We start from the raw sequence: 57671 nt of genomic DNA, 5'->3' as shown, positions 1-57671 counted from the left end.
TCTGGTAAAAATTTCAAAGTGATAGGTATTGCCAATTAAAACATTGGTTATATCAGCACCACTTCCTATGCTATTAAAAATCACAAATTCATCAGCGGTGATTTCTGTGCCATTTCCAAATACCGAATCAGCAATGTATATACTGCCATCTCCTGTGGGTGTTGCTGTTACAGCACTACCTTCTTTGGCAACTACTAAAATATCATCGTAACAAGTGCTTAATGCCCAATTAAGATTTATGGCATTTCCGTCATAGTTTGCTGAGACATTAGTAACATCTTCAGGGATTGAGCATGGTGGGATCTCAATAACGGACACATCATCTAAAAACCAATTGTCGCCATCGTTTTGTTCCATTACAAATGCAATGTAAACGATACCACTATAGGCTGAAAGGTCAACGGTTTTTTCATTGAAAGTATTGCCTAATTCGGGTTCGGTATAGGTTTGAACTGTTGTAAAACTTGAAATATCTGTTGCAGAAGTTTGCGAAACCCTGATTGAGTATTCTGTATTCCAATCTATGGTAAATTGTTCTCTGGCAAAGAAACGCAGTTGCGCTTGCGCCGTTCCTAAGTCAATAGCTGGTGTTACTAGCCAGTCTTGGGCGTTTTCACCAGAAACCACTTCAAATTCTACAAATGCAGATGTATTTCCAGAATTAGCAACAAGTGTGGAGGTTGTCCAATCATTGTTAGTTCCCAAATTATTAGTTCCTCTATAGGTTTCCCAACAATCTGGTGGAAAAGTGCTGCCTTCAAACCCTTCATTAAAAGGTAAAGAGAAAGCAGTATTACAATCAGCTACTCCTGTAACTTCTATATTGTCTATGCGCTGGCGCTCACCTCCACCATCATTGGTCATGGTAACTCGTAGTTCTAAGGTAGAGCCTAATAGGCCGGTTTCGCCACTAACGGTAAGATTGTAATCATTTGTGATGGTTCCATTTATTGAGGCCACATTCCAAGCACCAGAATCGATGCGGTATTCTATGACTACAGTATCTGTTGGTTCTAGGTTGTTACCGCCAGTACCGTTAGACTCCGTAACATCTATAGTAAAGCCTACATTAGTATAATCGGAAATATCAATTATGGGTGAAAACCATGTAGCGTTGGTGTCTAGGTCACGACCTTCCAATAATTCGTTTCCGCTCACGGTTAGCACATTAAAATAATCGGTAGTCGCCGTAAGATTTACATTACTGATATCGATTGTCCAATCGACATCTGTTAAGTTTACAGTTGGGCTACTACCGCCTGGGCCAACTGTGCCTTTACCAGCCTGGCCTTCAAAATCTTCGAGGTAAATTGTTGTTTGGCTAAATCCTGTAAAGCTTAGTAGAAATAATCCAAGTGTTAATAAAATCGTTTTCATTGCTATTATTCGAATTTTAATAATTGAGCAGGATTAACAGAATAGTTTGAAGGTTACTCTTTTTACGGTCAGATATGACCACACAAAGAACTTCCGCTAGAATTTGTTAATTCTGCAGATGCAACACTGAAAATGGATTTTTATGGGGTTTTAACGTGCAGTTAAGTCAGGGAGCACATAAAATTTAGGGATCTCCAATGTTATTATTTAAGGGTTAACTGTTGTATAAGACACATACATTAAGAAATAGTCACAAGAATTAATGAATGTCTAGTCATGTAATTGTTCTAAGTTTCTGGTTTCATGAGGGATTTTTAATTGTTTTGTTAATATATAGCAAGATTCCTTACATCCCTGATTTTTGATAACTAGGATATAAGGTGTGTAAAAATCTGAAAATAAGGGGGTGAAAGGGGTGGCAATAGATTTTAAGCTATTGCTGAAGTTTATAGTGTGATTTATAGACTTTCGTCTGTTTTTCATAATCGGTAACTACAAAAACTTAAATGAGCGAATTTGATTATTAAAAGATTGATTTCTACAAATATAACAAAAATAGTAGTTGATTTCCTACTCTTTTTTTTATGTTGAAAAATAGCATACAATAAAAATGATTTAATCCTTTCAGATTGCCTAATTATTTTAGATTTGCATAGTCTAATATTAAAGTACTTTTAGGTCTAAAATTTTATGTTGGATCATTAGTATTTAAATCAATAACTATAAAGTTGAAAATTATTGTTTATGCTTAAATTTCCTTATGGCGTACAAAGTGTTTCTAAATATTATACTCTTTTAAAGTTTTTAATATAGCAGTCCTACTTACCGTGTTTTACAGATAATTGATAACGAATTTTGAGTTTCTTTTTTGAATAATTATAAAATGAAATTAAAATATATTCAGTCCTAGCGAAAAATATTAAAATATGAAGAATTTTGCCTTAATTGGTGCTTCTGGTTATATAGCCCCAAGACACATGAAAGCGATCAGAGATACGGGCAACCGTCTAATAGCCGCCTTAGACCCATATGACGGTATAGGTATTATGGATAGCCATTTTCCTGAAGCCAGTTTTTTTACTGAATTCGAAAGATTTGATCGTTTTGTAGATAAATGGCATCGCGATAGTGGTAATAAAATAGAGTACGTATCTATATGTTCACCAAATTATTTACATGACTCACATATTCGATTTGCATTAAAAAATGGTGCTGATGCTATCTGCGAAAAGCCATTAGTGCTTAACCCATGGAATATTGACCAGTTAAAACTAATTGAGCAAGAAACGGGTCAAAAGATAAATAATATTCTTCAACTACGCTTGCATACTTCTATCATCGATTTAAAAAGGAGGATATCTAAAGAGCTTAAAGAAAATCCCGATAAGGTTTATGATATCGATTTAACTTATTTAACCTCTAGAGGGAAGTGGTATTTTGTGTCTTGGAAAGGCAATGAATCCAAATCTGGAGGTATAGCCTCCAATATTGGGGTTCATTTTTTTGATATGTTGTGTTGGATTTTTGGTGATGTAGAAGAAAATAAAGTCCACCTTAAGACTGCAGACGCCAACGCAGGTTACTTAAAATTAAAAAATGCAAATGTTAGATGGTTTTTATCAGTAAGTTATGACTATATACCAGAAGATGTTAAGAATAGAGGGCTCACAACTTTTAGATCAATTACTGTAGACGGTGAGGCCATTGAATTTAGCGGTGGGTTTACCGAGTTACATACGCGTAGCTATGAACAAATTTTAGCCGGTAATGGGTTTGGTATTGATGATGCTTATAACTCCATTGACATAGTCTCAAAAATTAGAAATTTACAGCCCGTAGGCTTAGTTGGTGAGTATCATCCATTTTGTAAAAAAATTAAACAATGAGCGATTTTTTTGTACACAAATCAAGTTATGTAGATGACAATGTTAGTATTGGGAATGGTACCAAAATATGGCATTTTTCACATATTATGAAAGAAACCATCATTGGTGAAAACTGTTCTTTCGGTCAAAACTGTGTAGTCGGTCCTTCAGTGACTATCGGCAATGGTGTTAAAGTTCAAAATAATATATCTATTTACAAAGGGGTAACAATTGAAGATGATGTTTTTTTGGGCCCATCAATGGTCTTTACCAATGTTATAAATCCTAGAAGTTTTATCGTGAGACGGGATGAGTTTAAGGATACGCTTTTAAAAAAAGGTTGCTCAATTGGCGCTAATGCAACTATCGTGTGTGGAAATACCATTGGCCAATATGCTTTTATAGGAGCAGGGGCTGTTGTTATCAAAGATATTCCGGATTTTGCACTAGTGGTAGGTAATCCATCGAGACAGATAGGTTGGGTAAGTATTAGCGGGCATAAGCTAAATTTTAAAGATGGTATCGCTTACTGTCCAGAAACTAATGAAAAATATACTTTATTAAAAGGTACTGTAGTAAAAGAATAGTATGAAAAAAATTATTACGGTCGTAGGTGCGAGACCTCAATTTGTAAAAGCAGCAGTTCTAAGTAGATTGATTCGCTCAGATAAATGGAATGACAAATTTTCTGAAGTTCTTGTTCATACAGGTCAACATTATGATTATGGTATGTCTGATGTCTTTTTTGAAGAGATGGAGATTCCCAAACCAGACTATAATTTAAATATAGGGTCTGGGACTCATGGAAAAATGACTGGTGAAATGCTAATAAAAATAGAGGAGGTTTTAATTAACGAAAAACCGGATTTTGTTTTAATATATGGCGATACCAACTCTACCTTGGCTGCGGCATTGGCAGCGAGTAAGCTCCATATTAAATTGATTCATGTTGAGGCTGGGTTGCGTAGTTTTTGGAAAGCAATGCCCGAAGAACAAAATCGAATATGTTCAGACCATCTAAGTGATTTTTTATTTTGTCCTACTGATACGGCTGTTAGGAATTTGCTTAAGGAAGGTCTCACCAACGGCGTTCATAATGTTGGTGATATTATGTTTGATGCTTTTGTTTATTACAATAAAAAAATAGAATCAAACTATATAGAGCTTTTTGAGAAATTGTTGTCAGAAAACAACATAAAAACAGTTAATACAAATGAAAAGTTCTTTCTGCTCACAATTCATAGAGCAGAAAATACCGATAGCAAAGAACGGCTAACACAAATACTTGATGCCCTGAACGCATTGGATTGTAAGGCCATCTATCCGGCGCATCCTAGAACAATCAAACAAATGAATAAATTTGGTTTGCAGTTCTCCGAGAATATAAACGTAATAAAACCAGTTGGGTATTTTGATATGCTGGTTTTAATGAAAATGTGTGATTTTATAGTAACGGACTCTGGTGGACTACAAAAGGAAGCTTATTTTGCAAAAAGAAAATGTATTACATTAAGAGATCAAACGGAGTGGGTAGAAACAGTTAATAGCGGTTGTAATTTTTTAGTTGGTAGCGATAAGGATTTATTAGATGCTGCCGTTAAAGCTTCAACCAAATTATCTTTTGAAAACAAGCATTTTGGCAATGGCGACAGTGCCAGCTTAATGCTCGAACTTATGCTTAATGGATAAAAGCTTCTTTAAGAATGTTGGAATAATAGGGAGTTCAACGGTTTTAGTACAGTTAATTTCAATTATTACTGTACCCATTTTAACCCGTATCTACTCACCGGCCGATTTAGGGTTTTACACAACGGCTATTTCAATATCTTATATTTTTATTGGTGTTGCTTCTTTAAGGTATGAGCAAGCCATTATGCTACCAGAAAAATTCGAAGACTCCATAAATTTAGCAAAGATTTCCTTGTTTTTTGCGTTAGTGCTCTCAGCTCTGATTTTTTTTATTTCTTATTTTATAACCGACTCAACATTTGTTTACAAGATTTTTGAAGATAGAACTTATTTATTATTTGCTATACCAGTTTTAATAATTGTAATTAAGAGCAATGAAGTATTTCACTTGTTATTAAACAAGCTCGCTAAGTTTAAGTCAAATTCTGTAATTAATATAGGAGGATCTATATTTAATAGAGTAAATTCGATATTGTTTGGCTACATTGGTTATAATAATCCTTTTACTCTCATTGTAGTTCACTTATTGGGTGAGTTCTTAATGGCAGTCACTAAAATGACCAGAGTTAAGTTGATAAAGGAGTTTTTCAAGATCAACTTGCTTGAAATAAAAAGGTTATTGCTAGAAAACAAAAAGTTTCCACTTTATGATGTTTGGTCTACCTTTTTCAATACGCTTTCAACGCAATTAATACCAGTAATTTTAGCATTTTTTACTACAGCTTCAGTGGTTGGTTATTATTCTCAAGGGCTTAAGTTAATACAGTTGCCCTTAATTTTTATAGGAGGAGCCGTTTCGCAAGTATTTTACCAAAAGGCAGTAGAGTATTTTAATCAAGAAAAAGATCTCAATACGTTGTTTAGGCAAACGTTTTTAGTTCTTTTTGTCGCTGGCTTGTTTCCTGCTTTATTGGTATTAATTGCTGGAGATATATTAATGCCTATAGTGCTAGGGTCAGAGTGGCTTGAAGCTGGCGTAATCGCTCAAATTTTAATGCCATGGGTTTTTGTTAGGTTTTTGGGATCTACCTTAAGTACCTTGTTTCTTGTACATGGTAAGCAAAAATTACTACTTAGGTTTAGCACCATAGCAATGCTTTCTAGGTTATCGCTATTATATGTTATGTTTCAAACATTTCAATTAAACTATAGGATTGTATTACTGTCATTTTCCATATTAGGCTTGCTTCTTTATGTTTATATGATATTCTTACTTTTTAAGATATCCAACGAAAAATTCTATGCAGTATTTAAAGATTTGAAGCGTCAATTCCTATATGCACTTTTATTTATTGGTCCGATAATACTTCTTAGGGTTCTTATTGAAAAGGAAATCATTTTATTCATCTTTATAATTATAGCGTCGTTAGGCTATTATTTCTACCTAATAAGGTTTAATGATGTGGGCAAGAAACTAATAAAAATCATAAAATAGAATGAAGATTTTATATGTAACTGAACTGTGGAGTGGTTTTGAGGATTTTATCGTAAATGGAAAAACCGAGATTACTGGTATGCCATCGTTTATGAAGCCATTAAAGTATTTTTTAGAAAGTGAGGAACTTGACATAGATTTTGTAGTAATTGGTAAAGACAAAAGGGATTTGAATATTAACGTAGATTGGTTAAAACGATCAAATTTCTTTTGGGTAAATAATAAGTCTTTTCTTAAGATATTTGCATTACGCAAGATCATAACATCTGGCAAATATGATTTTGTGTATGGACAGGGAGAAGCCGGTGGATGGGGTAACATAGCTTGTATACTGACTAAAACACCTTTTGGAATACGCTATTATGGTACGTTCTTGGCGAGACATTTAAATGATAGTTATTTGCGTTTTGCAATGAGGAATTTGCTGGCTACTGTTACCTATAACATTCCAAAAAAGTTTATGCTAATTACTAACGATGGGACGAAAGGGGATTTGGTATACCAAAAATTATGTGTTTTAAAGAAGTTGTATACATTCAACTTTTGGTTAAATGGTGTTGAGAAAAACGAGAAAATTGAAGCTAATACTAATTATAGCGAACTATTAAAATCTTATGGAATAAAGGAATCGGACACAATTTTTTTATATCCTGCGAGATATGACCCTTGGAAACGTCAAGATTTAGCAATAGATATTTTAAATGAAATAAATAAAAAATATGCTAAAGCGATAAAGTTGGTTTTCTGCGGACATCAATACAATAAAGAATATTTAAATACCTTAGAACAAAAGTCCAAACAATACAATCTTACAGATAACATAATTTTTATGGATGCAGTAGATGCGAAAAGCTTAAGAAGCTTAACGCAAAACGCATCTATTGTTTTTTCTTTGTACGATTTATCTAATCTCGGCAACGTTTTAATAGAAGCTTCGTTAAGGGGCGCTCTTATATTTACCCTTGACGACGGCACTACAAGTTTTCTGGTTGAAGACGGTGTGACCGGAATTTCTATAAAGAAAGATAAAAATTTCGTCAGTAATGCAGCAAGTAGAATCATTGAAGTTTTACAGGATGAACAAAAGAGTGGCGATATGAAATCGAAAATAAGACTTAGGGCGCAATCAACATTTTTAACTTGGCAAGAAAGAGCTCAAAAAGAAAAAGAATTAATTCTAGCATCAATAAAACAATGAATACTAAAATTAAAGTGTCTGTTGTTACACCAGTTTATAACGCAGAGAAGCTACTCAAAAGGTGCTTAGATTCTATATTTAGCCAAGATTTTGATGGTGAAATAGAAGTCTTAGCTATTGATGATGGTTCAACAGACAGTTCACTTAAAATTTTAAGGGAATACCCAAAAAATATAAAAATATATGAACAAGCTAATAAAGGGCCAGCAGCAGCGCGAAACATAGGAATTAAGAATGCAACAGGTAAGTTTTTGGCTTTTTTGGATGCCGATGATTATTGGTTGCCAGAATTTTTGAGTACAACCATTTCTTATTTAGAACTTAAGACATCAATTATTGCAGTTAATGTTGGTCAGATACATAAAATTCCAGGGAAGAAGGATGTAGTATTACCTAACTACTTATCCCAAGCCAATCATGATACTTCACCTTTTGTGTTAGAGAATTTTTTTGGGTTTTGGTATGTTCATAAACACATCTGTACTGGGAGTGTGGTTTTTAAAACCGAAGTTGTAAAAAATGCAGGTGGACAGTTGACAAGTTTTAGGGTAAGTCAAGATCTTGAATATTGGTCTTATCTGGGAACCTTAGGAAAATGGGGATTTATACCTAAGATTTTATTTGTCAGTGATGGTGGCCAAGTTACAAAAGATAGGGGTTGGCTGTCCAAAAACTTAATCCGTTGGAATAACACACCAGGGATTGAAGAATTCGAAAAAAGGTCGCTAGCCAATTTAAATGATGCTGAGAAGCTTGATTTTAATAAGGTTGTTGGCTGGGTGTCTTACAATTTTACATATAACCATATTATGGCAGGTAATTACAAAAAGGCAAGACATTTAATCTTAAATAAAATAGATAATTTCCCTAAAAGCAAATTGAGTTCAATTTATGGAGCTTTTGCGAGATTAGGTATAGTGCCATTCACTATTTTTGCGGCTTTATTAAGATATTTTCAGATTTCTAGACAACAAATACTAAACTTAAAATAAAAAAATGAGAATTGTTTGGAGTACCCTTTGGTTTTCGGATTATAGAATACCTGTTTTTGAAGCTTTAAGTAAAATTGAAGGGGTGGACTTTTATTTGGTTTACAGTGCCGACGCAAATTCAGAAAAGATTAATGAAAAAGTAAAAAATGCTTTAGGCGATAGGGTAATTCCAATGACTGGCGAGAAGTATTTTGGTAAATCCGAGTTTGATGGTTTTGCAAACAAAGGCTTTAGAATTCCGTATCAGCCAGGATTAATCAAGACGGTAAAAAGTTTAAAGCCAGATGTATTGGTGAGTGATGGTTTTTTTCAATGGTCTTATTCTACACTTTTTTTAAGGGCAACAAAAGGAATACCTCATGTAATGTGCTACGAAAGAACTATGCATACGGAGCGAAATGCTCAGAAGATAAGAACATTGTATCGTAAGTTGGCTCTAAGATGGATTGATGTTGTCTGTTGTTCAGGGTCTTTATGTCAAGAATATGTCCGTTATCTAGGTTTTGATGGTCCTTTAACAGAAGGTTTTATGGTAGCTGACGTAAAAGCATTTAACAAAAATCTTTTGGCCGAAGGGTATAAAGAAAATGAAAATGAAGAGGTTGATGAATTGGAAGTTATTGATTATCTTTTTGTTGGCAGATTGATAGAGCTAAAAGGAATAGTTCAACTCATAGACGCATGGAAGAAGTTTGTTCAAGATTCTAATGTAAATGCGAGATTAACTATAATAGGTGGCGGTGAATTAGAGGATTATGTTAAAAAGGAAACATTGAATGAAAATAGTATTTTGTTTAAAGGTGAAGTTAAATATGATGAGGTTCCAAAATATTATCTTAAAGCAGACATATTTATATTACCGACCTTAGAAGACAATTGGTCTTTGGTTGTTTCTGAAGCTATGGCTAGTTCTTTACCGATTATTACATCTATATACAATGGGTGTTATCCAGAGTTAGTTACCAAAGAAAATGGCTGGGTTATGGATCCGTTAAATGCTAAGGATTTTCTCGATACGTTACAACAAAGTTATAACGCGAGACATAGTTTTGCTAATATGGGAAAAAAATCCCTTCAGTTATTAGATGGATATACTCCAGAATCTGCTGCTTTGAGTGTTTATAAATCTTGTGAATTAGCATTAAACCGAAATTGAATAATGTGCGGAATAACTGGATTTTGTAGTTTTAATAATAGTATATTGGATCCTCAGAAAACCCTTAAGGATATGACCGACGTGATTTCCCATAGAGGTCCAGATGATGAAGGTTATATGATTGCAAATACTGATAATGCAGTTGTAGGTTTAGGGCATAGAAGATTATCCATAATAGATTTATCTTCATCTGGGCATCAACCCATGACTGATGAATCTAAAGATCTGAACATTGTTTTTAATGGGGAAATATATAATTATAAAGAAGTAAGGCAAGAACTACTCAATTTAGGTTATACATTTAAATCGTCTTCAGATACAGAGGTCATATTAAATGCATTTAGGCATTGGGGAGAATCATGCGCAGAACATTTCATTGGGATGTTCGCTTTTGCAATTTTTGATAAAACAAAAAACAAACTTTTTTTGTGCAGGGATCGCTTAGGGGTTAAGCCACTTTATTATTACGAAAATGATAATATTTTAATGTTTGCTTCAGAACTTAAAAGTTTCCATAAAAATGCTCAATTTCATAAAGAGATCAACCAAGAATCCTTATCCAATTACTTGCAGACGGGTTACGTTACTCCTCATAAAAGTATATACAAGAATGTTAAGAAGTTAAAACCTGGTCATTGGCTTATTTATGATGTATCAAGCAAGACTAATAGTCTACGACCATTTTGGCAATTAAAGGATGTTAGGGCACTGTCATCATTCAATTCCATAGGAGAGATTATTGAAACGCTAGAACCAATAATGAAATCTGCGTTTAACTATAGAATGGTCTCTGATGTACCCGTTGGTGTATTCTTAAGTGGAGGTGTAGATAGCTCTTTACTAACAGCTATACTGTCACAAAATAAGGATAGAGAACTAACCACTTTTACTATAGGGTTTAATGAAAAAAAGTATGATGAAGCTAAATATGCAAGGGAAGTGTCGCAGTATTTTAATACCAATCACATAGAAGAGTATTGTTCAGTTAAGGATGCCTATAATGTTTTTCCTGATTTGGTATATATTTATGATGAGCCTTTTGGTGATAATTCAGCGTTACCAATGATTATGCTTAGTCGCATTGCCTCAAATCATTTAAAAGTAGTTTTGTCAGCTGATGGAGGCGATGAGTTATTTGCTGGTTACCCTTCCTATAAACTAGTTAATTCGTATTTAAAGCATGCCTTTAAAGTGCCTGGTAGACTAAGGCCTACAGTAGCAAAATACTTTAGGCGTCTAATTAGTGGATATAGAAATAACAAAACCGCATCAATGCTCATTGTGGTTTTAAATATCTTAGAGTCTAAGCAATATCTAAAAATGAGCGATGCAATTAATGGTCCATTTTCTAGTATGGAAATCAATCCTCTTTTAAAGATTAATTGGACTAAAGAAGATACATCTAAGTTTATTAACTATACCGACGATTTTGTAAGAGAACTGCAGCTAATAGACATAGAGAATTATTTGTTGGAAGACATTTTGGTAAAAGTAGATAGGGCTACTATGAGTACTTCCATAGAAAGCAGAGAGCCTTTTTTAGATCATAGATTAGTTGAAATTGCTCAGCAAATACCATCTAAACTTAATATCTACCGGAAAAATCAAAAGTGGATTTTAAAAGAAATATTGAGAAAATATATGCCGCAATACCAGTTCAATAGACCTAAGAGAGGCTTTGATGTGCCTATAGGGCAATGGATGCGTAAGGAGTTAAAAGAATATTATGATTATTACCTAAGCGAGGATAAAATAAAAACATCTTCCGTCTTTAACTTTGATGAAATAAAGGTTTATAAAGATTTACTCGAAAATAACAAGAATATAAGAGGATTACACAGGAAATTATGGTTTATACTCGTTTATCAGGCTTGGCAAGAGAAATGGGAGATTAATTAATTTGTTAATGAGATACTTACGCTTATTAAATAAACTGTTTTGGGGTGCTGGGATGCCTGGTGTGTTATTACTATTATATCCAATCCTGCTATTGATAATTACAAGAAAAAGATCAATGTCCCAAGCAGCAGAAGTTGATGTATCTGCTAGCATACAGATTATCTATGTTTTATTATGCCTTTTTTTTGGTTTTATATTTTTTGTTAATAAAGGCAAAAGGGCATTTAAAGCATTTATTTTAAAGGGGCCATCATTATTCTTATTCCTTTTTATTATTCTAGGATTTATCAGCGCTTTATGGAGTTCTAACCCATCGCTGTCAGTGTTTAGAGCGATTGAGAATTTATCATTTTTAGTTATCATACATGCTATAGTTTTTATATTAATTTCGAAATATGGACCAGAAGACATATTAAGATGGGCAATATTCTATGCGGTGTGGAATTTAGTGGTTGATATATTATTCAATGTTAAAATGGTCGGTTTGGACTTTTTAGCACTACCTTTCACCGCTAGTAGATTATTTTTTCCATTATTCTTTTTTCTGTTTCTTTTTTTAACAAAGAACAAGATTCTGAAAATTTTAATGTTGTCATTTGCAATTTTAGGGGTATCCAATAAAATTTATTTTGGTATTTCTGCTGGGTTGATTGCTTTACTTTTTAGTGATTTTAAATACAAATTTTATTTTGGTTTTATTGCATTTATTGTTTTGTTGTCATACATGTATCTGGGCTTAGAAGACTTATTGTTAAATACGGTTTATTATGGCAGGGATTCTATTGGTTTGGAAGATTCTTCGGGGCGAAACCAAATATGGTCCTACTTATATAAAGAAGGTTTAAAAAAGCCTTTTTTAGGCCATGGGTTTGTTGCTGGAGAAGTTGATTTATTGGCAAGCTCTGCTTGGGAAGGAGCTATTAATTCTCATAATAGTTTTATGTCGGCTTTTGTAAATAACGGGATACTTGGTTTTATGTTAATTTTGATATATTTTTTATATACTATTAAAAACTCCTTTAGTAAAGTCTTTCCAAGAAAAAAATGGTTGCCCGCTATTATGAGCACAACCATTATGGTATTTGTCATTAATATGGCAGCACCTGGAATTGGAAGTAGGGTTTATGGAGCTTGGATACCAAGTGTGTTTTTATTAACCTTAATTCTTGGTTTGAGATATAAATTCATTAATTTAAAAATAACCTCAAAAAAAGTAAGTTGAAAATCTTATTTGTACACAACAATTACGCAAGCAATAATAGTGGCGAAGAGCATGCGTCTCAAGGGCTGGCAGATTTATTAGCAAAAAACGGTCACGTTGTGGAATGGTACAGAAAAAGTTCTGATATCATAAATAACTCTTTTAAAATGAAAATAGCCGCATTTCTTTTGGGGGTATATAATCCAACAGCGGTAAAACAATTAAAAAAGAAAATATTAGATTTTCAGCCCGATATTATTCAAATTCAAAATGTATATCCATTTATTTCTCCTGCTGTCATTAGATTAGGAAAAAAGCTAAAAATTCCTATTGTAATGAGATGTCCAAATTACAGGCTTTTTTGCCCAACCGGGTTACACTTGGACGGTAAAGGAAATATTTGTGAGCAATGTCTGTCTGGTGTAAGAGAGCTAAACTGTGTAATTAAGAATTGTGAAAATAATAGGTTTAAAAGCCTAGGTTATGCCTTAAGAAATTTTATAGCAAGAAAGTATTGGGGAATCACCAAAATTGTTGATGCCTATATCGTTCAATCAGAGTTTCAAAAACAGAAATTTATTGAAAACGGTATACCATCCGAGAAATTAGTGATAGTTCCTGGCCTCACCCCAAAAATAATACAGAATTTTGAAAACGAGGGAGAGCCTATGGTTTCTTATGTAGGTAGAGTAAGCGAAGAGAAAGGTATACGAGAGTTCATTGAAGCGGCCAGGCAATTGCCTGATATTGGGTTTAAGGTGATTGGTAGTTACTCTAAAGACTATCAGCTACTTAAAGAATCGTCTTCTTCTAATGTAGAATGGATGGGATTTGTTTCGGGCAATAAGCTAGATCAATTATACAGTAATTCAAGAGTTATTGTTGTGCCAGGTAAATGGTATGAAGGTTTTCCAAATGTTATTACTAGAGCTATGAAGCACGGAAAACCTGTAATAACTAGTGATCTGGGAGCGATGGCATCAATAATTGACCATAAGGAAAATGGATTGCTAGTGCCCCCTGGTGATGCTGAAGCATTAGCACAGGCAATTAACCAACTATATTATGATAAATCGTTGTGTAAAAAGTATGGATTGGCTGGCTTAGAAAAAGCCAATGCCTTGTATACTGAAAAAAGTGTATATAACAATTTGTTGAATGTTTATAAAAGCGTGATTTAATACATATGCTATTTAATTCATGGGAGTTTATCGGTTTATTTATTAGTACTTGCCTACTGTACTTTAATTTACCTTATAAATACAGGTCGTCATTATTACTTATTAGTTCTTATATATTTTATATTTCTTGGCGATGGGATTTCGCTTTCGTAATGCTGGGCGTCACTCTCGTTAACTATTATGGTGGTCTTAAGATTAATGAATCAAAAACAATAAAAAAGAAACGAAATTACCTTTGGCTGTCTATTGTTTTATCCCTAATTCCTTTATTGTATTTAAAATATGCAAATTTCTTCATAGGCAATATTAATAATGTCTCGGAAATTTTTGACTCACAATCCAGGTTGACCTTGCTCGAGGTTATCTTACCAGTAGGTATATCCTTTTTTACTTTTCAAGCTTTAAGCTACTCGTTAGATGTATATTTTGGCAAGACAAAAGTCGAACACAATGTGGTTAATTTTGCAGTCTTTGTCGCTTTTTTTCCTCAACTTGTTGCAGGTCCGATAGAGCGTTCGTCAAATTTATTGGGACAATTTAGAGAGAAGCATAACTTTAACAGGCATGATTTTATTGAGGGCTCAAAGCTGTTTATTTGGGGTCTGTTTAAAAAAGTAGTTATAGCAGATAGGTTGGCTATTTATGTAGATAGAATATATGAGAATCCCGATGTATATAATGGGCCTACACTTGCGGTAGCAACGCTATTTTTTGCAATTCAAATTTACTGTGATTTTAGTGGATATTCGGATATGGCCATAGGGACCGCCAAAATATTGGGATTTAATCTTATGCAAAATTTTAATCTCCCTTATCTCTCAAGATCTATAGCCGAGTTTTGGAGAAGATGGCATATTTCTTTGTCTACTTGGTTTTCAGATTATTTATATAAACCACTCGGTGGAAATAGGGTCGTATATTCAAGATGGTTATTAAATATTTTTATTGTGTTCTTGGTAAGTGGATTTTGGCATGGAGCAAATTGGACCTTTATCATTTGGGGTTTCTTGCATGCCTTATATTATGTTATTGAAAGCTGGGGTGATAAAGTACTTAATTGGGCTAAACAAACTCGGATAAAACAATTTAACGGGTACAGAATCTCTAAGATGATTGTTGTATTTATATTAGTTTGCTATGCCTGGATATTTTTTAGAGCCTCCAGTATTTCAGATGCCTACATTATAAGTAATAAACTTATTTTCGATTGGAGCGGAAATTTATACTTAGGAGCATCTACCGTATCTTTTGTGCTTTGCATACTTTTAATTATAGTTCTCGTTTTTGTGCAGATTCTACAATATAATAAAGTGGTTTCATTGTATTTTTCTAAGTCCAAAATACACTCTATAGGTCAATTGCTATGGTATGTTTTTCTCTTACTATCTGTCTCTATGCTAGGTGTAAGTTCTAATGCTTTTATCTATTTTCAATTTTAATCGATATGTCTAAAAAATCCTTTGCGCTTTATATTGTTTTGTTTTTAGGCTTGTTTATTACTGGTGACCAAGTATTACACAAGGTTTTAATCAAAGGGTTAAATCAATATTATGGAATTGATGAGCCTAATGAAATTGCCCTAGTCGGGCATTCTCATTTGATGCTTGGATTAGATAAGGTCCGTTTAGAGAAAGCACTGGATAAAGGAATTTCTAAATATACGAGAGAAGGTGTAAATGTTAATGATAGGTTAGTTATGGTGAGACAATTAATAGATGAAAACCCTAACTTAAAAACCGTTATTTATGGAGTAGATGCATGGACCTTTACAGGAGAGGGCTTAAGTGATAATTCATACAAATTATTTTATCCTTTTTTAGATAGTCCTAATATTGATGAATATGTCTACAATAATTCCGAGAAGTTAGAGTATCTAACCAAGAAGCACATTAAGTCTAGTCGTTATAACGAACTTCTTTTGGCAGGTGCGGTGCGTGGCTATTTTAATAAATGGGACAACCTTAAATTTGGTGAATTGGATACTTTAAAATTAAAGATGGAAATTGACAAGGGGAACTATAGAAAAATCGCAAACAATGAAGCCAATATTACGGTCTTTAAGGAAACTATGGCGCTATTAATGGCTAATGATATTAAGGTAGTATTGCTTTATGTCCCTACAATAGACATGTTAGAAACCATTCAAAAAGAGGAATTTGATGAAACCATTCAAATATTTAAAAGTCAAACAAACGGCGATATTACTTTTCTAAATTTTCAAGAACCATGGTCTCATAGATACGAATTATTTTTCGATCCGATTCATTTAAATCCACAAGGACAAAAGAAAATTACAGACCAACTTATTTCATTTTTAAAAACCAGGTAATTAAATGGCACTATTAGGATATGATATATACAGCGATTCGTTAGACGTTTTGGATTTAAAGAGCACAAAAACAATTAATACCATCAACCCACATAGCTATTGTACCGCTAAGAAAGATGATGAATTTATGAAAGCACTTAAGGAATCCGATGTGCTTTTACCCGATGGTATTGGGATTGTATGGGCAGAACGTGTTTTAAATGGAAGAAAGATCAATAGAATAGCGGGTTACGATTTATTTATATTTCTTATGAACCATTTGAATGAAACATCAGGCAGTTGTTTCTTCTTAGGCGCATCTGAAGAAACACTGTCAAAAATTGAAAATAAGCTTTCTGTTGATTACCCCAATGTTAAAGTAAAGAGTTACTCACCACCCTATAGGCCAAGTTTTACCGAAGAAGAATCAATGCAAATGTGTGATGAAGTCAATAAATTAAGGCCAGATGTCCTTTTTGTGGGCATGACAGCTCCTAAACAAGAAAAATGGGTGCATAATAATAAAAACAGACTTGAAGCAACAACAATTTGTTCTATAGGGGCGGTATTCGATTTTTATGCAGGAAACATAAAACGCAGTAGTCAATTTTGGATTTCGTTAGGTTTGGAGTGGCTACCTCGTTTTTTAAAGGAACCAAGACGTTTGGCCAAGCGAAACCTAGTTTCTACACCAAGTTTTATTTTTGAAGTACTTAAAACCAAAGTTTTAGGATGAATAAGGAGACATAAATGTCGGAAATAAACTTGTATTTTAACGATTTTAGTTTCTAATATGGCTGTTTTTAGAACCAAATATCTATTTTTATCGGCTAAAAAGGCTAGGAGTTTTGAGTAATAATTTTTGTGGTATAAAGATTAAATTTCCTAAAAATAGTTTATCCATATTTAGCTAAAAATTAGAATAAACTGTTGCATATCGTTTGTAAAAAACAAAACAATATTATGAGGAAAATATATCGCATAGCTTTTTTGAACAATTTAAAATTCCCTAGAATAATCAAAAGATAAAACCTTAAGAAGAAGAATGATATCCCATATTTAAGACTTAACACTAACATAACATCAAAGTAGTTACTTTGCAAAACACTCTTAGACTTCGTTTATATTTTTTGTATATTAATCATTTCACTAAGATGTTTTAAAATCAAATTATATGATTAAAACATTACTTGATAATTTTTCTCCTAAAGATCACTTAGAATTTTGGCTAATAGGCGCATTTTTATTGTCATTTTACATCGCCTATAGAACATTCCCGACGATTCTTTTCATTTCACATACAAAGCATTTAATGGACGAGCCAGATGTAAGAAGTGTTCATAGTAAAAGAACACCTACTTTCGGTGGTGTAGGCATATTTATTAGTCTAGTTGTAGTTATTACATTAGTTGGAGCGTATTTAAATACTAAGATTTTGCTTTTATCCATGGGTGGGTTAACCATACTTTTTTTTCTGGGACTTAAGGACGATTTAACTGTTTTGGCACCAGGAAGAAAATTTTCCGGACAATTAATTACAGCATTATTATTAATATTCTTTACTGATACCCGAATTATAAGTTTTTCTGATATTTTAGACATTAATGAATTGCCATATTGGTTTTCAATCGTGTTTACGCTTTTTGTTTATGTGTTAATTATCAATGCTTATAACCTTATTGATGGTGTAGATGGATTGGCAGGTACTATAGCTCTATCTGCCTGTATCGTATTCGCTATTTTATTTGTAAGGAATGATTCTATAAGTCTGGCAACTATTTCTGTAGCACTTGCTGGCGCTCTATTAGCTTTTTTAAGATGGAATTTTTCAGAAACCAAGAAAATATTTATGGGCGATACTGGCTCTATGATCGTAGGATTTTTATTGGCTTTTTTTACAATTAGTTTTATAAATATGGCGCAAATTGATGAGTCGTCAAGTTACTATAGAGCTTCTCCTGCATTGGCATTTGCATTGTTATTCTACCCTTTAATAGATACCCTTAGGATCTTTTTTATTAGAATCGTAATCCACAAGACAAGTCCATTTAAAGCAGATAAAAATCATATTCACCATAAGTTTATTAGAATAGGTTATAGTCATTTAATGACTACCATTTTAATTTCTGGTATCAACGTTATTATTATTTGTATTGCATTTAATCTTTTACACCTTAATTTAAATACCCAAATTATTTGCTTATTGCTTTATGGCTCGGGTCTTTACATGATACCCTTTTTAATTAAAAAAATATTGCCAGGTTGAAATTTAAATCTATTTGTGGTTTAAATCACGTGAATGCTTTTGCAAGTCTTTTAAATGCCGTTATATTTGCTTTACTTATAATTAATCTTAATGAATCCTAAATTTATTATTTTTCTTGTATTTGTGTTAGCAGTATCGTGCGCAACCAAGAAAGAAGTGCTCTACATGCAAGATGCAATGACAAATGGCTCAGGGGCAGTGAACTATGAAAGCTCTGCTATACAACCTAACGATATCCTTAAAATAACTGTTGAAAGCATGGCACCAGAAGCCGCTTTACCTTATAATAAGAATAGTACTCAAGGTGTGCTGCCACAAAATATCCAAATTTTACAATTAGATGGTTATTTGGTATCTCTAGAAAATACTATAGAATTTCCTGTTTTAGGTGAAATATCTACTTCTGGTCTCACTACCGATCAACTAAGAGAAGTTATCAAAAACAAGTTAATTTCAGAGGGCCATTTGGTCAATCCTACAGTAAATGTAAGACTTATCAATGCTAAAGTAACTGTATTGGGAGAGGTTAATCAACCGGGAACCTATACCTTTACTGAACAAAATATTACTATACTTCAGGCCTTAGGTTATGCGGGGGATTTGACCATAAATGGAAAGCGTGATGATATCCTTATCACAAGAGAAGTAGACGGCATAAGAAAAATTACCCATATTGACTTAACATCTACTTCCTTTATGGATGGAGAATTTTATTTTATTAAGCCAAACGATGTAATCGTGGTAAATCCTAACGATCCTAGAGTTAAAAATGCTGGCTTCATTGGTAATATTGGAACAGTATTAACTATAGCATCGTTAGCTTTGAGTGTAACTATTTTATTGACAAGATAACCTAATGGAGAATCAGTTTCAGAATAATTTTGTCCTAAACGATGAGGACAGTTTAGATCTTAAACAAGAGTTTAGACGTTATTTGCGTTACTGGCCTTGGTTTATTCTAATGTTAGTAGTAGCACTTTTTAGTGCATATGTGTATTTAAGGTTCTCACCACGCATTTATGAAACCTATGCTAAAATTAAAATTTTAGACGAATCGGAAGGGCTCGAATTGCCCACTTCAGCATTTATATTTAAGCGTACTAATATAAACCTGGAAAATGAGATAGAAATTTTGACTTCCTATCTCATTATGAATCGTGTAGTCAGAGAGTTAAATTTAAATACTAGCTTTTATGAAGAGGGAACTATTCAAACCTCACAAATAGATATGCTTCCTTTTGATTTTGAACAGATTATAGTACCGGACAGTATTGTTCGAAATTTATCTTACAAAATCAGAATTTCAGATAAAGATCTCGAGATTACTAATTTATTAACTGAAAAAGTATTCTCGTTTGCAAGTTTTTCAACGAAAGACAAAGCTCATCGTTTACCTTTTGATGTTATGATTAGCGACATAGCAAGAAAAGAACTTATCAATACAACATATATTATATCTTTTAGGCCCATTAAAAATGAAGCTTTGGCACTAAAGAGTAAGATAAAGGTAGAAGCTATCGGTGAACAAAGTGATTTACTTAAGATTAGTATAAAAGGTGAAAGTGCCAAGCTATCAGAAAGCATATTGAACACCTTAATGGATGTTTTTAATGACGATGGTATTAATGATAGGCAATTAGTTTCTAAACGCACACTAGACTTTATTGATGAGCGGTTTGTTTTTTTGGCAGAGGAGTTAGACTCGATCGAGATTGATCAAGAGGTCTTCAAGGAAAAAAACAACATTGTTGATATAGCAACTGATGCTGAATTAGGTCTCGAACAACGTGCGCAATCAGAAGAAGCTCTTTTTAAATTAAAAAACCAACTTACGATTTCTAAATTATTGGAAAACGCATTGAATACAAATTCGGAATCCGATTTGCTCCCAGCTAATATTGGTATAGATAACAATGGTATTAATGCACTTATAAGTGAATATAATTTAGCTGTAATCAATAGGGACAGACTCAGTGCAAGTGGAGGTTCTAATAACCCAAGTGTAAGGTTGGTAAAACAACAAGTAGAAGGTTTAAAGACTAACATAAATAGGTCATTAAGAAATTATACCGATCAATTGGAGTCTTCTTTAGACCAATTGGAGAACAGAAACCAAAAATTTGCGGGGCGAGTTTCCCAGATACCAGAGCAAGAACGATTGTTCAAAGCTATCCAGAGACAACAGAAAATAAAAGAGAGCCTATACTTGTTATTACTTCAAAAACGAGAAGAAGCTGCTATAAATCTAGCTATCACAGAGCCTTCTATAAAAGTTGTCGAGAATGCTTTATCAGGGTCTAAACCTATTTCACCAAAATCCAATATTGTTTATGCAGGTGCTTTACTAGGAGGATTGTTGATTCCCTTTGGTATTTTGTACTTCATGTTTATGTTAGACACTAAACTTCATAGCAAAGAAGATATTATTAAAGTATCTTCTCAAGTTCCAGTAATAGGTGAGATCCCTAATCTAAAAAAGACTAAGAATATCATTTTTAAGGATCCAAATGACCGCTCACCATTAGCTGAGTCGTTTAGGATTTTGAGTTCTAATGTAGATTATATATTGCCTATTGGGAATGAAAACAAAGTGGGAAAGGTAGTTTATTGTACATCCACTATTAAAGGTGAAGGGAAAACCTATGTAAGCCTTAATCTGTCTCTAGCACTTTCAAGTATAAACAAAAGTGTATTGCTTATAGGAGCAGATTTAAGAAACCCGCAAATTCATACACATATAAGTGAAGACAAACAAAAACCAGGCCTTTCTAACTATCTCCACGATATTGATTTCGATTGGAAGGATGCATTGATTAGTGGTTTTGATAAGCATCCTAACCATCATATCATTTTATCTGGAAGTATTCCGCCTAATCCTGCACATTTATTGACTAACGGACGTTTTAAAAAACTTATTGAAGAGGCCAGAAAAGTCTATGATTATGTCGTTGTCGATACTGCACCTACGATTTTGGTTACGGATACAATGTTGATTTCTCAATTGGCAGATGCTACAATTTATCTAGTAAGGGCAAATTATACAGAAAAAAATCTATTAAAATATTCTAAAGAACTCCACGAAACTGGAAAACTTAAAAATATGGCCTATGTAATCAATAGTGTTGGTGCTAGTAAATCTTATGGTTATAGCTATAATTATGGTTATAATTATGGTTATGGGAGCAAAAAAGACTAATAACGATTAAGTACCCTAGTACCATAAGCCAGTTTTACATTTAGACACATGATATTTATCATAATTTCTATCGGTATTATACACTACTTTTAATAGTGAATTATAAAACGGATAGTCATGAGATATGTTCCACCAATTTCAGAAATAATGACCAGAAATATCATCGCTCTTAATAGAGATGATGATTTAGAAACAGCAGAGTTACTTTTTAAGCGTAATAAAATAAGACATATACCAGTAGTAGCGGGAGAAGTAATTCTTGGAATGCTCAGTTACTCAGATTTGTTACGAATTAGTTTTGCTGATGCAGTTTACGACACAGACGAAGATGTTGATACGTTAGTATACAATATGTTTACAATTGACCAAGTGATGGTTAAAAATGTAGTCACAGTCCCTTCTACGGCAACAATAAAAGAGGTAGCCAAGATATTATCAGAGAATGAGTTTCATGCGCTGCCAGTTGTAGACAATGGGCGACTTGTAGGTATAGTCACTACAACAGATTTAATAAATTATCTCTTGAAACAATTATAAAAAAAGCGCCCTTTTGGCGCTTTTTATAATGAATTAGCCAAAGCTTTTAAGTTTTCTATGGTAAGGGCTGGGTTGTCACTTTTAAACACATGGCTACCAGCCACAAAAGTATCAGCACCAGCTTCGGCAAGTTGCTTAATATTCTTATCGGTAACACCACCATCAACTTCTATTCTCGTCGTAAGATTTTGGTCATTTGCCATTTGGCGTAGTTTTTTTATACGCTGGTAAGTCACATCTTCAAATTTTTGACCTCCAAAACCTGGGTTGATTGACATTAACAAAACCATGTAGCACTCCGGAAGTATATCCTCTAAGACATTTATTGGTGTGGTTATATTTAAAACAATACCTGCCTTGCACCCTACGTCCTTTATCTGTCTTAAGGTTCTGTGTAAATGAACTGTTGATTCGTAGTGAACCGTAATAATATCGGCACCAACTTTTGCAAATTCTTCAATATATCGCTCTGGCTTTTCTATCATTAAGTGAACATCTAAAGGTTTGGTAGCATGTTTTTTAATAGCAGCAATTACAGGCATGCCATATGAGATGTTTGGTACAAAATGACCATCCATAACATCAATATGAAACCAGTCTGCTTCACTAAGATTTACCATTTCTGTGTCGCGTTGAAGATTGCCAAAATCGGCAGCTAACATTGATGGTGCGATTAAGCATTTACTCATGTGTTGTGTTTTAAGAAATTTGTCGTTAAATGGATTAATTTTTCAGCAGGTAAATAGTTAGCATTTTTTATCCAATTAAAGTACAAATATAGCTTTTTCATATCGGCATATTTCTGAAAAATCTCGAATTTTCCGCCATTGTAGTCATTAAAGATTTTACCTTCAATATCTGTATCCAATAATTTGATGATACCCTTGTGCCTTTTGTCTTTTTTTATTTTTTGAAATAATGTATCAATTTTTTGGGATTCGCCTTCTATAATCTGAAAGAAATGTTTGTTTTTAAGAATTAACAAACCAGTAATATGTTCTTGAGTATTATTTGAATTAACATTTTCTATTAACTCGTTAATAGTTTTATGACTTAAACCTTTTGCAAAGTTACTTATATAACAAATTGCTTTCATTATAAAAGTCGTGTAGATACACTTCTAATATAGTATAAAAAAGTGAACCTCCGGTAATCAGCCGGAGGTTCTTTCATCAATCAAAAAACGAACAGTTATGTTTTGTAACTGTTGTTACCTTTATTAGGTTGGTCGTTAAATATACAAAAAACTAACCTTATCCTAAATAGGTCTTTAATATTTTACTGCGTGATGTATGTTTTAATCTACGAATTGCTTTTTCTTTAATCTGTCTTACACGTTCACGTGTTAAATCAAACGTTTCACCAATTTCTTCTAAAGTCATAGGATGTTGATTTCCCAATCCAAAATATAAACGAATCACATCAGCTTCACGAGGAGTTAGTGTCTCAAGGGCACGCTCAATCTCTGTACGTAAAGATTCATGTAATAAATCCTTATCGGGATTTGGAGATTCACCACTTCGTAATACATCATACAAGTTAGAATCCTCACCTTCAACTAAAGGAGCATCCATGGATACATGGCGTCCAGAATTTTTCATGGACTCTTTAACGTCGTTAATCGTCATATCCAACTCCTTTGCTATCTCCTCGGCAGAAGGTGGTCTCTCATGACTTTGCTCTAAAAATGCAAAGGTTTTGTTGATTTTATTTATAGAACCAATCTTGTTCAACGGTAAACGCACAATACGAGATTGTTCTGCCAGTGCTTGCAATATAGATTGGCGAATCCACCATACCGCATAAGAGATGAATTTAAAACCGCGGGTTTCATCAAAACGTTGTGCAGCTTTAATCAAACCAAGATTACCTTCGTTAATTAAATCTGGCAACGTTAACCCTTGATTTTGATATTGTTTGGCGACAGAAACTACAAAACGTAAATTGGCTTTAGTTAGCTTTTCTAAAGCAACTTGGTCACCAGCTTTGATACGCTGGGCTAACTCAACTTCCTCATCCGCTGTTATTAGATCTACTTTACCGATTTCTTGTAAATACTTGTCTAATGATGCGGTCTCGCGGTTGGTTACCTGCTTGGTAATTTTAAGTTGTCTCATGTAATTTTAAGATTTGTGCAATTTTTCGCAACAACAGGTTGCTCCTTATTATACGTTATATATAGATAAAATGTTACAGAATAATGTAAAAAAGTTTTAAAACTCGCTTAAGTCAATGAACCTTAATAGAATACGTTAATACAATAACTCTTATCTGCGTTAAATTTTATTCGATAAAACAACAAACCTCTTATCAATCATATTTGATAAGAGGTTTGTTTATCATAACCGATAATTGGTCAATGATAATAGTTTATAGACTAGTTCTCTTCAAATGACTGGTCATCACCAAAATGAGCGACTCTTGCATTAATGACAACAGGAGAATCCGTAAAATCATCATTAGAAATAAATGCCACAAAACTTACATTTGAGGCGTCAGCTACATTAGAAGGAAGATTAGCTGTAAATGTTCTGTTGTACATGCCGTTAGTAACCTCACTAGCCGATATAGCATCACCAGTAAAATCTGTTAAGCTTGCTCTTAGTACGTGATCATGCACAAAATCCGGAATAGGGTTTTGGCCTCCATAATAACTTTGATTGTTCTCTTGGTCTGCAATTAACCCATCTTCAACAACCATTAATACAAGTCTTGTATTGTTGAAGCTAAAGTCTTCACTAAATTTAGCTTCAACATCAATGGTCATGGTATTACCGTTAATGGTTGGTGCTAACGCCAATCCTAAAGGAGAATTATCACATAGTGTTTTGTCAACGACTTGGTCAACATTATTTGGTTCTGGGAATGCCCAGTCAGTGTTTCTATCGATTTTTACTGTTGGGAAACCTGAGATGTTAAAAGTTGATACCATACTATTCGATTCAGGAGCTGAAAATTCATCATCCCAGTGTATAGCAACTATTGCAAGTTGATCCGTTTGTTCCTTTGTTAACTCAATAGCGTAAGACACTCTTGGGCAAAAAGGACACCAAGTACCTGTATAGTCCTCTATTAACACATGCTTAGTAAATTTAGCATAATCTTCTGCTACATTTACATTTAGATTACCGCTTGTACTAATATCTTCATAAGTAGCTGTAACTTGCAATGATCCTGCTTCGGTTGTGGTATAAGTATTACCACTTATGGCAGTACCGTTAACAGAAATCGTAGCTGAATTGGTAACATCAGTATTATTGTTGCCTTTTACTGAAAAGCTGATAATATCACCTACATAGATGCCACATTCTACTGAGTTCGATATTTCAACGGAGATACTTGTAATGTCATTAGTTCCATTTCCGTTTCCATTACCATTTCCGTTTCCATCACCATCACTATCGCTGCTGCACGAACTAAAGCAAAAAGCTAGGCAAATAAAAAGAGAATGAATTAAGTTTTTTGTTTTCATAACATTGAAAGATTTAATTAAAGTTTAATAGTATTTTTCTGTAAAAAAATGCAAATTATACTATTTTTTTAAAAAACTGGTATTATTATTGCAAAATATTAAGAAAAATATAAAAACAACAACTTTATGAAAAACCTATTTATGACCGTTCTATTAATGGGCACCTATTTTGTTAGTGGACAAGATTTACCTGACGTATCACTTAACAATTTAGAGGGCGAAACCATTTCAATACAAGACCTAGCGAGTTCAGAAAACATCAAAATTTTTAGTTTTTGGGCAACATGGTGCGTGCCATGTATTAATGAATTGGATGCTATTGCGGATTTGTACGAAGAATGGCAAGATGAAACCAATGTTGAAGTTATTGCCGTATCCACGGATGATGCCAGAACAAAAAAGCGAGTCATTCCACTTGTGAATGGAAAAGATTGGGAATACCAAATTTTATTAGACGATAATCAAGATCTAAAAAGAGCTCTAAACATTAATGTGTTGCCCTATGTCATTGTTGTAAAAGATGGTGAAATTATTCATACCCGAACTGGCTACACCCCTGGTAGTGAAGAAGAACTCTATGAGGTGGTCAAGGCACATTATAAAAAGTAGCCTAAAAAATCTAAACATTCTAACTCATTCTAACTAAATTAATCACAACTTTTGATGAAAAAGCTAATACTACTATTAGTATTTTGTCTATCATTACATCAAGCCTCTAGTCAAATTTTAGATAACCTTAGGGTTGGCCTCGAATCTAATATGGCTTGGTATAATGATGACAAAAGAACAGGACCCTTCTTTGATGGCGATAATAATGATGGCGATGAACATGTAAGGGTAAACTCCTATTTAAAATTAGATTACGATTTTCTAAAGAACTTCACAGCGACGGTTCAAGTAGAATCTTACGAACCATTACCATTATTGAATTACTCGCCTAATTTTGATGGTACCGATTTAGGAATTTATTCGTTGAACTACAAAAATTCTAAACTAGAAGTTAATGCCGGTCATTATTATGAACAATTTGGAAGTGGCTTGGTACTGAGAAATTGGGAAGATCGGCAATTGGGACTAAATAACGCACTTTTAGGTGGACGCGCAATATACATGCCAACGGATTATTTGTCGCTTACTGGGCTTTACGGTAAGCAACGTGTTGGTTTTAAAACCTCAGAGGGTGATATTTATGGCTTTAATGCCGTAGTAGATATTTTTTCAATTTTTAATATTGAAGATTCGTCTCTAAGTCTAGGATTTAGCTACGTAGGACGTGAAGAAGAAACCGATATTGAAGAACCAAATTTTGATGATTTAACAAATGTTTTTTCGGGACGTGTTAATTTTTCCAAAAACAGCTTCTATGCCAGTGCAGAATATGTAGCAAAATCAGATGATGTTGTTGTGTTAGCAGGTCAATTGATTAATGATTTTGTAGAACCAGGTAGTGCTTTACTATTTAATACAGGTTTTTCTACAAAAGGATTTGGTGTAGATGCTACTTTTAGACGTTTAGAAAATATGGGCTTCTTCTCTGAGCGTGAAACGACAGGTAATGTTTTTCTGGAAAATAATATCAATTTCACTCCAGCCCTTACCAAGCAGCATGATTATCTGTTGACTAATATATTTGTTTATCAAGCACAATCGCAAGTAGTTTTTGTAGATCCACAGCTTATGGAGGCTGGTGAAATAGGCGGGCAAATCGATGTGTTTTATAACATTAAAAAGGGGACACCTTTAGGCGGTAAATATGGTACAAAACTGGCTTTTAATGCGTCTTATTGGGCAGGCTTAAAAGGAGACTATGATTTTGGTGAATTGTCTTATGATGTTGACTATTTTGGTTTTGGTGAAAAATATTTTTCAGATATAAGCTTAGAAATACGCAAAAAGTGGAATAAAAAATGGAACTCTATTTTTTATTATGTCAATCAATACTATAACCAAAGAATTATTGAAGATAATTTTTCTGGAGAGCAAATTCAAGCCAATATTGTTGTAGGCGAAACCTTTTATAAATTTGGAAGAATTGGTCAATCAGTTAGATTGGAGTTGCAAAGACTATGGTCTAATTCAGATAATCACAATTGGGTTGGAGGAACATTGGAGTATAACGTTAGTCCAAGGCTGTCATTTTACGTCAATGATATTTATAATAGTGGTGATGATAGTAGTACATCAGAAAATCATTATTATAATTTTGGAGGTAGCTTTAATAAAGGAACTACACGTGTATCCCTCAACTACGGTAGACAGAGAGCTGGTCTGGTCTGTGTTGGTGGTGTATGTCGATTTGTGCCAGAAGCGACAGGGCTATCGGCAAGCTTACTCATGAATTTTTAGCAGACAATTGCAAGAATAAAAATCTTGTTTTCTATTTGAATTCACGCTTTTAGCTTTTCTAGTCTGTAATTCGTTAAAAAAGACAAGGATTTTATCTCTTTTAAAGAATAGATTTATGATCAATTTTCGGCTCGTTTTGCTCATGCTAATTCAGAAGCTATATCTTCTGTAGTCTTTTTTCAATTTATTATTTGATTGGAGGTGCTTAGTAAACTAACATCTAGATTTTTTGAATATATATGAAAGCATTTGTCTATTTTTAGTGTATGAAATAACTTATTAAGTATGAGTCGAAACTATGTTCAAATTGTCAAAACTCGAATGCAATTCGTAAGTTTTTTGTTTGCCGTTCTAGTTATGTTTCAGAGTTGTCGCGTATACCATTATGATAGTGTTTCTCTTGATCGTGCGGTTGCAGCTAGAAAACGCGTTAAAATTAAAACTAAGAATGGCCAGACTTTTAAATACAAACAAATAATTAAGGACAGTAATCAATTTTATGGTTTAAAAGGTAAGACCAAAACCCTTCTTTTAGAAAGAAATATATATTCAATAAGGTTACATAATAAAGTGCTTTCTCCAATACTCACTGTTGTTGCGCTCTTGTGTACTGGAGGTATGATTGCTATTGTAATGATCTTTGTTGGTGTCGGTCGCACTGTAGCAGAGCTAACACCACCATAACTTATTAAATACAAAAGCCCAAATGAATATTCCATTTGGGCTTTCTAAATTATTTATATAGCAAACTGTTTATTCCTCTTTTCTATCTTCTCTAGGTTTTCTGTCGTTTCTTCGGTTATCCCTATTACGATTATCTCTACCTCTGTTATTGCCTCCGCGATTGTTATTATCGCGTTTTGGACGTGGTTGCCAACCTTCTGGCTTTGGTAAAATAGCTTTACGAGATACTTTTTCCTTGCGCGTTTTTGGATCAATACCAAAATATTTCACGTCAAACACATCTCCCATATTCACAACGTCAGTTACATTTTCGGTACGTTCCCATGCCAATTCACTAACGTGCAATAAGACTTCATTACCAGGTGCTTCAGTATACTCTACAACAGCTCCAAATTCTAATACTTTTATCACCTTTACCTCATAAATGCTACCAACTTCTGGTTTAAACATTACAGCTTCAATTGTAGCAATAACCTTATCGATACCGGCTTGATCTGTACCTAAAATCTCAACAATACCTTTTTCGGTTACAGGATCTTCATTAATAACAATAGTGGTGTTGGTTTCTTTTTGTAATTCTTGAATCACTTTACCACCAGAACCAATCACTGCTCCTATATACTCTCCAGGAATAATCTTGGTAATAATCTTAGGCGCGTGTGCTTTAACTTCTGCATTTGGCTCTTCAATAGTATCCGTTAACTTCTCTAGGATGTGTAAGCGACCTTCTTTAGCTTGCATCAAGGCCTTTACCAAAATTTCGTAAGACAACCCCTTGATCTTAATATCCATTTGGGTTGCCGTAATGCCTTCAGCAGTTCCGGTAACTTTAAAATCCATATCACCTAAGTGATCTTCGTCCCCTAAAATATCTGAAAGTACTGCGTATTTATCGCCATCAGAGATTAATCCCATAGCGATACCAGAAACTGGTTTTTTGAGTTGAACACCAGCATCCATTAAAGCCATTGTACCAGAACATACCGTAGCCATAGAAGAGGAGCCATTAGATTCTAATACTTCTGAAACCACTCTTACCGTGTAAGGACAATCGTCGGGAACCATACCTTTTAAGGCACGTTGCGCTAAATTACCATGACCAACTTCTCTACGAGATGTACCACGGATTGGGCGAGCTTCCCCTGTCGAAAATGGTGGAAAATTGTAATGTAGATAGAAACGTTCTTCACCTTCGTAAGATGGCATGTCTATAACATTTGCTTCTCTACTTGTACCTAAAGTTACTGTAGCTAAAGCTTGAGTTTCACCTCTGGTAAAAATAGCGGAACCATGAGTAGAAGGTAAATAATCCACCTCGCACCAAATAGGTCGTATTTCATCAGTTTTTCGGCCGTCTAAACGTAAACCTTCATCCAAGGTTAAGTTTCTAATGGCTTCTTTTTGGGATTTTGCTACGTATTTGTGAATCAGTTTTCCTAATTCATCCTGCTCTTCTTCCGTAAAAGATTCAAAAACACCTTCCTTAATTTCACTAAATGCAGCACCTCTTTCATGTTTTGAAGAACCAGCTTTAGCTATTTCATAGGTTTTGTCATAAACCATATCATGAATCTTTTTAGCCAAATCTTCGTCCTCAATTTCAGGGTCGTACTCTCGTGTTTCTTTTTTGCCGAAGGCTTCTGCTAGTTTTGATTGTGCATCGCATTGAATCTTAATGGCCTCATGCGCAAATTTGATAGCTTCTACCATTTCTTCTTCTGAAATCTCATTCATTTCACCTTCAACCATCATTACTGAATCTGCCGAAGCGCCAATCATCATATCGATATCAGATTCTTCTAATTGTGTCAGCGAAGGATTGATGATAAACTCACCATTTATACGGCCAACTCTTACTTCGGATATAGCTGTTTCAAAAGGAATGTCTGATAATTGTATCGCTGCTGATGCTGCTAAACCTGCCATAGCGTCTGGCATCACATCAGAATCGTGAGACATCAACTGAATCATAACCTGGGTTTCTGCATGATAATCCTTTGGGAACAATGGACGAAGACATCTATCAACCAATCGCATGGTTAATACTTCACCATCGCTTGGTCTTGCTTCTCTTTTAAAGAATCCACCAGGATAACGACCTGCTGCAGCAAACTTCTCTCTGTAATCTACAGTTAAAGGTAAAAAGTCTACATCTGCTGAATGATAATTAGAAACAACCGTACACAATAGCATACAGTTTCCTGATTGCACCACAACGCTACCATGCGCTTGTTTGGCTAATTTTCCGGTCTCGATAGATATTTCTCTACCATCACCAAGGTCAATGACCTCTTTGTAAGTTTTTGGAATCATAAATTTTTTTTCTCACTTTGATATAATCATAACAAAGTTGCGTTAAACAATGGTCGTTGTGTTGTTGTGTGTAGTTGTTATGACCAATGAAAAACCGTAGTCCCAAACGTCTTGGGATCTTATCTGCTATTTTCAATCCGAATTTTAGACGCTTTCGGTTGCGTTATATATAATGAAAAACCACGCTAAAAGCGTGGTTCTTTTTATTTTCTTAATCCTAGTTCTTTAACGATAGCACGATATCTTAAGATATCTTTCTTGGTTAAATAATCTAGCAACGCGCGACGTTTACCAACCAATTTTACTAACGAGCGTTCAGTATTATAATCTTTACGATTGTTCTTTAAGTGCTCAGTTAAATGGTTAATCCTTAGCGTGAATAACGCGATTTGTCCTTCTGCAGAACCGGTATCATTTTTTCCTTTACCGTATTTTGAGAAGATTTCTTCTTTCTTTTCTTTAGTTAAATACATTCTAATATTGTTGTAAATGATTGTTATGTACTTTGAAAGGCCTTCTTTCAAGCAGCAAATATAGGAAAATTTAAATATTAAGTACTAAGAATAATATGCTTTTATTTTTTAGATTCAAATTAAACCTTTCTTAATCGTCATGGTCTTAACACTGTATTAACAATAAAAAAGTAATCATGAAAAATTTAAATGTGTTTAAAAAAGGAATTTTTTGTCTCGTGGTTTTAGGTTTGGTCTTTACATCATGTAGTGATAATGATGAAACTTCTGGTACAGGAGATTTGGGACAGGATACGACTGAGGTTCAACGTTCAGCAGAGATTGATCAAGTCGATAACATTTTAGGGGATATGGTTGTCGATGCCTATGAGGGCCAAGAATTGAGTGAATCTGGTAAAGGTGTTTACACAAGTGGTATCCCAGAATGTGTTACCGTTACCTTAGTTGCTGAGCAAGGTTACAGAGAATTAACCTTGGATTTTGGCACAGAAGGTTGTATAGTCAATGGACATCTTATTCAAGGGCAAATTGTTATTGATTACACGAGAGATCCAGAAGCGCAGCAAATAGAGATTAATTATAATTTATTTGACTTTTATTTTGATGCAAAGCACGTCATTGCAAGTCGTTCTATTCTAAGAGAACTATCTAATGAAAATGGTAATCCACAATTTACGCACGATTTAACTATAACAGTTGTTTGGCCAAATGGTGTACAAGCGTCTAGAGAGGGTACTAGAATTAGAGAATGGGTGGAAGGTTTTGGTACTGGTGTATTTAGTGATAATGTTTTTGAAATTACCGGGGACTGGACGGCTACATTCGTTAATGGTAATACACATATTTATGAGGTCATTGAGCCTTTAAGAAGAGAAGTCATTTGTGCGTTTTTTGTAAGTGGTTCTTTTGATGTACAACGCACTAACTTTGGTGGTCTTTTTGATTATGGAGAAGGTAATTGTGATAACCAAGCTACCTTTACCTTTAACAATGGTACAGAAATTCCTATAACTTTAAACTAGGATTGTTATTTAGTTTTAGTTTGATTGAAGAAAAAATGCGAGCCTTTAGTGTAGTCAAATTAGGCTCGCTTTTTTATGCCCTTAAGGGTTGGTTTTTTATTAAATCTATATAGAGATTAATCTTTTTCTTTAAATCTTTTCTATGCGATATAAAATCCAAGAAACCATGTTCTAGTAAAAACTCTGAAGTTTGGAAGCCTTCAGGAAGTTCCTGACCAGTCGTATCTCTTACAACCCTTGGTCCTGCAAATCCAATTAAAGCACCTGGTTCTGCAATATTAATATCACCAAGCATGGCGAAAGAGGCTGTTGTTCCACCTGTTGTTGGATCAGTACATAACGAAATATATGGAATCTTAGCTTCGGCCAATTGAGCTAGTTTTGCTGAAGTTTTTGCCAATTGCATCAATGATAATGCAGCTTCCATCATACGTGCTCCACCAGATTTGCTAATAATCATAAAAGGCGTGTTATGCTTTAAAGCATAATCGGCAGCACGGGCTATTTTTTCACCAACAACGCTACCCATGGAGCCACCGATAAAGCTAAAATCCATGCATGCTATAACCAAATCTTGTCCGTATGATTTGCCTACAGCTGTGCGTACAGCGTCCTTAAGATTGGTTTTGGATTGCGCTGCTTTTAAACGATCAGGATATTTTTTAGTATCTACAAATTTTAATGGATCTTTAGATGTGAGATTAGTATCCAATTCTTTAAACTCATTATCGTCAAAAAGAATCTCAAAATATTCTTTGCTTCCAATTCTTACATGGTAACCATCTTCAGGGCTTACATAAAAATTTTGTTCAAGTTCTTTGGTGTCAATGATTTTTCCCGTAGGTGATTTATACCAAAGCCCTTTGGGCGTATCTTTTTTTTCTTCTGTGGACGTTTGAATTCCTTTGTCTTTTCTCTTAAACCAAGCCATATTAGTATACGATTTTGGATATATAATTACAGATGTATAATTATAATTGGTGTTTTAGTTAGTTAGAGCAAAATTACTACTTATTAATTAAACTCAAAAGTAGTAAGGATATGTAATTGTTAAAAGCACAAACCTATCGAAACTTAGTTTTTAGCTCCGATAGGTTTGTTATTAATAGGTTGTTATATATTATAATGTATTTACATTATTAAGATCTTCAAAAGCTTTTTTAAGTCTTTCTACAAAAGCTTGCTCTCCTTTTCTTAACCAAACCCTAGGGTCATAATACTTTTTATTTGGAGCGTCATCACCTTCTGGATTACCAATTTGAGTTTGAAGGTAGTCACTCTTATCCTGTACATAGTCTCTAACACCACTTAAAAATGCCCATTGCATGTCGGTATCAATGTTCATTTTTATCACACCATATCCAATCGCTTCCCTTATTTCCTCCACCGTAGAACCAGAGCCACCATGGAATACAAAATCAATATGGTTGTTGCCAACATTGTATTTTTCGGTGATGTATTCTTGAGAATTTTTTAAAATCTTTGGTGTTAATTTTACATTACCAGGTCTGTAAACACCATGAACATTACCAAAGGCCGCAGCAATAGTAAATTGATCACTCACTTTGCTTAATTCTTCATAGGCATAAGCCACTTCTTCTGGTTGAGTATATAATTTTGAGGCATCAACATCAGAATTATCTACACCGTCTTCCTCACCACCTGTAATACCCAGTTCTATCTCTAATGTCATTCCCATTTTACTCATTCGAGCTAAATAGTTTTTACAGATTTCAATATTTTCTTCTATTGGTTCCTCAGATAGATCAATCATATGGGAACTGTAGAGTGGCTTACCTGTTTCTTCAAAATGTTTTTCACTAGCCTCTAATAAACCATCTATCCAAGGCAATAATTTCTTTGCACAGTGATCTGTGTGCAAAATAACCGGAACACCATAAGCTTCAGCCATATCATGTACATGTTTTGCACCAGCTATAGCACCAGTAATAGCACCTTTTTGGTCTTCATTTCCTAATCCTTTACCAGCGTTAAATTGTGCGCCTCCATTAGAAAACTGAATGATTACAGGTGCGTTTAACGCCTTAGCGGTTTCTAAGACACCGTTAATAGAGTTTGAACCTATAACATTAACCGCTGGTAGGGCAAACCTTTTTTCTTTAGCTAATTTGAAAATTTCCTGAACTTCTCTACCTGTTGCAACGCCAGGTTTGATATTGTGACTCATAATTTTATGATTGAAAATTAGATTTCAAAAATACATAATTTTGAACATCTTTAGGGCAGTTTTTGTGGATTAATGGCACATAAAATATCGAAAACGATATCGCCTTTAAACCTATATCATTTTTAAAACGGATAGTTAATTCCTATGTTGTAAACCGCATTTCTGAAATTGTAATTTTTCAACCATCGGCTCCCTTCTGGTAGTGATGGTTCGTAGGTTTTAAAGCCAGTATCAAAACGTAGGACAAAAAAATCGAAGTCATATCGAAGCCCAAAACCTGATCCCACAGCAATATCCTCCAAAGAATCAAAACCCGTAAATGTTGCTCTGTCGTCCTCTACATTGTCTAGAACATTCCAGATATTGCCGACATCTACAAAAAGTGCTCCCCGTAAATTACCAAAAAGACCGAAGCGTTGTTCTGCACTTAAGTGAATTTTGAAGTTAGCTTCATTAAATTCGTTAGTAGTTGTAGAACTTCCAGGACCTAGGTTATATGCGGTCCAGGCTCTATTATCATTTGGTCCACCAGCAAAGAAACTCTCAGCAAAAGGAATACTGTTAGAATTGCCATAAGGAATGGCAATGCCAGCATAACTTCTAAAGGCTAAAACATTTTTGTTCCCTAAATCGAAATATTTTATATAATCAATTTCTGTTTTGAAGTATTGTGAAAAAACAACTCCAAAAACTTCGTAGTTACCATCCTCATTTTTTGGAGACCCTAATACTTCGGATAAGTTTGACAAAAGGTTTCCTGCAAGCTCAATACGCCACTTAAAAATCGAAAAACTATTATCAAAAATATTGGCACGCTTATCTTTTATATAGTCAAAACTAGATGAAAAGATGAGGTTGTTTTCTGTTAATCGTTCTTTACGTTCTTCAATATTATTTACGGCAATAAAATCATCATCACCAGGGCTTAAGCTGGTATTTCCGGTTAAAACATCATCAATAAACTCATCTGCCGGAGCGAATCTGTTGTTTAGTAGGGTGTCATCTCTAAGAGTTTCGTCTTCATCAATATAATCGATGCTTCTCGCAATATCATCTAAACGGTTAAATGAATTAGAATAGACTCCAAAATAGTTATTGGTGTTTAGATTTTTTACAAACTGTACATTAAATAGTTCTAGAATATTGGTCACGGTTCTAGATGGTGACCAATTATAACTCAAAAGTCCAGATAAGGTTTGTTTATCTAAACCAATATTTTGTTGGCCAGTTATTGAGAGGTTTATCGCTGTACTTGGCGACATATATTTTGGTATAATACTATCGGTATTAAAAGGCGTAAATAGACGTGGAATCGTTAACCTTAAGTTTCCACCAAACTCATTAATGTCAAAGAAGGTTTCGTCATTATCATTGCCATCCTCCGAAGCTCCAATGGCAGCGATACCACTTAGTTCTAGGGTTTCAGCACCTCTAAAAATATTTCTGATTTTTAAACCTGGTGTTACCGAAAATCCAATGGTTTGAATATTACTTTGTGACACATCCAGATCTAAACTCAGGGCATATTTCTTCTTAGGTTCTAAATAGATATTTGCTGTTAACGTTGTGTCATTACTATTTTCTAAATATTCAATTCTTGGATACCTAAACATTTGTAGATCATTTAGATAACGTGATGTTCTGCTGCGTGCTAAATCGCTGTAGATATCTCCTTTGTTAATAAATACTGCATCAGTTAAAGCTTTTGGTCTAAATCTTAGTTTATCCTTACTGTAAAGAGTATAGTCTTTGTAAATGGTAGTGTCTGAAATGGCTTTGAATTGATTCTCAAAATTATCGTCTGTAAAAATGTTAACCTCTTTAATTTTATAAGCTTTAAAGGGTTGTGCATAAGTAGAATCATCTGTTCTAATGACACGGTCAGCAATGATTAGCTCTGTATTTACATTATGATTTGTGCCAATGGTATCTGTAACAAATCTGATATAATCTTGTCCGAAATGATAGAATCCATTATTACGAAGGTAGGTGTTAATGCGTTCGCGTTCGTCCTCGAAATTTTTCTCGTCATATTGTTCTCCTTTCTTCAAAAGTGAGGCTCTACTAAACTTATAGTATAGGGAATCTATAGCAGGACTGCTTATTATCGGTTTTATAGAATCTAATATGTAAGGTGTATTCTTTGTTACTTTATACGTTACCTCAGCTCTTTTATTGGTGTCTTTTTGTATTTCATAGTCTACCGTGTTGTCAAACCAGCCTTTAGTATAGTAGTATTTTCTTAGTCTATTGGCAGTCTTTATGGTTTTGTCTTCATCTAGTAGGGTAGGTGCTTCTCCAGTACGTTTTAGCCAACTATTAAAATTGCGTTTGGATTGAATATACCGATCAAATTGCTTTTTGGAAAGCAATCTCTCTTTGCGCTTTACCTTAAGGCTATCACTTAAAATATTGGCATTTAGAATTGAGTCTATATTTGGTCTAGCTAAATTATATACATGAAGTCGAAGGGGAAATCCGAACAAGCCTTCCATACCTAGATTGGTTTTTTGAACAACCAAGTTATTTACGCGCTCTTCCTTGTTAACCTTGTCGTCAACTATTATGGTATTTTTAGTTATTAAATGTTCGTTGGCTTTAACTCTTTTTACCACATCACAGGAGCTTAAGATCACAACAAAAATCAATAAGCAAGTCTTGTATATGATCTTACGATTTTTAAATAGTATTGTGAAGTGAACTTTCAAACTTAAAAGATCTACGTTTTTTTTGATATGGATTGCTTAAAACAAAAATTAGTCCAAAAAGGTTTACTTTGTAATAACGCTAACAAAAGTAAAGACATTTTAATGTTATCAAAGAATCAAATAAAGTTAATTAAAAGTTTAGCCCAAAAAAAATACAGACAACAATTAGGCCTGTTCATTGTTGAAGGTGTAAAAGGGATTAACGAATTTCTAAATTCGGATGTTAGGCTTCATACATTATATACCACAAAATCTATTTTTAATATTGACAAAGACCTTGAGGTTGAAATTTCGGAAGTTGAGCTCAAAAAGATTTCAGCTTTTATGAATCCAAATACAGCTTTAGCAATTTTTTATATACCAAAGCCCAAGGACATAGACATCGATAGATTGATTGTGGCATTAGATGCGATTAGGGATCCGGGGAATTTAGGTACTATCATTAGGCTTTGCGATTGGTACGGTATTAAGGATTTGGTGTGTAGTAGTAATACAGTAGACTGTTTTAACCCTAAAGTTGTTCAGGCTACCATGGGTTCAATAACTCGGGTCAACGTAGTGTATTTAGACTTAGAACGTTTTGTTTTGGATTATAAAGGGCTTGTATTTGGAACCTATATGAATGGTGAAAACATCTATACGGCTCAACTACCAGATTCAGGTATGGTTATACTAGGAAATGAAGCGAATGGTATCTCAGAGTCTATCACCCAAAATGTTAATGAGCGATTAACTATTCCACAATTCGGAGCCCATAAAAAAACCGAAAGCCTCAATGTAGCAACTGCCACAGCGATTGTTCTAAGTGAGTTTAGTAGACGGTCTATTGAAACGTGAAGTTGATGAAGATGCCTCTGGTTTGCATACTTGCAACATTACCTGTCCATGGACTATTTGGGTCTTCGTCTAATACAATTTCATTATTCATGGAAAAAATAGCACGAATCGAAGGAGTAAACTTAAAATAGAGTAGATAAAGGTCTATACCGAAACCTATTTCGTAGAAATAGGTATTTCTTTTCATTCTAAACTCTCCTCCGCTATTATCATCTGGGTTGTCCTCATTACTCGATAGATTCAAAGCTGTAGAGAATCCACCAATAATAAATGGCTTAAAATTATTGATACGCTTGGTGGAAATCTTTAACAATAATGGAACATGAATGTATGTAGATCTTACTTCCCTCAATAAGTCAGAAGCACTAAAATCTTGACCCGCAAAATAACTTTCGTCGTACATCAAGTTTCTTGTGGTGAAAAAGACACCTGGCTCTAACCTTAGGTTCATGTAATTATTGATACGCATATCACCAATAAGGCCTAAATGAAAGCCAAAGGTTTTGTCTACTAATATGTCTTTTAAATCCTCGTTATAATTAAACTTGAAATCGTATTGATTGAAGCCTAGAAAATAGCCCCATGACAAAAACTTTTTGTCGAGATTATCAATATTATTGGCTACTTTTTCTTTGGTAAACAGTTGGGCTGATACACTTTGAAATACCAACGAAAATGCTATTAAAACTATGATTTTCTTCATAATTAAGCTTTAGATGCTGTATATATAGTAGCCACACCCATGGTTTGTGGCCTATCTTTGACTTTAATAAACCCAATTTTTCTCAAAATATTGTTTAGTGTCTCACCATAAGGAAATACTGAAGCTGATTCACTAAGATAACTATAAGCGATCTTATCTTTAGAAAATAGTTTTCCTATAGTTGGCAAAACAAATTTCGAATACAAATTATATCCGAACCTATAAATTGGATTTGTCGGTACAGAGGTTTCCAATATCACAAAAATACCGTCGGGTTTTAAAACCCTTAATATTTCAGTCAGACCTTTTTCTAAGTTTTCAAAGTTTCGTACTCCAAAAGCTACTGTAATAGCATCAAAGGTATTTTTTTCAAATGGTAAGTCTTCAGAATCACCGATAACCATTGAAATGGTGTTATCTAGTTTTTTTGAAGTCACTTTTTTTCTTCCAACCTCTAGCATACCATTACTAATATCCAAACCAATAATTTCCTTAGCATTGGTCGATGCAAGATTTATGGCCAAATCACCAGTCCCTGTAGCTATATCTAAAATATTTTCGGGCTTTTTTTCAGAAACTATTTTAACAACTTTTTGTCGCCATTTTACATCAATGCCTAAAGAAATAACACGGTTAAGGCCATCATATTCATTAGAAATGGTATCAAACATCTCCGTCACCTGATCTTTCTTGGACGCCTCACTATTCTTGTATGGTTTTACTTTTTCAGCCATTAAAAATTTTTGGCAAATATAAGGATAACATATAAGTACATGAAGCCACAGATGTTTAAAGTATATGAAAGTTTATCTTAAATACTTAGTAAAAATCCTAAACCTTTGGCATCTATTACTAACATTAAACACTCTGGTCGCTTCCCAACTAGGAACTTCTTACTATATTTGCATGTTTATTATGAACAACTCACGATGAAAATAATTATCGCAGGAGCAGGAGAGGTAGGGTTTCATTTAGCAAAACTGTTATCCTACGAGTCGCAAGAAATTACCCTAATAGATACAAAAAAAGATAGCCTTTCTTATGCGGGGGAGCACTTAGATATAAAGACCATAAAAGGTGATGCTACCTCAATTTCAATCCTTAGAGACGCCCGAATAGAATCTGCAGCACTCTTTATAGCGGTTACGTCATCCGAAACTACTAATATTACGGCCTGTGTACTTGCCAAGCAATTAGGTGCCCAACGTACTATTGCAAGAATTTCTAATACAGAATTTATTGACGAAAAGGAAACCATTGGATTTTCTCAATTTGGTATTGATGAACTTATATCGCCAGAGTCTTTAGCCGCTTCGGAAATAGAATTACTACTCAACCAATATGGATTTAACGACACCTATGAGTTTGAAGGTGGCGCCTTAACGATGTTGGGTTTGCGCTTGTCCCGAACGGCTACCTTTGTAGGTAAAACAGTAAGCGAAGCTGCCGAGATCTACTCAGAACTTCATTTTATCCCAATAGCTATTCAGCGCTATGCAACCCAATATACTATAATTCCAAGGGGAGATACACAGTTTAAGGAAGGCGATAAAGTGGTGTTTATGACCTCAAAGGGGGGTGATGCAGAATTGTTTGATTTATCTGGCAAAGTAAAAAGCCAGATAAAAAATGTAATGATTCTTGGTGGTAGTAAAATAGGATTTAAAACCGCTAGGGATTTGTGCAAAAGTAAATTTAACGTAAAGCTGGTCGAGAGTAGGCAGTCTATGGCCGAGGATCTTGCAGATAGATTACCAAATGCTTTAGTTATATGTGGTGATGGTAGAAATGTTGAGATTTTGGAGGAAGAAAATATTGCTGATATGGATGCCTTTATATCTGTTACTGGAAATTCTGAAACCAATATTATGTCGTGCTTATTGGCCAAATCTAAAGGCGTTAGAAAAACTATAGCTTTGGTTGAGAATATGGATTACTACCAGTTGTCGCAATCTATAGGCATAGACACTCTCATTAACAAGAAACTTTTGGCGGCGAATAACATATTTAGATACATTAGAAAAGGAGAAGTTGTAGCTATGACCAAGCTTACAAATATGAATGCCGAACTTTTAGAATTTGTTGTAAAACCCAATTCTAAAATTACAAACAAGACTATAAAGGATCTAGACTTTCCTAGGTCGGCAATTTTTGGTGGTGTTATAAGAAACGGAAAGGGTTTAATACCTTTAGGTAGTTTTAAGATAGAAGCTGGTGACCGCGTGGTGGTATGCTGTTTGCCACGTTCAATTTCTGAAGTAGAAGCCTTTTTCTCATAATTGCTATTATGTCCCGAATACATCTCAATTATAAGATCATTTTCCATTTTTTTGGATTACTGTTGCTATTCAACGGAGGCTTTATGCTACTTGCAACTTTAATTAGTTTGATCTATAAGGATGGAGTCACCTTTAATTTGTTTTTGGCAAGTATGGCAACATTGCTTATGGGAGCAGTGGCGATGTATGGCACTAAAAAGCATCGTAAGGAAATGAACAAGCGAGAAGGCTATATTGTTGTAGCTTTTGGCTGGATTGTTATGTCACTCACGGGAACCCTTCCATATTTAGCTACCGAAACGATACCATCGTTTACCGAGGCATTTTTTGAGACGATGTCTGGATATACTACTACAGGAGCTAGTATTCTTAATGATATAGAAATACTCCCAGAAGGCGTTTTGTTTTGGAGGAGTATGACACATTGGATTGGTGGAATGGGAATTATAGTCTTGGCCATAGCAATTCTTCCATTACTAGGAGTAGGTGGTATGCAGTTGTTTGCGGCAGAGGCTCCAGGTCCAGGAGGCGATAAATTACATCCAAGAATTACCGATACGGCAAAGCGTTTATGGCTTATTTATTTTGGTTATACTATAGCAGAGACCATTTTGCTACAAGTAGCAGGCATGTCTTTTTTTGATGCCATAAATCATGCTTTAAGCACTTTATCGACAGGGGGTTTTTCAACCAAGAATGCTAGCATCGCATATTGGAATGACAACCCGGCAGTTCAGTATATCATTATGTTCTTTATGTTTTTGGCAGGGACCAATTTTGTACTAAGTTATTATTTGTTTAAAGGTAATGTTACTAAGATTGTAAAGGATGATGAGTTTAAGCTTTATTTTAAGTTTATTACTGCATTTACTATTGTTGCCGCACTTTTAATATACTTTAGGGCAGATGTATCGCAATCTTCTGTGACTCACCCAATGGTTTTAGGCGAAGGGGAAAGTGCTGTTAGACATGGCTTGTTCCAAGTATTGGCTATAGTTACTACCACAGGTTTTGTTACGGCAGATTATACCATGTGGACACCATTTTTAACGGTTTTCTTTTTTGGGCTCATGTTCTTAGGTGGTTCTGCAGGGAGTACATCTGGTGGTGTAAAAGTGGTAAGGCATCTTATTCTCATCAAAAATGGTTTTCTAGAGTTTAAGAGATCCTTGCATCCCAATGCCATTTTACCCGTTAGATATAATACCAAATCGGTTTCTAAGGATATTGTGTTTAATGTCTTAGGCTTTTTTATACTCTATATGTTATCCTTTATTATAGGAGCACTAGTATTCTCTATGTTTCAGATCGATTTTACTTCCGCGATAGGTCTTTCGGCCTCAAGTTTAGGAAACGTTGGGCCAGCATTAGGAGATTTTGGGCCTGTAAATAACTATGCTGCACTACCAGCTTTAGGGAAATGGTGGGCATCATTTATGATGTTATTGGGTAGGCTTGAGCTTTTTACGGTTTTAATTTTGTTAACACCATTCTTCTGGAGAAATCGATAGTTTTGCAATATGTTCTTGGTTTAATACGTTATTTTAGCATGTAATAATACCCAAACGCATGTTGAAAAGTAAGTCAAAAAATAGACTCTGTTTTTTCATTTTTGTCTTAACCATTATGTCTTGTGTAGAAGATGTAGACTTTGACCAAGCCGAAGATCTAACGCTCACTCCCGTTGTTGCCTCAAGTGTGGTTTATACAGATGTCGAAGCCTCTCGCTTTTCCGAAAATGGAATAGAATTGGAACAGGTGAGTGACACTATTGCCAATATTGAGATATTTACCGAAGAATTTGTCATCGATAATTTAGTTCGAACAGAATTAATCTTTGAAGCTACAAACACCATTAATCGTACATTTGGCTTACAAGTTGATTTTTTAAGCAATTCTGACGAACTTCTTCATACATTATCTTTTGATGCCCAGCCTTCAAATGACGGTAGCGAGGTCGTTACCGAAAGCACTCATGTCTTTGAGGGTGACAGCCAAGAAGCCCTTAAATTGACTGTAAAGATGGTTATTACATTAAGACTCTATCCCAGTATGGATGGTTCGATCCTTGATGAAAACTCTACAGGGAACATAACCCTTAGGTCTAAAGGCTTCTTTTATCTCAATATACCAGTGTAATGTTTAGCAAAAGGTTAGTTATTGTAATCCTGATGCTAACAGTAAAGCACTTATTCTCTCAGAATAAACAGCTTCTATTTGGGTTTAATGATATTCCGCAATCGGTTTTGATTAATCCGAGCACGACTTTAGACAATGATTGGTTTGTCGGTGTTCCGTTACTCTCTCATTTTCATTTTAACTTTGGATCTTCAGGGATAAGTACTTTCGATCTTTTTGCAGATGACGGTAGAGATTTTAATGATAAGTTGCAAAGCGTTATATTTCAGTTGGACCGAAGCGATTTTTTCACGGCAACCCAACAACTCGATATCTTTAGTGGTGGGTTTGCATTTGGTAGAGGTATAGAAAAAGATAGGTATTTGTCCTTTGGGATGTATCTTGAAACGGATGTTATTGCTTATCATCCTAAGGATTATGCCATTTTAGCTTATGAAGGCAATGCCACTAACATTGGGCGTGTGTTCGATGTTAGCGACTTTAACTTAAGTGGAGAAATGGTTTCTGTATTCCATGTTGGTCTCACCAAAAAGGTTAACGACAAGTTTACGATAGGAGCAAGGGGTAAGATTTATTCTAGTGTTTTTAATATAAACTCTACCAATAATAGAGGTTCTTTTTTAACACAAGAAGGACAAAACAATTTATTGATTCATACATTTAATCTAGATTTTACGTACAATACATCTGGCATTAGAAGTCTTGCAGAAGATGATAATTCCGAGGTTTCAGATGATATAAGAACGCTTCGCAGACGCTTACTTTTTGGAGGTAATCTAGGTTTGGGCTTAGACTTTGGTTTTACGTACTTCCCCACAGATCAATGGACTATCGAAGCCAGTTTGTTGGATGTAGGTTTTATAAGACATTCCAAAGATTTAGATAACTATGCTGTTAACGGAAGCTATGTCTACGAGGGGATTAATCCGTTATTCCCTGAAGTACCAAATGGGCAAACTGCAGAAGATTACTGGAACGAGGTGGCCGATAATTTTGAAGAGTTGTTTGAAATAGATACCACAGCGACCAAATATACCACTTGGCGTCCCACCAAGTTTAATGCGGCCGTACGCTACAGCTTTGGTGAGCGAATTTCCAAAGACTGCAATTGTCTTGCTGAGGATAGTGGTTATTTAAATGCTGTTGGAGCACAATTATTTGCTGTACGCCGACCTAGGGCACCACAGTTGGCATTAACGGCATTTTATTACCGACGTCTTTTTGAGGGGTTGCAGTTTAAAGCCACCTATACGATAGATTCATTTTCATTTACTAATGTTGGGTTAGGTATTTCGGCAGATTTGGGACCCTTAAATCTATATGTCCTAGCCGATAATGTATTAGAGTATCAAAATTTGGCAAGATCACAAAGTAATTCGATACAATTTGGTCTTAATTTGGTGTTTGGAAGTGGTCAATGACCTCCTAGTTTAAATTTTTTTTGGATTTTTTAAAATTTAGCCAGCCTATATTTTTACTGGTGTTTTTTAAGGTTAATGTCTTCAATCGTACGCTATAGTTGTAACACAGCGTGTAACATTTTTTATTGTGCTGCGTCATATTAGCGTAACCAATTAAAAATTAACCATCATGGAATTAGTATTAAATCAAGAATTAGAAGCTTTACCAGAACCCGAGACGGTGTCTCATTATACCACCAATGGACTGTTGAATTCTAATTACAAATCAATTGTGAAACAAAATTTTAGTGCACCGAGACCAACCTCTGTATTTGGAATTAGACAACGTATTAAATCTTCACAATTCAATAGAATTAACCATACAGCTGCTATCCTAAAACTGTCTGTATTTGCCATAGCCTTAATTATCATATTCTAAAAGAGAAAGGCTAGATTTTCTGAACTTTTAACTGGTACTCTAAAAGTGTCTTTTATACAATTCGCAATGTAAATTTATGTTGCCTTGGATTTTATTTTCATTTTTCAATAAACACTTTAAAGTTATGAGCGCCAGTTCAATGATGACCAGTATTAGAAATAATTTGAATTTATTGTCTAATCGTAAGAAAGTAAAAGATAGACTTGGTCTAAGAAATAGGCTGGGTGGTTATGATTCTAATACAAAGACGGAATACAACCTGCCTAAAGCAACAACTAAGGAACTAAAAGCCTTAGCCAAGCGCTTAAAGGAAGAGCATAGGATAAGAATGACCAAAATAATAGTAGTTACAATTCTTCTGTTTTTAGGTTTGGTATACGCTTTTTTTTTACTCTAGCGATGGCATTATTGAGTTGTTGACCTATAGATAAGAACAAAACATTTGATTTGGATGCTTTTGGCATCGTCATAGAAAGGCTATAACATACCTATCTGGTGTTATGGCCTTTTATTTTTTAACGAAACTTCGAGCCTTTGCAAGAGTGGAACTTCTTATTTGGAAGTTTATGTACTCAGATGTGTGATGGTTTCCGTTTTAAAAAGTGCCAATTAAAAACACTATCTAATAGAACCTCTAAATTTGAGTTTCAACTATAATGGTACGCAACCTTTTTTTAAAAATGGCATCCTTTTATAAACGGACACACCAATCATTCAAACTATTAATACATGTTAAAACCCACGAATATCCTTATTGTTGAAAATGAACTTTTAATTATTGATATTCTAAAAAATGCGATTAGATCACTTTATCATGAGGGTTCATATCAGATAAAAACTTCGAGATCCGGTGACGAAACTTTAGAAATAATCAATAATAGTGTAGTTATGGAACTGGCATTAATTAACATTGGAATTCCATTGTATAGAAATAAGAAATTATTATACATAGAAGATATTATTTCAAAATTAAAAGTTCAATTTCCAGACGTGAAGCTTATTTTGTTTTCGTCAAGCACATGTAGCATTCAAATCCATACCCTTTTAAATACAATTAATCCAGAGAGTCTTATCATAAGAAGTGATGTCGATTATTCTGAATTGGTCAATGCTATAAAAACAGTACTTAATGCTTCACCATATTACAGTAAAACAGTATTACAATATTTAAGAAATAGTATTGCTAGCGGCATTCAAATTGATAAGGTAGATAAAGCAATCCTTCACTACCTTTCGTTGGGTAAAAAAACAACAGAATTACCCCATCTGGTTCATTTATCTAAAAGTGCTGTAGAAAACAGAAAACGCAAGTTGAAAGACGTATTTGGTATTTTTAAAGGAAATGACCAACAATTATTAGCTAGCGCTAGACAAAAAGGGTTTATCTAATGATGTAATATTAAAATGGATAAGATGATTCGTTTAAGGCCTAAAAGTTTACTATTATCTTATAGATTATTTTTTATATTTGGATAAAGTGCTTTACGAATTCAATCTATTACAGGTAACATAAACACCATATTGATAAATAAAAGAATTATCAACTTTGAACAGGGCAAATGAAAACGAAAAAAATAATTACACTTATTGTATTATTTGTAGCCATTAATTGTTTTTCTCAAGAAAAACAATACCCAGCCCCAGGGAAGCTTGTTGATATTGGAGGTTACAACATTCACTTAATTGTACAGGGAGAAGATACATCTGGTCCGACCGTTGTCTTCTTTCATGGTGCCGGAGATATCGCATTGATTTGGAATCTCGTATTACCTAAGGTAGGGAGTTTTGCTACTGCTGTGGCCATTGATCATGCAGGTGAAGGATGGAGTGATCATGGTTATGGAATGTCGTTAGACCAACAAGTTTTTGATAGCCACCAGGCCTTAAAAATGGCAGGATTAAAACCACCGTACATAGTTGTTGGGCATTCCTTAGGCGGGATACTGGCTAATTTGTTTGCTTCAGAATATAAGGATGATGTTTCAGGTGTAGTATTGGTCGATGCAACTCACCCAGATATAGTATTAAAAATTTACAATAAGTCCGCTAAGAAAATGGAGTGGAAAAAAATGAGATTAACAGCAAATGATACTATTCCAGAAGTTAAAAAAACACCGTTAAGCTCAATCCCCGAAGTTAAATCGTTTCAGCCAAAAAGGGATTTTGGGGATATGTTAAATAAATTCTCTGAAAGCGATAAAAAACTATTTCATTGGATTTACAATGAAAGGCCTTGGACCTATGTTAAAGGGCAGGGAAACACATATGAAGCGGAAATATTTCAACGAATGTATTCTAATTATGACAACTACAATCTTGGAGATATTCCATTAATTGTTATTTCCGCTGACAATAAAGATAACCCCGAAGGGGACGATAATTGGAGTACTGATGAATTGATAGAACATTCTCAAAATCTACAGAAGTTATTACTAGGGTTATCGTCTAATAGCACTCATATCGTTGCATCTAATAGTGGGCATTATATACATGTTGATGAACCTGATGTAATTGTCGATGCTATAAAAATATTATTAAAGGAAAAATGACACCCTTAGATTACACGGATTCCATCTAAATGAAGGGAATGGATGAATTCCAATTTATAACAATAGCGTTTAATGAATAAATCCATGCGGTCGGGATCTATTGATCTCCACTACCGTTGGTAGATTGAGATGGTTATAGCCCTTTGTTTTTGGGCGTTCCCCTACTACGTAAATACTTCGTAGAGTCGGGCTGTACGCTGTATCCCAGACGATGCTGTCTTGGGATGCCGCTGCCATCCCTAACGCTTTTCACCTCCATGTCCTAATTTAAAACATAACGGTTTTACAAACCCTTATTTTACAGGTTCTAAAGGATTTTCTCTTTTGCCAATATATCAATGAACAAAGAAAAACAGCGACTGCCATTTCGGTTAATTACTGTTTTTCAATTATTTAAGCTCTTATATGGTGTCGTGTCCTATTTTAAAACACTACCCTAACAACCTAGATTATGTTAAACATAAGAAAGTTATAAAATGCATGTATACAAATAGGGTAAATGATATTTCTTGTCTTTAAATAGCAAATTGAGCAAATCAGACCTAAAGCAAAAGTTCCAAAAACCGCATCTAAATCTGGCAAATGAATCAAGCCAAATACAAGAGAAGTGAAAATTATTATTACTGCATCCGATATGCCAGTAGATTTTAAAAATTCAAAACCAATTCCCCTATATAAAACCTCTTCATATATAGGTCCAATAACTATTGCACCACTTAAATATAGCAACGAACTATTATATGCGTCAGGTTTAATATTCATCTTGAAATTTGCATCGAAAATATATCTATTTATTATAAAATAACCTAAACCTATAACAAGACTAAAGATTACTAGTTTATAGTCAATTTTTGAATATCTAATTAAATTCTTAATCTTAATTTTTGAAATTAAAAATAGTACCAAAAAAAATATCAATAACTTAGATAATATAAGACTTATATTAAAATTTAAAAGATAATTTTTGGGTTCTATTTTTAGTAATAAGTTAGTAAACCCTTTTGTTAAAAAAAAGCCCAAAACGTATTCTAAAATATAGAATAAAAGTAAGGTTAAAAGGTATAAAATTGTCTTTTTAGTCATTTTCTTCTTCTTCCCTTTTGGTTGCTTTATCATTATTTATCGAATCTTGTATTCTTTTTAAAACCGGTACATGATCTCTTTTGTGAGTTTCAATGAGAATTATTCTATATGTGTTATAACCTATACCTGAAGGACCAGCATTTGATGGTGGACACATTGGGCAATTAAATGGAGAAAAGCCTGAGCCGCCCATCCCTTTAACAACACCTTTCAAACTAATATCTGGCTTCTCTGGCTCCCAATTAACCATATCTTCTTTAGCCTCATCATTGTCGGTTGCTTGTACCATATCCTTAGTCATTTCCTTAGCAGAAAAAGAACTATTATCTATTATTGATGCGATTTCTTGATGTTCCTCTACTTGCTCGGGTATTGCAACTATATCTCCTGGATCAACCGCTGATTTTTCCACACCATCTTTAGTGTCGATATACGTACCCATGTTTCCTAAAGATGAGTTTTCTTTTGGTGTACTGGCCATTATTTCTTTAGCTCTCTCAAAAGAAATTCCAGCATCTCTTGATAAGGTTGATGCACTATCTCCAGCTTCAGCAGTCCAAGTACCATCACCATTTGGTATCCATGGCCCCATACCAAGTTTATCTATAAAGAATATTGGATTATTAATTGCATACGCATAAGTCGACTGGAAATTATAGTCTTCTGCCAATGGGTCAATCGTTACGAACCTTGCTGTCCAAGGGTCGTAATGTCTCGCTTCGTATTCGTACATTCCATAACCTAAAGATTCTTCTAACTCCTTGCCATTATACTTGAACTTCTGCGCCACACTATTAACGTTTGCCGACACGACATCGTTGTAACCTTTATGAAGCCCGCCAAAAGGATAGTAGTTATGCTCCTCGATAATATCCAAGCTGCCATTATTGTCCATATAGGTCAACCTAATGTTACCCAAGTGGTCCTTATATTGGTAAACATAATCGTATTCCGAGCCGTTACGCTCTACATAACCTTCGGGCTGGTTGAAGAAGGAGAGTTTAAAGGGCGACTGAAGGTTTCCCCTTTTTACATATACAAAATGGCCTGCGTACCGGGTGCATTCTACACTGCGGATGCTCTTGGAATAATACTCGGAGACCTTCTTCTCCAGTTTTGTGCCCGTGGCATCGTACACATATTCTATAACACCGTTATCGTCGTCACTGGTAAACAAGGGCCCATTGATCTCCACTAGCGTTGGTAGATTGAGATGGTTATATCCAGATAGCGCGGATATGTTATCCGCGTAACAATTAGATTTTACGCTAACCATTGGTTTTCAATTGTTTAAAATCATATTTTAATCTATGACCTTTTTTACTACATTACCCGTTATCCACTACCCAATCTTTTTGTCTTTATTATAAATTTCTGATTTAATAATTTTTCCTTTTTCGTCAAAAACTTCATATTTCCCATGCCATAAGCCATCTCTCACAGAATATTTCTCTTTTATATTTCCATTTTCATAATACTCATACCAAATTCCTTCCTTAAGGCCTTTTGAATTATATTGTCCTTTAATTTTTATATTCCCTGAATGGTAAAAAGTTAAATATTCACCATAAAACTTTCCATTTAAATAATTTTGAACAATTTTCTTATTTCCGTTTGGAAAATAATAAGTCTGTAAGCCATCTTTTAATACATCCTTTTCAAATCTAGTAATAGTATGCAATGATCCACCAAAATGATATTCTTTGAAATCGCCATCTCTTTTTCCTTCAATATAAAATTCAGTTATAAATAGCTGACCGTCAGGGTAAAACACATTACGAATACCATTTAAATTATTATCAACGTAATTCTCAATCGATTCTAATGATTCATTTTGTCTAAACTTAAACCATATACCAGATTTCATACCATGTTTTAGTAATCCAATTTCTTTAAGATTATTGTTCTCATAATAGATAATTTTAAGGTCATCACTTTTAGTTTCAATTCCTTCTGAAAAAAAAAGAATATCTATCAAATGCACCATTTTCACCAAAATAAACCCAAAGACCTTCTTTAAAATTATTATAAATGTTTCCAGCTTCTTTGATATAAACTTCATTATAATAGTTTACTTTAACCATGTCTTGAGCATTACTAGTGGTAATTATTAATGCTAGAACGATAAAATAAAAAAAATACTTTTTCATTTTTTGAGTTTTTAATTTTTAGAAAAGTAAAGAAATTACAAAACCTAATCCTAAAAAAACTATTAGACCAACCGCAAAATTTAGCATATATTGAGAAATGAAGTTATTACTTCGCTTTTGGGGTTTTAGAGATAGGTCTTTTTTTGATTTTTTCATTCCTATCAATTTAAAAAAATAATATCGAGTATTCAATCCTAAAAAATTTACCAAAATTGACTCAATCAATATTTGAAATATTGCTTCCATAATTTAATCTTCATCACTATCTAACCAAATAGATTTTAACACTATCATCCCATTAGGAATTTGATTATTGTATGCATCAACTCCTTTATTTAAACCACGATTAAGTAAACCTCTGTTTTTAGGACTAAGGCGACTTAGATTACCTTTAAAAAGTTTAGAAAATTGTGCAGCATTGAATTTTTTCAAATACCCCAGGCCTTTAGGTGCAATTGAACTATATGCCTTACTTCCTGTCCCAAAAGGTAGCCCGAAGGTAGCTGTACTGACAACACCTTCTGTAGGTTTGTAATTAGCAGAGCCATCAATATTAATAAAAGCTTTTCCGCCAGTCAAAGGATTTGTTCTACTCGGTATTAAATCAAAATCAAATACTTGTACAACTTGAAATAAATCACTTGCTACATTATATGAAAAATTTGCTACAAAATTATCAGAAAATGACCATCTTTCCCATATATTGTGTGGTTTTCTTTGACCTACAATAGTTTCATAAGTATAATAATGAGTCTTATAAATGTTCATTTCAATTAGCCAAGCTGCCTCTTGCGTACTTAATGGATCATCTTTTTTCACTGTTACTTCTGGCAACACTGTAGTACTTTCAGGTGAAGAGTTAAAAGATCTGTCATTACTCATGTAGCCAACGTAACCACCATCATTAGTATAAAAACCTGAGAATCCATCATTATACCATTTCGTTCCATGAGAACTTCGATTAAATACATCCAATAAAACACTTTCTTCAATCAACCCTAGAGGATCAGAATAAAAAATTGGATTATTAAACCCAAATCTATAAGGTGTCCAGTTATGGTAGTTTTCAGCTAATGGGTCAACAGCCATAAATTTACCTAATACATTATCATACTGCCTAAAGTCCATTTCATTAAGATTCAGACCTAACGCTTCTTCAAACTCTCTGTCATTATACTTAAACCTGCTCGCCACCGAGTTCACATTCGCACTTACCATGTCATTATACCCTTTATGCTCTAACCCAAAGGGATAGTAGTTATGCTCCTCGATAATATCCAAGCTGCCATTATTGTCCATGTAGGTCAACCTAATGTTCCCCAAATGGTCCTTATATTGGTAAACATAGTCGTATTCCGAGTCATTTTTTTCCACATTACCCTTGGGATTTTTAGCTTTACCTTCTTAATTAAACTACTTTAGTTGCTTGTCTGTATTTGTCCTAAATCAGTAACTAAATAACTTTCAGACTTGGAGCTTTCCACATAATCGTCTAATTCTTCACTATAATACTCGGATGATATTTCAAAACTAAATTTTCCTTTATTAAATTTAAAATTAGTTACTGTAATGTTATTCTCTCCCTCTGAAATTTCACTTGCTATAATTTTTGATTCTGTAACTTCCAAACTTCTATTAATAACTGACATAAGATAATCTCCGCACCCTCCACCTGCTATGCAGTTTAATCTATATAAATAGATACTATATTCCTTATAGTTATATTTTGATAATAATTCCGCATAGTTATACTTATTCAGATTAATTTTTTTCGTTAATTGACATTTAATAATATCAAAAGAAACTTTAAAGTCTAACTTCTCCTCATATGGTATTGAGTCAAAATGACTTTTGTGGCGACTACAATTAGTAATTTCTTTTTTGTCGTCTATAGCTGATTTATTAGTTACACTATTTTCATCGTTTTTATCATTAAAGTTTCTACATGAAAAAACGGATAATAATAAAAATATAAAGATTCTTGTTTTCATAAATTATTCATTTTGATAGTTTTCAGTGAAATTTTCAAAATTGCTCAGAAAATTTGATAGCCAAGTCCAGACATTAGTTGTATTATTTTCTTCTCCTTTTCTATGAGTATGACCAACTGAGTGCCTCCCTTGTCTAAATGTTCTCCAAGCATATTCAACTTTTCCTCCACTTTGAGGTGCATGTATTATTTGAAATCTTGTTACATTCCCATCTTTATCTTTTTGAACTTTACCTGTAGCTACCATTACATGAGTAATTCTTCCTCCACTATTTTCATAAAACACTAAGTCTCCCATCCCAATTAAATTAGCATTTTCATGTAAAAACCCTGTTCCTTCTTGCATAGCGTCAGCGAATTGTTGTCTTTGGTCATGAGCTGTACCAACTCTTAAATCACCCATTAATTTATCAGTGTCAGAATTAAAGGCTTCTGATGCTAAACCAGAGCAGTCAATTCCAAAAGAGGAGCCATTGGATACATTAAATTTATCATAAACTGCTTGTGTAGAGCCTTTCCCATCATAGTAATAACTTCTAAGATTTTTTGAAGTTTGCTGCAATTCACCTCTAGTTGTTCCTCGCCCTTGTATTTCCGGGCTAACACTTGCTGCACCGACAGTTGCATCGTTATATGTTCCCACTAAATCATCTTCAGGATTTTTACCACCCCATTCGTACATTGTTCCAAGAAAAGATTGAGCAGATGCAAGAACTTCTGGTGGGTCAGGTGATTCACCATTTTTCTCTTCAAAGTAAACTGGGTTATTTGCAGCATATACATAAGGTGACTGAAAATGGAACTCTTCTGACATTGGGTCAATACTTATAAATCTTGCTGTAAACTGGTCGTAGAAACGAGCCCCATAATGATACAGGGTTAATCCTAACTCATCTTGCAACTCTTTTCCATTATATTTGAACCTATTCGCCACACTATTCACATTAGCAGACACCACGTCATTATACCCTTTATGCTTTAGGCCAAAGGGATAGTAGTTATGTTCCTCGATAATATCCAAGCTGCCATTATTGTCCATGTAGGTCAACCTAATGTTCCCCAAGTGGTCCTTGTATTGATAGGCATAGTTATAACTACCAGGGCCGTTACGCTGCACATAGCCCTCGGGTAGGGAGAGTATTTGTAGGCCTTGGTCTATCTCATTACGCGTTTTAATCGTACAAAGTTCTATCTATACTATCTAAGAGTTTAACTATATAATTTCTTTGGTTTTCATCTTTCACTTCATTGGTAACCTTTTTATACAATGCATTATATTTTTCCTCTCTTTCTTTTCCTTCAAAGACAACAAAATCCAATGCTATACCTAGTTGCAAAGCTTTACCTAAAGAACTTCCCTTATTATTAAATAAATATTTAGTAACAATATATATATTATCATAAAATATATCATTAAATACTGAACCTTGAATCAAAGTAGATGATAAGCTATTCGAATTATTATAAATAAATTCTACAGCTTTTAGATAATTGTTTTGTGTCTTTTCCCCCTTTTCATTAAATGCAACTTTACTATAAGAAAATAGAGCTTCTAAACAATCTGATTCTTCTGAATTAAAATCAACTAACTTCTTCCTTAAATATTCTTGATTAGTAATTTGTTCGATGTCTACTTTACATTGATATTGGTCTTCAGAAGACTTGACATTCTTTTCTTTCTCAATACATGAAAAAGTATTGATTAGCATAAATATTATTAAAATTATTTTCATTTTTAATTTATTAGTAGTTTTGTGATTTACCATTCAAATAATCTTCATATGCTTCAATAGCATTATCTAAATGTTTCTGAAGTATTTCCATCCTTTTAGCATAAATGTTTTCTGCTTCAGCCCTTAATTCGGACAAAATCATAGCTTCTGAAAAAACTGGAAAACCATTAGGATATTGGTCTGCAAGCAAACCCTTAAAAATTTCTTGTATTTCATTCTCTCTTGAATTAAATTGATCTAAGTCATCAATTACTTTTAAAACACCTCCATATTCATCTGGGTCATCTCCCATTAATCGCTCTACCAAAGTTTTTAATGTTAAAACATCATTATCTGAACATCTTAGACAGCCGTGCGTTTTTATTAGTTTAGGATTCTTTACTTTTTCCCAAAGTCCTGTTGCCTTATTATAAACTTCTTGTCTACCTCCATGAACTCTTATAAGGGTTCTCCCACTATCCTTGATTTCACCTGAAAGCGGGGATAATATTAACCTATCATTTGGTCCATATGATTTTCTTTTTTCGCCAGAAGCGCTAGCTTTTATCCACATATTTTTATTTGGAATATCATAAGAGCCTAAAGGGGTATCTGCGTTGGTTTTCATTCTATCTCTACCTCCAGTACCTTCAACACGAACTTTAAATCTATAAATTTCTTTACCATGCCTATTGGTAACTACGGCTACACCATATCCGTTTTCTTCTCTATTTTTAGCAACATGTACAGTAATATCCCAGTTTCCGTTAGGATCTATTCGCATGATAGGTGAATTTCTAACGTAATTATAAGGTGTAGAATTAAAATACAATTCTGCCTTAGCATCTATATTAAACCATCTTGCTATAGCAGGATCTAACATTCTTGCGCCGTAATCGTACATATCCAGTCCAAGTTCATCGTTAAACTCTTTGTTCCCAAAGCCAAACTTTTCGGCTACAGAGTTGGCGTTTGCGCTCATTATGTTGTTATAGCCCTTTTGCAAAAGGCCGAAAGGGTAATAATTTTTCTCAGAGATTATCTCAGTATTAGCATTGATAGAGCCATTTTTATCACTATCCGCGTATGTAAGTCGTACGTTACCCAAGTGGTCCTTATATTGATAGGCATAACCATAATCTGCACCGTTTTTTCCTCATAGCCCACGGGATTTTCAATTATTTAAAATAGTGTTTTAGTCCATGCCCTTTTTTACAACACTACCTTCTATACCCATTTAAAATTGTTTTTTATCGATACTGCCATTAATACCGCTAGAATTATTGAAATAGCAATATACAAGAAGTAAAAAATAGAATGTGCTCTTTTCTCTTCTTTACTTAAACCATTATAGTCATTTTCTATAGCTTTTATATCACAAGATTTAAAATACAAATAATTTATTATGAGCAATAGTGTAATAATAACTCCTCCAAGAATCGGTGTAAATGATAAATCTCGTCTATTCATTAAATGAAAAAAGATAAAACCTTGTATGAATATGAGATTTAAAACCTGTAATCCAACTATGGCACATACTGATGAGAATAACATATCCACATTACCCTTTTTGTAATATGAATATAAAAACCAAAAGAATCTTTTATAAATCATAATTTACCAATTTGCTGCATTTTGAAAAGTATTGAAATACAAATTGCTTTCAACTATTGATTTACCTATTCCAGTACCCAGTGACCATCCTGCAACATAAATATTTTTACTTGCAATAGCTCCACCATCTACACCTCCAATATAGCTGGCACCAAGGGCTGTAAGATTACCTTCGGCATACTCTCCATATGTACTATAAAGACCATATACGCCTACTAATTTACCTGCATTACCTGCTATACTACTATATTTTTTAGATAACTTTCCGATATAACCATCTCGTCCTCCCGTATACCCATTTCCATTAAACTTCCAATCATAGAACTTTTTCGTTTTAGTCGAAAACCACCAGTTACCTGGATTATACAAAAGATTTTGAGCATATTTACCAGCAAAAAACCCTAATTTCACACCAGGAAACGAACTTCCATTTTGATGCCAACTTCTTTCTCTAAAGTATTTATATGAATAAAATAAATCAGAGTAGAATGCAGATTTTTCATTCCAAGGATTAGAACCATAATTCTCTACTTGACCTTTAATGTTGTTTGCTTGCCTAGCGCTAAAACCATTAGAATTTCCATTTCTACCAGTGACTATTGTCTCCTCATCTAGCAATATACTACCATCACTTAGCCTTCCGCCAGTTCCGTTAAATTCTTCAGAAATGAATATGTCAATCTGAGCAATTGAAGCTTTCTCTCCATTGTTTAACTCTTCAAATCCCAACATATTCATAAATCTCTCAATATCCTTAGTGTCATTAGTAGTCCAACTTCCATCAGCAGTCCTTTCCCATAAACCCGTTGGGTCACTAAATAATATAGGGTTATTGAACCCAAAGCGATAAGGTGTCCAGTTATGAGCCATTTCCGCAGCTGGATCAATACCAAAAAATCTACCTAAATTAGGCTCATAATGCCTAAATGTCATCTCTTGTACATTTAACCCCAAAGATTCCTCGTAAGGCTGTCCATTAAAACCATATTTCTGCGCAACACTATTAACGTTTGCCGACACGACATCGTTGTAACCTTTATGAAGCCCGCCAAAGGGATAGTAGTTATGCTCCTCAATAATATCCAGGCTACCATTATTATCCATGTAGGTCAACCTAATGTTACCCAAGTGGTCCTTATATTGGTAAACATAATCGTATTCCGAGCCGTTACGCTCTACATAGCCCTCGGGATGGCTAAACATCTGCAATCCCAAACCTACTTCTGCACCCATCCAAAACTGGCCGTCATGGCCATAGCTCCCCGATCTT

At 34.1% G+C, this 57671-nt stretch carries 52 protein-coding genes (1 of these 52 running past the window's edge); 30 read left to right on the top strand and 22 right to left on the bottom strand.

The genetic code is table 11. The features are described from left to right. A protein-coding gene (locus Q0972_RS00735; RefSeq protein ID WP_299361332.1) for a choice-of-anchor J domain-containing protein crosses the window boundary here: on the bottom strand, window positions 1-1377 show its start. It extends 2082 nt beyond the left edge of the window; the window shows 1377 of its 3459 coding nt (coding positions 1-1377); its start codon is at window positions 1375-1377; its stop codon lies off the left edge, out of view. Window positions 1378-2303: 926 nt separating this feature from the next. Between Q0972_RS00735 and Q0972_RS00730 the strand changes: the two genes are divergently transcribed. From Q0972_RS00730 to Q0972_RS00650, 17 genes are all read left to right on the top strand, one after another. Next, the gene (locus Q0972_RS00730; RefSeq protein ID WP_299361330.1) at window positions 2304-3263 is read left to right on the top strand and encodes a Gfo/Idh/MocA family oxidoreductase; all 960 of its coding nucleotides are present in this window, start codon (window positions 2304-2306) and stop codon (window positions 3261-3263) included. Continuing rightward, complete coding sequence (locus Q0972_RS00725; RefSeq protein WP_299361328.1) at window positions 3260-3829, top strand: acyltransferase; 570 nt, start codon at window positions 3260-3262, stop codon at window positions 3827-3829. Before Q0972_RS00730 ends, Q0972_RS00725 begins: the two co-directional genes overlap by 4 nt. Before the next feature lies 1 nt (window position 3830). Then, a complete protein-coding gene (gene wecB, locus Q0972_RS00720; protein WP_299361326.1) occupies window positions 3831-4931 on the top strand; it encodes a non-hydrolyzing UDP-N-acetylglucosamine 2-epimerase in 1101 nt (366 codons plus the stop codon). After that, a complete protein-coding gene (locus tag Q0972_RS00715; protein WP_299361324.1) occupies window positions 4924-6366 on the top strand; it encodes a lipopolysaccharide biosynthesis protein in 1443 nt (480 codons plus the stop codon). The genes wecB and Q0972_RS00715 overlap by 8 nt, the downstream gene beginning before the upstream one ends. Window position 6367: 1 nt before the next feature. After that, entirely contained in the window at window positions 6368-7564 is a 1197-nt protein-coding gene (locus tag Q0972_RS00710) for a glycosyltransferase family 4 protein (protein WP_299361322.1), read from the top strand. After that, the gene (locus Q0972_RS00705) at window positions 7561-8556 is read left to right on the top strand and encodes a glycosyltransferase family A protein (protein ID WP_299361319.1); all 996 of its coding nucleotides are present in this window, start codon (window positions 7561-7563) and stop codon (window positions 8554-8556) included. The genes Q0972_RS00710 and Q0972_RS00705 overlap by 4 nt, the downstream gene beginning before the upstream one ends. Before the next feature lie 4 nt (window positions 8557-8560). Next, on the top strand, window positions 8561-9712 hold the full coding sequence (locus Q0972_RS00700; RefSeq protein WP_299361316.1) for a glycosyltransferase family 4 protein: 1152 nt from the start codon (window positions 8561-8563) through the stop codon (window positions 9710-9712). Window positions 9713-9715: 3 nt separating this feature from the next. Beyond that, window positions 9716-11611, top strand: coding sequence for an asparagine synthase (glutamine-hydrolyzing) (asnB, locus tag Q0972_RS00695; RefSeq protein ID WP_299361314.1), 1896 nt, complete (start codon window positions 9716-9718; stop codon window positions 11609-11611). A 7-nt stretch (window positions 11612-11618) separates the two neighbouring features. Then, complete coding sequence (locus tag Q0972_RS00690) at window positions 11619-12833, top strand: O-antigen ligase family protein (RefSeq protein ID WP_299361311.1); 1215 nt, start codon at window positions 11619-11621, stop codon at window positions 12831-12833. Then, window positions 12830-13993, top strand: coding sequence for a glycosyltransferase family 4 protein (locus tag Q0972_RS00685; protein WP_299361309.1), 1164 nt, complete (start codon window positions 12830-12832; stop codon window positions 13991-13993). The genes Q0972_RS00690 and Q0972_RS00685 overlap by 4 nt, the downstream gene beginning before the upstream one ends. 5 nt (window positions 13994-13998) lie before the next feature. Continuing rightward, complete coding sequence (locus Q0972_RS00680) at window positions 13999-15432, top strand: MBOAT family O-acyltransferase (protein ID WP_299361307.1); 1434 nt, start codon at window positions 13999-14001, stop codon at window positions 15430-15432. A gap of 5 nt (window positions 15433-15437) precedes the next feature. Beyond that, the gene (locus tag Q0972_RS00675) at window positions 15438-16322 is read left to right on the top strand and encodes a hypothetical protein (protein WP_299361305.1); all 885 of its coding nucleotides are present in this window, start codon (window positions 15438-15440) and stop codon (window positions 16320-16322) included. 4 nt (window positions 16323-16326) lie between these two features. Further along, a complete protein-coding gene (locus Q0972_RS00670) occupies window positions 16327-17037 on the top strand; it encodes a WecB/TagA/CpsF family glycosyltransferase (protein ID WP_299361303.1) in 711 nt (236 codons plus the stop codon). Between the two features lie 438 nt (window positions 17038-17475). Then, window positions 17476-18567: an MraY family glycosyltransferase gene (locus Q0972_RS00665; RefSeq protein ID WP_299361301.1), complete on the top strand. Its 1092-nt coding sequence runs from the start codon at window positions 17476-17478 to the stop codon at window positions 18565-18567. Window positions 18568-18657: 90 nt separating this feature from the next. Then, complete coding sequence (locus Q0972_RS00660; RefSeq protein ID WP_299361298.1) at window positions 18658-19419, top strand: polysaccharide biosynthesis/export family protein; 762 nt, start codon at window positions 18658-18660, stop codon at window positions 19417-19419. Window positions 19420-19423: 4 nt separating this feature from the next. Then, window positions 19424-21763 carry a polysaccharide biosynthesis tyrosine autokinase gene (locus Q0972_RS00655; protein WP_299361296.1) on the top strand — a complete coding sequence of 780 codons (2340 nt, stop codon included), beginning with the start codon at window positions 19424-19426 and terminating at the stop codon, window positions 21761-21763. 117 nt (window positions 21764-21880) lie between these two features. Continuing rightward, window positions 21881-22300, top strand: coding sequence for a CBS domain-containing protein (locus tag Q0972_RS00650; protein WP_299361294.1), 420 nt, complete (start codon window positions 21881-21883; stop codon window positions 22298-22300). Window positions 22301-22323: 23 nt separating this feature from the next. Here the strand turns inward: Q0972_RS00650 and rpe are convergent, their stop codons facing one another. The 4 genes from rpe to Q0972_RS00630 all read right to left on the bottom strand — a co-directional run bounded on the left by rpe (window position 22324) and on the right by Q0972_RS00630 (window position 25772). Beyond that, the gene (gene rpe, locus Q0972_RS00645; protein WP_299361291.1) at window positions 22324-22989 is read right to left on the bottom strand and encodes a ribulose-phosphate 3-epimerase; all 666 of its coding nucleotides are present in this window, start codon (window positions 22987-22989) and stop codon (window positions 22324-22326) included. Continuing rightward, the gene (locus Q0972_RS00640; protein ID WP_299361289.1) at window positions 22986-23396 is read right to left on the bottom strand and encodes a BLUF domain-containing protein; all 411 of its coding nucleotides are present in this window, start codon (window positions 23394-23396) and stop codon (window positions 22986-22988) included. The genes rpe and Q0972_RS00640 overlap by 4 nt, the downstream gene beginning before the upstream one ends. Before the next feature lie 157 nt (window positions 23397-23553). Further along, window positions 23554-24417 (bottom strand): sigma-70 family RNA polymerase sigma factor, encoded by an 864-nt coding sequence (locus Q0972_RS00635; protein ID WP_040247666.1) that lies wholly within the window; start codon window positions 24415-24417, stop codon window positions 23554-23556. A gap of 260 nt (window positions 24418-24677) precedes the next feature. After that, window positions 24678-25772, bottom strand: coding sequence for an Omp28-related outer membrane protein (locus tag Q0972_RS00630; RefSeq protein ID WP_299361275.1), 1095 nt, complete (start codon window positions 25770-25772; stop codon window positions 24678-24680). 126 nt (window positions 25773-25898) lie between these two features. On the opposite strand from Q0972_RS00630, the gene Q0972_RS00625 reads away from it, so the two are divergent. From Q0972_RS00625 to Q0972_RS00615, 3 genes are all read left to right on the top strand, one after another. Then, the gene (locus Q0972_RS00625; protein WP_299361273.1) at window positions 25899-26381 is read left to right on the top strand and encodes a TlpA disulfide reductase family protein; all 483 of its coding nucleotides are present in this window, start codon (window positions 25899-25901) and stop codon (window positions 26379-26381) included. A 54-nt stretch (window positions 26382-26435) separates the two neighbouring features. Beyond that, window positions 26436-28118, top strand: coding sequence for a DUF6029 family protein (locus Q0972_RS00620; protein WP_299361272.1), 1683 nt, complete (start codon window positions 26436-26438; stop codon window positions 28116-28118). Window positions 28119-28439: 321 nt separating this feature from the next. Then, window positions 28440-28802: a hypothetical protein gene (locus Q0972_RS00615; protein ID WP_299361271.1), complete on the top strand. Its 363-nt coding sequence runs from the start codon at window positions 28440-28442 to the stop codon at window positions 28800-28802. A gap of 69 nt (window positions 28803-28871) precedes the next feature. Here the strand turns inward: Q0972_RS00615 and Q0972_RS00610 are convergent, their stop codons facing one another. Continuing rightward, a complete protein-coding gene (locus Q0972_RS00610; RefSeq protein ID WP_299361268.1) occupies window positions 28872-31115 on the bottom strand; it encodes a polyribonucleotide nucleotidyltransferase in 2244 nt (747 codons plus the stop codon). A gap of 203 nt (window positions 31116-31318) precedes the next feature. Continuing rightward, entirely contained in the window at window positions 31319-31588 is a 270-nt protein-coding gene (gene rpsO, locus Q0972_RS00605; RefSeq protein WP_299361265.1) for a 30S ribosomal protein S15, read from the bottom strand. Window positions 31589-31764: 176 nt separating this feature from the next. On the opposite strand from rpsO, the gene Q0972_RS00600 reads away from it, so the two are divergent. Then, window positions 31765-32610 (top strand): hypothetical protein, encoded by an 846-nt coding sequence (locus Q0972_RS00600; protein WP_299361262.1) that lies wholly within the window; start codon window positions 31765-31767, stop codon window positions 32608-32610. Between the two features lie 73 nt (window positions 32611-32683). Here the strand turns inward: Q0972_RS00600 and accD are convergent, their stop codons facing one another. The 3 genes from accD to Q0972_RS00585 all read right to left on the bottom strand — a co-directional run bounded on the left by accD (window position 32684) and on the right by Q0972_RS00585 (window position 37413). Further along, window positions 32684-33541, bottom strand: a complete 858-nt coding sequence (accD, locus tag Q0972_RS00595) for an acetyl-CoA carboxylase, carboxyltransferase subunit beta (RefSeq protein ID WP_299361259.1) — start codon at window positions 33539-33541, stop codon at window positions 32684-32686. Between the two features lie 189 nt (window positions 33542-33730). After that, window positions 33731-34798 (bottom strand): class II fructose-bisphosphate aldolase, encoded by a 1068-nt coding sequence (gene fbaA, locus Q0972_RS00590; RefSeq protein ID WP_299361257.1) that lies wholly within the window; start codon window positions 34796-34798, stop codon window positions 33731-33733. Window positions 34799-34920: 122 nt separating this feature from the next. Next, window positions 34921-37413, bottom strand: coding sequence for a BamA/TamA family outer membrane protein (locus Q0972_RS00585; RefSeq protein ID WP_299361255.1), 2493 nt, complete (start codon window positions 37411-37413; stop codon window positions 34921-34923). 195 nt (window positions 37414-37608) lie between these two features. On the opposite strand from Q0972_RS00585, the gene Q0972_RS00580 reads away from it, so the two are divergent. Then, on the top strand, window positions 37609-38343 hold the full coding sequence (locus Q0972_RS00580) for an RNA methyltransferase (protein WP_299361252.1): 735 nt from the start codon (window positions 37609-37611) through the stop codon (window positions 38341-38343). Here Q0972_RS00580 and Q0972_RS00575 read toward each other — a convergent pair. Both Q0972_RS00575 and ubiE read right to left on the bottom strand, forming a co-directional pair. Continuing rightward, entirely contained in the window at window positions 38330-39046 is a 717-nt protein-coding gene (locus Q0972_RS00575) for a porin family protein (protein ID WP_299361250.1), read from the bottom strand. The two genes, Q0972_RS00580 and Q0972_RS00575, sit on opposite strands and share 14 nt — an antisense overlap. 2 nt (window positions 39047-39048) lie before the next feature. Beyond that, window positions 39049-39780, bottom strand: a complete 732-nt coding sequence (gene ubiE, locus Q0972_RS00570; protein ID WP_299361249.1) for a bifunctional demethylmenaquinone methyltransferase/2-methoxy-6-polyprenyl-1,4-benzoquinol methylase UbiE — start codon at window positions 39778-39780, stop codon at window positions 39049-39051. 195 nt (window positions 39781-39975) lie between these two features. Here ubiE and trkA point away from each other — a divergent pair, with 195 nt between their 5' ends. The 8 genes from trkA to Q0972_RS00530 all read left to right on the top strand — a co-directional run bounded on the left by trkA (window position 39976) and on the right by Q0972_RS00530 (window position 47852). After that, the gene (trkA, locus tag Q0972_RS00565) at window positions 39976-41325 is read left to right on the top strand and encodes a Trk system potassium transporter TrkA (protein ID WP_299361246.1); all 1350 of its coding nucleotides are present in this window, start codon (window positions 39976-39978) and stop codon (window positions 41323-41325) included. 8 nt (window positions 41326-41333) lie between these two features. Next, window positions 41334-42836 carry a TrkH family potassium uptake protein gene (locus tag Q0972_RS00560; RefSeq protein ID WP_299361244.1) on the top strand — a complete coding sequence of 501 codons (1503 nt, stop codon included), beginning with the start codon at window positions 41334-41336 and terminating at the stop codon, window positions 42834-42836. Between the two features lie 115 nt (window positions 42837-42951). Further along, on the top strand, window positions 42952-43464 hold the full coding sequence (locus Q0972_RS00555) for a hypothetical protein (RefSeq protein WP_299361242.1): 513 nt from the start codon (window positions 42952-42954) through the stop codon (window positions 43462-43464). Window positions 43465-43496: 32 nt separating this feature from the next. After that, on the top strand, window positions 43497-44885 hold the full coding sequence (locus Q0972_RS00550; RefSeq protein WP_299361240.1) for a DUF5723 family protein: 1389 nt from the start codon (window positions 43497-43499) through the stop codon (window positions 44883-44885). Window positions 44886-45054: 169 nt separating this feature from the next. Continuing rightward, on the top strand, window positions 45055-45303 hold the full coding sequence (locus Q0972_RS00545; protein WP_299361238.1) for a hypothetical protein: 249 nt from the start codon (window positions 45055-45057) through the stop codon (window positions 45301-45303). A 124-nt stretch (window positions 45304-45427) separates the two neighbouring features. Further along, window positions 45428-45700 (top strand): hypothetical protein, encoded by a 273-nt coding sequence (locus Q0972_RS00540; protein ID WP_299361236.1) that lies wholly within the window; start codon window positions 45428-45430, stop codon window positions 45698-45700. 332 nt (window positions 45701-46032) lie between these two features. After that, entirely contained in the window at window positions 46033-46692 is a 660-nt protein-coding gene (locus Q0972_RS00535; protein ID WP_299361234.1) for a hypothetical protein, read from the top strand. 170 nt (window positions 46693-46862) lie between these two features. Then, a complete protein-coding gene (locus Q0972_RS00530; RefSeq protein ID WP_299361232.1) occupies window positions 46863-47852 on the top strand; it encodes an alpha/beta hydrolase in 990 nt (329 codons plus the stop codon). 444 nt (window positions 47853-48296) lie between these two features. Here the strand turns inward: Q0972_RS00530 and Q0972_RS00525 are convergent, their stop codons facing one another. From Q0972_RS00525 to Q0972_RS00480, 10 genes are all read right to left on the bottom strand, one after another. Continuing rightward, a complete protein-coding gene (locus Q0972_RS00525; protein ID WP_299361230.1) occupies window positions 48297-48968 on the bottom strand; it encodes a CPBP family intramembrane glutamic endopeptidase in 672 nt (223 codons plus the stop codon). Beyond that, window positions 48928-50211, bottom strand: coding sequence for an RHS repeat-associated core domain-containing protein (locus Q0972_RS00520; RefSeq protein ID WP_299361229.1), 1284 nt, complete (start codon window positions 50209-50211; stop codon window positions 48928-48930). The genes Q0972_RS00525 and Q0972_RS00520 overlap by 41 nt, the downstream gene beginning before the upstream one ends. Window positions 50212-50277: 66 nt before the next feature. Further along, window positions 50278-50997, bottom strand: a complete 720-nt coding sequence (locus Q0972_RS00515) for a hypothetical protein (protein WP_299361227.1) — start codon at window positions 50995-50997, stop codon at window positions 50278-50280. A 337-nt stretch (window positions 50998-51334) separates the two neighbouring features. Next, window positions 51335-52459: an RHS repeat-associated core domain-containing protein gene (locus tag Q0972_RS00510; protein ID WP_299361224.1), complete on the bottom strand. Its 1125-nt coding sequence runs from the start codon at window positions 52457-52459 to the stop codon at window positions 51335-51337. A gap of 44 nt (window positions 52460-52503) precedes the next feature. Next, window positions 52504-53076, bottom strand: a complete 573-nt coding sequence (locus tag Q0972_RS00505) for a hypothetical protein (protein WP_299361222.1) — start codon at window positions 53074-53076, stop codon at window positions 52504-52506. Window positions 53077-53079: 3 nt separating this feature from the next. Further along, window positions 53080-54192: an RHS repeat-associated core domain-containing protein gene (locus tag Q0972_RS00500; RefSeq protein ID WP_299361220.1), complete on the bottom strand. Its 1113-nt coding sequence runs from the start codon at window positions 54190-54192 to the stop codon at window positions 53080-53082. Window positions 54193-54247: 55 nt separating this feature from the next. Further along, on the bottom strand, window positions 54248-54808 hold the full coding sequence (locus Q0972_RS00495) for a hypothetical protein (protein ID WP_299361218.1): 561 nt from the start codon (window positions 54806-54808) through the stop codon (window positions 54248-54250). 10 nt (window positions 54809-54818) lie between these two features. Continuing rightward, window positions 54819-55895: an RHS repeat-associated core domain-containing protein gene (locus Q0972_RS00490; protein WP_299361215.1), complete on the bottom strand. Its 1077-nt coding sequence runs from the start codon at window positions 55893-55895 to the stop codon at window positions 54819-54821. A gap of 119 nt (window positions 55896-56014) precedes the next feature. Further along, on the bottom strand, window positions 56015-56401 hold the full coding sequence (locus tag Q0972_RS00485) for a hypothetical protein (protein ID WP_299361213.1): 387 nt from the start codon (window positions 56399-56401) through the stop codon (window positions 56015-56017). A gap of 3 nt (window positions 56402-56404) precedes the next feature. Next, window positions 56405-57671: RHS repeat-associated core domain-containing protein (locus Q0972_RS00480; RefSeq protein WP_299361211.1), on the bottom strand; the 1267-nt coding region annotated here is incomplete at its 5' end.

The sequence above is a fragment of the Winogradskyella sp. genome, assembly GCF_028282165.1.
Classification (GTDB): domain Bacteria; phylum Bacteroidota; class Bacteroidia; order Flavobacteriales; family Flavobacteriaceae; genus Winogradskyella.
The sequence above is the reverse complement of the archived record's forward strand: the minus strand, read 5'-3'. Positions and strand labels throughout refer to the sequence as shown.

Coding starts and splice junctions, on each gene's coding strand:
- Q0972_RS00730 (WP_299361330.1), top strand. CDS start 2,304: ATGAAGAATTTTGCCTTAATTGGTGCTTCTGGTTATATAGCCCCAAGA.
- Q0972_RS00725 (WP_299361328.1), top strand. CDS start 3,260: ATGAGCGATTTTTTTGTACACAAATCAAGTTATGTAGATGACAATGTT.
- wecB (WP_299361326.1), top strand. CDS start 3,831: ATGAAAAAAATTATTACGGTCGTAGGTGCGAGACCTCAATTTGTAAAA.
- Q0972_RS00715 (WP_299361324.1), top strand. CDS start 4,924: ATGGATAAAAGCTTCTTTAAGAATGTTGGAATAATAGGGAGTTCAACG.
- Q0972_RS00710 (WP_299361322.1), top strand. CDS start 6,368: ATGAAGATTTTATATGTAACTGAACTGTGGAGTGGTTTTGAGGATTTT.
- Q0972_RS00705 (WP_299361319.1), top strand. CDS start 7,561: ATGAATACTAAAATTAAAGTGTCTGTTGTTACACCAGTTTATAACGCA.
- Q0972_RS00700 (WP_299361316.1), top strand. CDS start 8,561: ATGAGAATTGTTTGGAGTACCCTTTGGTTTTCGGATTATAGAATACCT.
- asnB (WP_299361314.1), top strand. CDS start 9,716: ATGTGCGGAATAACTGGATTTTGTAGTTTTAATAATAGTATATTGGAT.
- Q0972_RS00690 (WP_299361311.1), top strand. CDS start 11,619: ATGAGATACTTACGCTTATTAAATAAACTGTTTTGGGGTGCTGGGATG.
- Q0972_RS00680 (WP_299361307.1), top strand. CDS start 13,999: ATGCTATTTAATTCATGGGAGTTTATCGGTTTATTTATTAGTACTTGC.
- Q0972_RS00675 (WP_299361305.1), top strand. CDS start 15,438: ATGTCTAAAAAATCCTTTGCGCTTTATATTGTTTTGTTTTTAGGCTTG.
- Q0972_RS00670 (WP_299361303.1), top strand. CDS start 16,327: ATGGCACTATTAGGATATGATATATACAGCGATTCGTTAGACGTTTTG.
- Q0972_RS00665 (WP_299361301.1), top strand. CDS start 17,476: ATGATTAAAACATTACTTGATAATTTTTCTCCTAAAGATCACTTAGAA.
- Q0972_RS00660 (WP_299361298.1), top strand. CDS start 18,658: ATGAATCCTAAATTTATTATTTTTCTTGTATTTGTGTTAGCAGTATCG.
- Q0972_RS00655 (WP_299361296.1), top strand. CDS start 19,424: ATGGAGAATCAGTTTCAGAATAATTTTGTCCTAAACGATGAGGACAGT.
- Q0972_RS00650 (WP_299361294.1), top strand. CDS start 21,881: ATGAGATATGTTCCACCAATTTCAGAAATAATGACCAGAAATATCATC.
- rpe (WP_299361291.1), bottom strand. CDS start 22,989: ATGAGTAAATGCTTAATCGCACCATCAATGTTAGCTGCCGATTTTGGC.
- Q0972_RS00640 (WP_299361289.1), bottom strand. CDS start 23,396: ATGAAAGCAATTTGTTATATAAGTAACTTTGCAAAAGGTTTAAGTCAT.
- Q0972_RS00635 (WP_040247666.1), bottom strand. CDS start 24,417: ATGAGACAACTTAAAATTACCAAGCAGGTAACCAACCGCGAGACCGCA.
- Q0972_RS00630 (WP_299361275.1), bottom strand. CDS start 25,772: ATGAAAACAAAAAACTTAATTCATTCTCTTTTTATTTGCCTAGCTTTT.
- Q0972_RS00625 (WP_299361273.1), top strand. CDS start 25,899: ATGAAAAACCTATTTATGACCGTTCTATTAATGGGCACCTATTTTGTT.
- Q0972_RS00620 (WP_299361272.1), top strand. CDS start 26,436: ATGAAAAAGCTAATACTACTATTAGTATTTTGTCTATCATTACATCAA.
- Q0972_RS00615 (WP_299361271.1), top strand. CDS start 28,440: ATGCAATTCGTAAGTTTTTTGTTTGCCGTTCTAGTTATGTTTCAGAGT.
- Q0972_RS00610 (WP_299361268.1), bottom strand. CDS start 31,115: ATGATTCCAAAAACTTACAAAGAGGTCATTGACCTTGGTGATGGTAGA.
- rpsO (WP_299361265.1), bottom strand. CDS start 31,588: ATGTATTTAACTAAAGAAAAGAAAGAAGAAATCTTCTCAAAATACGGT.
- Q0972_RS00600 (WP_299361262.1), top strand. CDS start 31,765: ATGAAAAATTTAAATGTGTTTAAAAAAGGAATTTTTTGTCTCGTGGTT.
- accD (WP_299361259.1), bottom strand. CDS start 33,541: ATGGCTTGGTTTAAGAGAAAAGACAAAGGAATTCAAACGTCCACAGAA.
- fbaA (WP_299361257.1), bottom strand. CDS start 34,798: ATGAGTCACAATATCAAACCTGGCGTTGCAACAGGTAGAGAAGTTCAG.
- Q0972_RS00580 (WP_299361252.1), top strand. CDS start 37,609: ATGTTATCAAAGAATCAAATAAAGTTAATTAAAAGTTTAGCCCAAAAA.
- Q0972_RS00575 (WP_299361250.1), bottom strand. CDS start 39,046: ATGAAGAAAATCATAGTTTTAATAGCATTTTCGTTGGTATTTCAAAGT.
- ubiE (WP_299361249.1), bottom strand. CDS start 39,780: ATGGCTGAAAAAGTAAAACCATACAAGAATAGTGAGGCGTCCAAGAAA.
- trkA (WP_299361246.1), top strand. CDS start 39,976: ATGAAAATAATTATCGCAGGAGCAGGAGAGGTAGGGTTTCATTTAGCA.
- Q0972_RS00560 (WP_299361244.1), top strand. CDS start 41,334: ATGTCCCGAATACATCTCAATTATAAGATCATTTTCCATTTTTTTGGA.
- Q0972_RS00555 (WP_299361242.1), top strand. CDS start 42,952: ATGTCTTGTGTAGAAGATGTAGACTTTGACCAAGCCGAAGATCTAACG.
- Q0972_RS00550 (WP_299361240.1), top strand. CDS start 43,497: ATGCTAACAGTAAAGCACTTATTCTCTCAGAATAAACAGCTTCTATTT.
- Q0972_RS00545 (WP_299361238.1), top strand. CDS start 45,055: ATGGAATTAGTATTAAATCAAGAATTAGAAGCTTTACCAGAACCCGAG.
- Q0972_RS00540 (WP_299361236.1), top strand. CDS start 45,428: ATGAGCGCCAGTTCAATGATGACCAGTATTAGAAATAATTTGAATTTA.
- Q0972_RS00535 (WP_299361234.1), top strand. CDS start 46,033: ATGTTAAAACCCACGAATATCCTTATTGTTGAAAATGAACTTTTAATT.
- Q0972_RS00530 (WP_299361232.1), top strand. CDS start 46,863: ATGAAAACGAAAAAAATAATTACACTTATTGTATTATTTGTAGCCATT.
- Q0972_RS00525 (WP_299361230.1), bottom strand. CDS start 48,968: ATGATAAAGCAACCAAAAGGGAAGAAGAAGAAAATGACTAAAAAGACA.
- Q0972_RS00520 (WP_299361229.1), bottom strand. CDS start 50,211: ATGGTTAGCGTAAAATCTAATTGTTACGCGGATAACATATCCGCGCTA.
- Q0972_RS00515 (WP_299361227.1), bottom strand. CDS start 50,997: ATGAAGTTTATATCAAAGAAGCTGGAAACATTTATAATAATTTTAAAG.
- Q0972_RS00505 (WP_299361222.1), bottom strand. CDS start 53,076: ATGAAAACAAGAATCTTTATATTTTTATTATTATCCGTTTTTTCATGT.
- Q0972_RS00495 (WP_299361218.1), bottom strand. CDS start 54,808: ATGAAAATAATTTTAATAATATTTATGCTAATCAATACTTTTTCATGT.
- Q0972_RS00485 (WP_299361213.1), bottom strand. CDS start 56,401: ATGATTTATAAAAGATTCTTTTGGTTTTTATATTCATATTACAAAAAG.